Source organism: Legionella donaldsonii (genome assembly GCF_900452385.1).
In the GTDB taxonomy this organism is placed as follows: Bacteria; Pseudomonadota; Gammaproteobacteria; order Legionellales; family Legionellaceae; genus Tatlockia; species Tatlockia donaldsonii.
In genome coordinates, this window is sequence record NZ_UGOA01000002.1 from 57,672 (window position 1) to 103,635 (window position 45,964).

The following is a 45,964-nucleotide window of genomic DNA, read 5'->3' on the forward strand; positions in this document are numbered from 1 at the left end:
CTACAAAGCAATCAAGCCATTCCTGAGCCGCATTCGTTTGATGTAGTAGTTACACTCACTTTGGCCGGTAAAACCTATCAATGGAATTATCCAAGCTATGAGGGGCGCGTGAAGCTTTTTCCTTCGACCCTTACTGCCGCAGACATCCAAACTGAAACGGCTCAAGAGCAAACCATAAAAACTCAATTAAAAGTAGTGGGAAAAATAGTACCCAATCGCGACACGATGGCACCTATATACCCCCGTTACGCCGGCATTATTAAAACCATGAATAAAATCTTAGGCGAAGAAGTGATAAAAGGTGAGCCATTAGTCACTATTGAGAGCAATGAAAGCCTACAAAACTACACGATTAACGCACCCATTACGGGCACCATCGTACAAAAATATGCGACCAATGGTGAGATGGCACAAGGCACCAAACCAATTTACGATGTGGCTAATTTAAATGATGTCTGGGCTGATTTTACCTTATACCGTAAAGAAGCGTCTTTAGTGAAAAAAGGCATGACAGTCAGAGTAACCGGTGATGAAGGAAAGCCTGATTCAACGAGCACTATTTTCTATATTTCACCGTTAGGAATTGAAGACAGTCAAACGACACTGGCCCGTGCGGTTTTGTCCAATACGCCTCGGCTGTGGCTTCCAGGCATGTATGTGAATGGGGCGATTATTATTAAAGAAAGAACCGTTCCGGTGGCTGTTCGTCTCTCAGCAATTCAACGCATGGGGGAACAAGAGGTGGTGTTTGTCCAACAAGGGAATTTTTTTGAAGCAACTCCTGTCACCCTAGGCCAGCAGGATAATCAATGGGCTGAGGTGCTTTTAGGATTGCGTGCTGGACAAAAGTATGTCACCAAGAACAGCTTTTTCATCAAAGCAGAGCTTGGCAAGGAAGGCGCAAGCCACGACGACTAAGGATAAAAGATGCTGCAAAAAATCATACGCTTTTCACTCAAACACCGCTGGTTTATCCTGTTGTTTACTTTGTTGCTGGCTCTTTTTGGCGTGTATAACTTTCAAAAACTGCCTATTGATGCGGTGCCTGACATTACCAATGTGCAGGTACAAATCAACACACAAGCGTCTGGTTATTCGCCCTATGAGGTAGAGCAACGCATTACCTTTCCTATTGAACTTGCCATGAGCGGCTTACCCAGCTTGGATTATACCCGCTCTCTTTCTCGTTATGGGTTATCGCAAGTAACCGTGATATTTAAAGACGGCACCAACATCTATTTTGCCCGTCAATTAATTAATGAGCGTTTGCAGGAGGTAAAAGACAAGTTACCACCGGAAATAGAAACCTCCCTTGGCCCTATTTCCACGGGGCTTGGCGAAATTTTCATGTACACGGTGACCAATAAACCCAATCTTCCCAAAGAGAAACAATATAACCCCATGGAGCTTCGCACGGTTCAGGACTGGATTATCAAGCCGCAGCTGCGCAATGTAGAGGGCGTTGCTGAGGTCAATACCATCGGTGGTTATGAGAAGCAGTTTCACATCACTCCAGATCCCGCCAAGTTAGTGCGTTACAACTTAAGTCTTACCGATGTGGTCGAAGCACTTCAGCGTAACAACGCAAACGTCGGCGCAGGCTATATTGAGCGCAATGGCGAACAAAATTTAATTCGCGTACCCGGACAAGTGCAAAACATTCCTGATATTGAAAATATTGTGGTGGCAAGCTTTGAGGGCACCCCAGTGCGTATTCGAGAGGTGGCAGAGGTGGCCTTGGGCAAAGAGCTGCGCACGGGTGCTGCAACCGAAGAAGGCCAAGAAATGGTGTTAGGAACAGTCTTCATGCTCATAGGCGAAAACAGTCGCACTGTGTCTGAGCGGGTGGCAGCCAAAATGAAAGACATCAACAAATCGCTTCCTGAAGGGGTAGAGGCAGTCACTGTTTACAACCGTACAGAGCTTGTGAATGCCACCATCAACACCGTGAAAAAGAATCTTCTTGAAGGGGCGTTACTCGTTTGTGTTATTCTTTTTGTGTTTCTAGGCAATATTCGTGCGGCTTTAATCACCGCGATGGTAATTCCTTTATCCATGCTAATGACCATTACCGGCATGGTGACCAATAAAATCAGTGCCAATTTGATGAGCTTAGGCGCACTTGATTTTGGTTTGATTGTCGATGGGGCGGTGATTATTGTTGAAAATTGCATCAAACATTTGGGTGAACAACAGCATGAGGTCAAGCGTTTATTAAACCTTGAAGAGCGCCTAAAAGTAATTGCTTATGCCACGACCGAGGTTATTCGCCCCAGTATTTTCGGGGTATTTATCATTACTGTGGTGTATTTACCCATCCTAACCCTTACCGGTGTGGAGGGGAAAATGTTTTTACCCATGGCTGAAACGGTCATTATTGCCCTGATGGCGTCCATGCTCTTTGCCTTAACATTCGTTCCAGCAGCAGTTGCCATTTTTCTAAATGGTCGCGTTCAAGAAAAAGAAAACTGGTTGGTACATTATATTTCACAAGGCTACGAACGGGTTTTAAGGCGTTGCTTTCATGCACGATTTTGGGTGATTGGGGCGGCAGTTGCTTTAGTTTTGGTGAGTCTATTGATTGCTTTTCGTCTGGGTGGTGAATTTATTCCAAGCCTTGATGAAGGGGATATTGCCATGCAGGTCATGCGTATTCCAGGTACGAGCCTTACTCAATCCATTGCCATGCAGGATATGGTCGAAAAACGGGTGAAACAATTTCCTGAGGTGCACAATGTTTTTGCCAAGATTGGTACTGCAGAAGTAGCTACCGACCCCATGCCACCGAACTTCGCCGATACATTTATTATGTTAAAACCGCGCAAAGAGTGGCCCAACCCTAAAAAAACCAAACAAGAATTGGTACAGGAAATTGAAGAAGCCATAAAGCAAATACCAGGCAATAATTATGAGTTTACCCAGCCAATTCAAATGCGTTTTAACGAACTCATTTCTGGGGTGCGTAGTGATGTGGCCGTTAAAGTGTTTGGCGATGACCTGAAGGTTTTATTAAAAATTGCCGAACAAATTGATGCGCAACTTGAAAAAACACCGGGAGCCGCTGATGTAAAAGTTGAGCAAGTTAGTGGTCTTCCTTTATTGACCGTGGAGATTAATCGCGATGCTTTGGCGCGGTATGGCTTGCAAATTGGTACCGTACAAGATGCCATTGTCATTGCTACGGGTGGTAAAAAGGGCGGCGAGCTCTTTGAAGGCGATAAACGATTTGACATTGTGGTGCGACTGCCGGAGTCACAACGCATGGATACCGATGTACTAAGGCAAGTGTTTATCCCCTTACCGCCTTCTAAAGATGGCCTGCGGCACTTCATTCCCTTAAGTGAAGTCGCCAAAATGGTACGTAGTGAAAGCCCCAACCAGATAAGCCGTGAAACCGGTAAGCGTCGCGTGGTAGTGAGTGCCAACGTACGTGGACGTGATTTAAGTTCATTTGTCCTGGATGCCAAGCAGCGTATTGAACAAAACGTTAAACTACCCAGTGCCTATTGGATAACCTGGGGCGGGCAGTTTGAGCAGCTCCAATCAGCCTCATCGCGCTTACAAATTGTGATTCCTATTACTTTGCTGGGCATTTTCCTGCTCTTATTCATGAGCTTTGGTAGTGTTAAAAATGCTTTATTGGTCTTTTCAGGCATTCCGCTGGCCCTAACGGGTGGCGTATTTGCTTTATGGCTTCGCGAAATTCCGTTGTCGATTTCAGCAGGCGTGGGGTTTATTGCCCTATCAGGAGTGGCTGTTTTAAATGGCTTGGTGATGATTACTTTTATCAATAAATTGCGTGAAGAAAAAAGGTTTTATTTAAAAGATGCGGTATTACAAGGCTCTCTGGCAAGGCTTCGCCCAGTACTCATGACTGCTTTAGTGGCATCACTGGGCTTTGTCCCCATGGCTCTAGCCACGGGTACGGGCTCTGAGGTGCAACGACCCTTGGCGACCGTGGTGATTGGCGGCATTATTTCATCAACTTTTCTAACACTCTTAGTCTTACCTGGCTTGTATTACGTGTTTCATGAGCGGCACAAAAAATCTTTGGTTAAAAAACCGGGTGAGGAAACTTAATTTATGCTCAGGATAGTCAATAAAGATTCTAGAGGATATAGAATATTATGTAAGTTATCTTATTGGCTACACACTCTGCAGCAGCATCACAATAACCCCTCCACAACTTTGACAATTTCTGTAAACACGCTATATTTATAGTTAAATACTTATTTAACTGTTTGATTGATGATGCTAACTCAAGACCAAATCATTACCTTAAGCGATATCTTACATTTGATGGGCGAGCCTAATCGCCTAAAGCTCCTTATAGTCTGCTTTGAAGGTCCCAAGTCTGTTTCGGAATTGGCAGAACAATTGCAACTTTCAGTGCCCTTAGCCAGCCATCATTTAAGTTTATTGCGCTCAGCCAGGCTTCTAATGGCTAATCGCGATGGCAAACATATTTACTACAGCATTTATGATGTCCATGTGCGTTGTATTCTTGCAGACATGCTCAAACACTTTACTGAAGAGACGGAGAATTAACATGAGTTTTTTAAAACGAATGCTTGGCAATTATCTTGGTGGCCACTCTGGTGGATATGGAAAATCTCATCATGGTCAAAGAAGCAAACACGGTAACTACTCCAACAATCCTGAATCAGGAGGGTTGAGCTGCCCACGCTGTAAGGGCTCTCTTGCTCCTGGGTCGCGCTTTTGCAGTCAATGTGGTAGTGGCCTTGAGAATACTCAATGCGCTTGTGGCGCCACTGTTGCTGCAGGGGCGAAATTTTGTGGCCAATGTGGGAGCTCATTATGACAAAGCCGCTCACCTTAACCACTTTTTTTGTTGCAGGCCTTGATTGCCCGTCTGAAGAGCAATTAATCAGGAGGCAATTAGAGGCAGTTCCTGAAGTGGAGCAGTTGGACTTTAATTTCATTGCTGAAGAGGTGACCATACACCATCGTCTTCCTGCTATTGATGTGTTGCAAAAACAAATCGAAGCATTAGGCATGAGTGTGCGCACCCAGGGCAGTACCTCTTCGGCAACAGAAGAGAAGAGGCGAGTGGATTCCTCATGGCCATTTATTGCTTTGGCAGGTTTTTTAGCTCTTGGTTCTGAATTAACTGCTTATTTTTTTGCAAAAGAGCAATCAATCTGGGTTATTCTTCCTGCGGTGCTTGCCATTATCTTAAGCGGCCCACCTACTCTTAAAAAGGGTTTGCTTGCGTTGCGTACCAAAGCCATGAACATTAATAGTTTAATGTTGATTGCCATCACAGGGGCACTGTTTATAGGGGCCTGGCCGGAAGCCGCAATGGTTACCGTTTTATTTGCTCTTGCTGAGCGCATTGAGCGGTATTCTCTGGATAAGGCACGCTTGGCCATCCGCAGTCTCATGCAGATTGCGCCTGAGGTGGCTCAGATTAAGATGGATAATGGTCAATGGCAGACTTTGCCTGTAGAAGAGGTTGCCGTTGGTGCAGTGTTTAAAGTAAAACCTGGTGAGCGTATCCCACTTGATGGGGTATTGATATCGGGACAAAGCACGGTGAATCAAGCACCGATTACAGGCGAGTCCATGCCGGTAAGCAAGTATGTAGGTGATGGGGTGTTTGCGGGAACTTTAAATGAGCACGGCACTTTTGAAGTTAGGGTCAGTAAGGCATCGGGTGATACGTTGCTTGCTAAGATTGGAAAAGCCATTGAGCAGGCACAAAGTGAACGCGCTCCAACGCAGCGCTTTGTTGATGAGTTTGCAAAATATTACACCCCTATTATGGTGTTGATAGCAATTTTAATCGCACTTATTCCTCCTTTGGCGTTTGGCTACCCTTTTTATGATTGGATTTATAAAGCCTTAACGTTATTAGTTATTGCTTGTCCCTGTGCTTTGGTTATCTCCACGCCGGTGACGGTAGTCAGCGGATTGGCTTCAGCAGCACAGCACGGTCTTCTTATCAAAGGAGGCAGCTATTTAGAAATGGGACATCAGCTCAAATTAATTGCTCTGGACAAAACGGGCACTTTAACCGAAGGAAAACCCGTAGTGACTGATTTTATTGCCTACGATAAAAAACAACCTGAAGCGTATTTATTACTACTTGCTGCAAGCCTTGATAGTCATTCGGAACATCCTGTTGCCCATGCTTTGGTGGAGTACTGGCGGCAAAATCAGCCCAATGAGTCCTTGCTCGAAGTAGCGCAATTTTCAGCACTCCCTGGCCGAGGGGTGCAAGGCGCTATTGGTCAAGAACGGTTTTATGTGGGGAATCATCAATTGGCAGAAGATAATAAGGTATGCTCTCTTGCTGTAGAACAAGAACTCAAGCGTTTAGAAAAAGAAGGAAAAACAACCGTTATTTTGAGTAATTCAGCGGTGGTTTTGGCGGTTTTTGCGGTGGCCGATACGCTTCGTGCTACGAGCAAATGGGCTATTGACACCTTGCATCAACAAGGACTTAAAACAGCGATGTTAACGGGGGATAATGCGTTGACCGCTCAAGCTATTGCCAAGGAAGTGGGGATTGATGAAGTGCAAGCAAATGTCTTGCCTACTGAAAAATTACAAGCAATTAATCGCCTTTTGGAGCAGTATAAAATCGTGGGAATGGTGGGTGATGGAATCAATGATGCCCCTGCCTTGGCTAAAGCCACGATTAGTTTTGCGATGGGGAAAGGCACCGATACCGCTTTAGAAACGGCGGATGTTGCGTTAATGAACGATAATTTAGCTATGCTTCCTTTATACATTGATTTAAGCCGAAGAACAGCGCGTATTCTTCGCCAAAATATTACGTTATCCCTTGCCATAAAAGGGGTGTTTTTTATTCTGGCATTGGGAGGAGTAGCAACGCTTTGGATGGCAGTATTTGCTGATATGGGTGCAAGCTTAATTGTTGTTGCGAATGGCCTACGCTTACTTAACTCGCACAAGGGGCATTCTGAATATCAGGAAATGAAAGGTTAATGAGTTGTCTTGGCAGTTTTATCTTGAATTGGGTGGATGATGAATGAGTGGGTTCCTAATGAGCAAGATAGTGCTCATTCTTTACGTTTTTTAGTGGTCGAATCCTCATTAGGCGCTCGTATTATCATTCGTGCACATTTATTAGAGTACAAGCATTCGGTGGATATGGCTTGGGATGATGAATCCGCAATAGAACTGGCCTTTATGAGAGCTTATGATTTTATCTTAGTGGATAACAAGTTAAATTGCTATGAGCTGATTGACCACATACAAAAAAATTCGGTATTCAATGAACAGACGCCCATGATCATTTTGACTTCTAACCATAACGAGGAGCACCAATCTCAGGGCAGCAGGATTTATTTTAAAAAACCCATATCCAAAATGGATGCATTACAATTGCTTGCTTTTCTAAAAAATCTTAAAAAATGAATCTTTTGGGTAGGATGTAAAATGAAAATTTTGGAGAGTAGATAAGGCTCATTTATCATCTATTATTCATTATGTTACGATGTAAAGAGTGTTAATGATATGTGGCTCGTTTTTAAGGAGAAATAATGAATACTAATGGATTTAAGATGATTGTGTTGATTGGTTTGTTGGGTTTTGGTTTGTCAGCGTGTACTCCCAAGACAACGCCTGCTCAAACTCATCCTGAAAGTGGCTATGAGGGGGGATTTGGTGGCGATGGTGGGCATGTGCATCAAAACAAGAACAACTAAATAGGAATACATCATGTTTACCAATGGATGGTTTTTAGGTTTTTTAGGTCTCGTAATTCTCATATTGATCGGCCTTACCTTGTTATTTCTAAAACAGAAGAAAACCATTCAATTTTACGTTGCCTTAATTACTTTTCTTATCATTACAGCGATTTTCCTCCATGGGGTTTCATTTAAATTAAAATAGCGACCGGTGATAAGGAGAAGTAATGGGTAAAATCGTATTTCCTGATGTCAAAAAATCTTCAAAAGAGCGGTTACTTTGGTCTGCTCTTTTGCTAACGGGTGGTTTTCTAATTGCTGAAGTAGTTGGGGGTATTATCACAGGAAGTTTAGCGTTAATATCCGATGCGGCACACATGCTCACGGATGTGACCGCACTCATTATTGCTTTAATTGCGATTCGGATTAGTAAACGTCCTGCAGATGAGCGCCGCACCTTTGGTTATTATCGATTTGAAATATTAGCGGCAGCATTTAACGCGGCCCTTCTTTTTGTAGTTGCTCTTTATATACTGTTTGAGGCTTATCAGCGCCTCAAACAACCTCCTGAGATTTATTCTTTAGGAATGCTTATTATTGCCAGCATGGGTTTAGTCGTCAATTTGGCTTCCATGTCGCTTCTTTCTTCAGAAAAAGATAAAAGCTTAAATATTAAAAGTGCTTATCTTGAAGTATGGAGTGATATGTTAGGCTCTTTAGGGGTGATTGCTGCGGCACTCATCATTCGCTTTTGGGGTTGGAGTTGGGTTGATTCGGCTGTGGCGGTAGTAATTGGTTTGTGGGTAGGGGTAGCGACCCCATTCGTGTCAAAATTTACGGTTTGATATTCTCCATAATGAAATTTGTTAGTTTAACTCCCCTAATATCCACATTTTGCTGTTTTACAACTTTAAATCCTTTGGCTTCAAAAAATGGTTTTGCTGTGATGCTTACTTCAGCAAATACCCTCTTTAGATTCAAGTCATTTGCCTTTTTAAAGATTTCATTCATCAACGAAGAACCAATACCAAAGCCTTGATATTCATGATGAACGTAGAAGCAATCGATGTGACCATTCGGTTCAAACTCAGTAAATCCAACTATTTTATTATCCATTAGAGCAACAAGTGGTGGAATGGTCCCCCATTTTTTCTTCCAGCTGGTTAATTCTAAAGAGGAAGAAGGTGCCCAGGCATTAACCTGCTCTTCAGAGTAATCCTGAACATTAATATTATGAATAGTGTAATAATAAATATTGGCTAACTGTTGTGCATCGTCAGCTATATAATGTCGAATAATAATTGGGGTTCGACAATCATTGGAACGAAAAGTTACTCTAAGGATTCCTACTCAGACCATACCAAGTAATTTTTTCCCGTCCTCTCGTAACTCACCTGTAGGTGATACATGCCGATATAAAGTTTGTTTTGTAATTCCGAGTTCTTCACATAACGGTCCTATTTTAGTTTCAAGTTGACCTAAAGCAGCCATCGCAAGTCTTAGTTTTGCTTGAGTCATTTTGTAGGGACGGCCACCTTTCCGTCCACGGGCACGGGCAGATGCTATTCCAGCGAGTGTACGTTCCTTAATCATTTCTCGTTCAAACTCTGAAAGTGCTGCAAAAATACCAAATACCAATTTCCCAGCAGCTGTTGTTGTATCAATAGCGGCACCATGACCTGTAAGAACTTTTAAGCCAATTTTTCTTGCGGTTAATTCATGAACTGTATTAACGAGATGGTGAAGATTACGTCCTAGGCGATCTAATTTCCATACAATTAATATATCACCTTCTCGCAGGGCTTTTAGGCAGTTTTGAAGTCCAGGTCTGTCATCACGCTTACCTGATGCATGATCTTGATAAATTGATTCTTCTTTAACACCCTCAGCCAATAGAGCATCTCTTTGTAAATCGGTTGTCTGCGATCCATCTGCCTTTGATACACGGGCATATCCAATGAGCATTTTTTATCCTTTATCATTATGGTGATTAAGTCACATAAACGACCGGTTATGTGACTCAACGAAAGCATTCCTCAGAATAAATAAAATTAGTCACTTTACTGGTAACTAAATTAACGTCTTTTAAACCATATTTCAAATTGATTATGTAACTTGCATTGAGGTACTATCCCGGCCTTTGTTTATGGGATATTTCTGGACAAGCATGCCTGTTGATTTTTTAACTGATGAACAATATCAGAGCTACGCTCGTTATCCTGATAAACTTTCTCAAGAGCAACTCGACAAATATTTTTACCTTGATGACAAGGATAGGGAGTTAATCAATACATGTCGTCGTGATTACAACAAGCTTGGTTATGCTTTGCAATTGACTACGATTAGATTTCTAGGAACCTTTCTTCCTAATCCAATTAATGTACCAAACAATGTTATTTGCTATCTTGCAAAACAATTAGAGATGGAACCTACAGAAGACATTAAATTTTACCTGGATCGAAAAGCTACTCGATCCGCACATTGCAATGAAATCAAGACGCTTTTTGATTATAAAGATCTCAGCGATATCTGGGGATATCGATTAACTCGCTGGTTATACTCTCAAGCTTGGTATGGTAATGAAAGACCCGGTATTTTATTTGAACGCTGTATATTATGGCTTGTTAACAAAAAAATTATTTTGCCAGGCATTAGTACCTTAACCATTTTAATAGCAAAGGTTCGAGATCGAGCATCAAAGCGATTATGGCAACGACTGACCTTATTGGTGAATAATAATCGTAAAGAACAACTGGAAAATTTATTGCTGACTCCAAAAGGAAGTCGCTACAGTAAACTTGATGAATTAAAAAAGGGGCCTACGCACATCAGTAGCACAGGATTAGTGAAGGCTTTTCGACGTTATCAGTGTATACGTGACTTGGGCATAGGCCAAATAGATATTGGCAATATACCGAAAGCAAAGATTAATCACCTGGCGAGATATGTCACTGTGTCGTGGGCACCGTCGATTGCAAGAATGCCTGATGACAGACGTATTGCTGTATTATTTTCTTTTGCTTATGTTTATGAAATCAAGGCACTGGATGATGCTTTGGATTTGTTGGATATGTTAATCACTGAAATCACCGCGGAGGCAAAACGATTAGGAGAGAGAAAGCGCATTCGTAGTTTGGGTGATTTAGATAAAGCTGCATTGAAGCTGTCTGATTTTGGGGATTTATTTTTAAAACACGAGAAGGACGATAACCTACCCAACGTCATTTACAAAGCCATTTCCAGAGATATTATTACGAATGCTGTAGAAGTCATTCGACAGATTGCAAAACCGAATCATGATAAATATTATGATGAGTTGCTTGAGCAGTACAAAACTGTACGCAGGTTCTTACCAATCTTACTCAATACTGTCAAATTTCAAACTACTAAAGAAGGAAAGCCAGTACAAGCTGCTATAGAATTTTTAGCGGCTATGGAGGGTAAACGTAAACCTTCATTTCAAAATGCACCCCTCGAAATTGTAAATTCTGGTTGGCGAAATATTGTTATCAAAGCCAAAACCAAAGAAATCGATAGGCCAGGTTATACCTTATGTGCCATGGATCATTTACAAGCTAATATGCGCAGCCGTGATATACATGTTGTGAATAGTGAGCGCTGGTGCGATCCGCGCGCTAAATTATTAAAGGGGTTAGCCTGGGAGCAATATAAGATCCCTGTATGCCGATCACTAAATCTATGTATAGATTTTGATGAAGCATTTGAGCATTTGTCTATAAAATTGGAGAATTCCTATCAGGATGTGATTGAAAGATTATCCAAAAATGATGCAGTTGAGATCGTTAAAAACAATAAGGGTAAAGACAGGATCAAATTATCCAGATTAGAAAAATTGGATGAACCTGAAAGCCTGAAAATGTTAAAGGATAAAGTGGATAGCTTGATGCCTCGGATTGATTTTCCAGAACTATTGCTCGAAGTCGACCACATGTCAGATTTTACTGATGAATGTACCCATATTAGTGATAATAATTCACGGGTTTCTGGAATTGAGGTTTCATTATGCGCGGTAATCATGGCGGAAGCGTGTAATATTGGGCTTGAACCATTAATTGATGAATACAGTCCGCAACTAACACGGAATCGATTAAGTTGGGTGCAGCAAAATTGCATTCGCGCAGAAACTATTGCCAGATCCAATGCACGACTAGTGGATATCCACTCTCAGCAGCCTCTTGCAAAAAAAATGGGCACAGGTAATATTGCCTCAGCTGATGGCATCAGATTTTCTTGCGCGGTAAAAACAGTGAACTCGGGACCTAATAAAAAATATTATGGACCAAAACGAGGATTAACCTATTACAATTTTATATCGGATCAAAGTACAGGATTTCATGGAATTGTCATCACAGGCACCTTGCGTGATTCGCTTTACCTACTGGATGGGATGCAAGATCAACAAACAAGTCTTGATATTAAAGAGATCATGACAGATACCGCTGGTGCGAGTGAAATAATCTTTGCCTTGTTTTGGTTATTAGGATACCAATTTAGCCCAAGGATTGCAGATGTTGGAGGAGCAAGATTTTGGAGAATCAATCCTAAAGCTGACTATGGTTCTTTGAATGATATTTCTAACCATAAAATTAGTGAGAACTCCATGCGAAAGCATTGGGAAGACATTTTACGGGTTGCTGCCTCATTGAAATTAGGCCACGTCAGTGCTTCAGATTTAATACGTTCTTTGTTTAGAAAAAATAGGCCTTCTGGTTTAGCTAAAGCATTAATGAATTTGGGTCGTATTATCAAGACTCTGTATCTGCTTAATTATATCGATAGTGAAGAATATAGACGCCATATTTTAGGACAACTCAACAAAGGTGAAAGCCGCCACAGCCTGGCGCGCACTGTGTATCATGGACGTCGAGGCGAAATATATGAAAAATATCGCGAGGGGCAAGAAGATCAACTTAATGCACTCGGATTGGCAACTAACGCGATTGTATTGTGGAATACAGTTTATATGCAGGCTGCATTAGATTATTTGCGTGCACAAGGTGAAGTGATAAAGGAAGAAGATGAGGCACGGTTATCTCCATTAGGGCGAAAGCATATTAATTTCTTAGGGCATTTTTCATTTATGCTGCCTAAATTTGTTGCGGAAGGACAATTAAGGTCACTGAACACGTCAAATGTGACTGAAAAGCTAGATCTGGCTTAAAGATTTTTGCTTAGAGTAACTTTTCGTTCCAATGATTGTCACACCCCTAATTTCATTGGCCATAATAATCTCTATTTGCTGTCAATTTGAAGTGTACTCTATTCTGACCCTACGTTTCGCACCAAGATAAACGATTTTTATAATTATTCTGTTCAATAGCCAGGCAGGAGAAGCCTGTGCCACGCGCAGATTCTGCGGCAAGTCCATAGATTTCAAGAGCATACTGACCAAAATAAGAAATGATTTGTTGATGTACTGGTTTTAGATTAGTTACCACACGATGTTTTTGATCGTTTGTCAGGATGGTTACAACAGCTATCACGTTCATCAGCTCAGCAATCCATTTCATTGTGGGATTTTGTACTGGCTTACCCAGCTGATTGGGAAGTGCTTCATCATGCTCCTTTAAGCATTGCCTGATGTGAGCTTGAGCAAAATTGTACACCATGAGACAAAGCGTCATTACCATCATCAAGGCTGTAATTCGCTCAGGTGTTTTAAGGAAGAAAGAGTCCAGTTCGAAGGCATTGTTTTTCATGAATTTAAAGCTTGATTCGACACAGGATTGCTCTTTATATTGTTGAAGCATGGCATGATTATTCAATAGCGAGCTATCACATTGATTACTGGCCAAAATAAAGCGTCCCAGTGTTTCTTTTTTAGCACCCACCCTCTCCAGACAGGTAGAAAGACAGGCTTGTATTTGATATCCAATCACCATTTTTTGAGCTCCAGGTTTTGGGCGACCTTTCCCTGTATGGCGTTCAACAGGTAGAATCTCATAATGAATTTGGTGGTATTTGAGTGATTTGATGAGCGGTTTTAATGCCTGCTTTGCATCGTCAGGACATTGAAAGACCTGGTGACCAAGATGCCATAAGGATTTAATGAGCTCTTGAGATTTTTTATCCAAATGCCTCTGAAAAGTCTTTAGCTCTCGCAACCTCGCCTGTTGCGACTCAATCAAAACCCAGCGTTGTGGAATACCATAAAGAACCGTTTCATGAACACTTCCACGATAGTTTGCATCAAACGGCTCCCAGGTCAGAGCATCACAAGGCTTGTTCAACAATACTTTGGCTTCATTAAGCTGTGCAGGTACTCGGGTTATCCAAAACACGTTATTGAGGCTTGCCAACTGCTCTGGAACATAAAAGGCGGCATCAACCACAAAACAAAGGCCATCAGGCATCCCATGAATACTTTGTGTAAACGCTTGCACCCTCCTAACCGTCTCTTGGAAACTTGTTTTATCACTACTATTCCCATCTAAGGCCTCCATCCATAAGGGGATATTCGCAGCTCCTCCTTGTACTAGTGACAGCATCACTTGCTTTAGATCAGAGCGATTCGCTTTGGAATATCCGTAGTCTGGTTGCGCAATCCCGGGCGCGGCCTCTTCTGTGTCATAGCGGCCGTAAAGAACAAAGCTTGTACTGTCTAAATGCAGTCTCTGGCTTAGTAAATTTTTTTCTCGGGCAATCTCAAAAGCCAATTCCGAATAAAGCCTGGTCACACCGTATTCTGCGATTTTATCCAGGCAGCGACCAAGACTGTCATCATTCAGGTGTGCCGCGTCTAGTTCTGAACCAAGCAGTTGAGCCACAGGCTTATCTTGGAAAAAATGCGGCGTCATATACAACCGGCTATTCATAAAACCCAACCCATTGATAACCATCGCCGCTACTCGACGACCATAGCTTACCACGCCTCCTTTTTTTTCATTTAACTCAAGGCGTGCATCAATTCTCTCTATTATCCCTAATTCTCTAATCGTTGCTGCAACAAGTCCTAAATGCCCCAATTGCTCTGAACTTACTGTATCTCGATTCAGCATCCTTCTCTCCAATAGGTCTTTGGGAGACAAGGGTACCTGATTCTTCTCTTGTGGGCTGTGATCTTTTTCTTATATCGGCTTGATCTTTTTCTCAATTTAACTAATGCGATAATTCCTTGGGGATAATTCTAATTTTAGCTTTTTCATGCTGCGGAATGTCCGCTGACGTCAGGAGGAAAGGAAATACTCTGTCAATTTAGAGTTAGTATTATATTTTATTGACACAAGTGAATCAACCTCTTAAACTTCAACCTGACACTTATTCGTTTTTATGGTTAATATCATGTCAGGTAAGAGAATTGGTTACATTCGAGTCAGTAGCTTTGAGCAGAATCCAGAACGACAACTCGAAGGAATCACACTTAACAAAAAATTTATAGATAAAGCCTCCGGAAAAAATACTGCACGTCCACAACTTGAAGCCATGCTCGATTATGCGCGTGATGGCGATACCATCATTATACACAGCATGGATCGGTTGGCGCGCAATTTAGATGATCTACGTAAACTAGTAACACAATTGACTTCCCAACAAATTAGAGTTGAATTTGTGAAAGAAAATTTAACATTCACAGGCGAAGATTCGCCAATGTCAACGTTGTTGTTATCTGTCATGGGCGCATTCGCTGAGTTTGAACGCTCATTAATTAAAGAGCGTCAAATGGAAGGGATCGTTCTTGCTAAGAAGCGTGGCGCTTATAAAGGCCGGAAGGCTGCTTTATCTCAGGAACAAATTGACGAAATAAAAAAACGTGTGACTCAAGGAGATAAGAAAAGTCATATCGCACGTGATTTTAGTATTAGCCGCGAAACGTTATACCAATATTTAAGAAAATAAGGCTGATTTATTAATGAAACAACAGCCCAGACTTTCTGAAGATGAAATTATTCGCGATTGGTCTTTAAGCACTGACGATTCGATCTTCATTAAAAAATTTAGGAAACAATACCAATTATGGGGATTTCTGCAGGTTTGTGCCTTGAGATTATTTGGCCAGCTTCTGGATAATCCCAACACGCTTGATACTCGTATTATTGGACATGCTTGTAAATTATTGGGGTTAGACATTGTTGGTACCGTTAATTTGCCAATGCGTGATGCCACAAGAACTGACTACAAGAAATCAATTTTCTCGCATTTAAATTTCAGGCCATTCAATGATGCCAAAGCTATTTTTTATGATTGGCTGCAACAGAAAATGCAGACAGGAATGCTGATCCCAGAAAAACTAATTTCAGAAGCCGAAGTCTTTTTGATCGTCAACCAAGTTGCTTTGCCAACGCTGTATTATTTGAAGCGTGAAATCAATTCTTTTTGCTCAAAGCATCAAGAAAAAATATTTTCTGGAATTTATCAGCAGCTATCTGAAGCATTGATTGACATGATTGATGACATGCTTGAAATTATCCCTGACGAAGACATCACGTGGTTTCAAAAATTTAAGGAATATCCTGGTTCTAGTAGCATTTCGGTGTTGCAAGACTATTTCGAACGCTATCAAAAAGTTGAAAAAATAGACTTGTCGTTGGTCGATACCGGCACTGTAGATTCTGATCTTGCTAGATATTTTTATCAACTTGCCAAGCACTATGATGCTTATCAGATAAAACGCTTTAAACCATCAAAGCGTTACGCTTTAATGGTACTATTTTTGGCAGAATCAAAAAAAGTCCTTATGGATTACCTTATTCAATTACATGATCAATATATTTCCAATATATGCCGTGAATGCCGAAATGCACATCTGAAAACTTTGAAGCTTTATAAGAATAAAAATGAACGCGCTATTGATAAGATCGAGCGCTTTATCGACTTTATTTTGGCTCAAGAAGATGATCACAGTTTATCGGTTAGTGATCTTTATTCACATTCAACCGAAAAGTCTGATCTACAGCAGGCTAGAAATGATATGCACGAATACCAGGTGCTGAGCCGTTTTGGTTATGCCAAGCTAATTCAAAACCGTTATAGCAGCATGCGCCGCTATTTTGCTGATTTTATTCAATTGCCATTTCTGATTGAAAAAGGCGGTCAGTCATTAGAGCAATCAATTGAACTGGTACGCAAACTCGATAAACAAGAAATTGCTAAGATACCCAGTGATATGGACACTAAATTCATGGATGGGCAATTAACTATTGCCATGCGAGATAAGAATGGGGAAATTAAACGCAATCTTTGGGAAATGGGACTTGCCGTTGCGATTAAAGATGGTTTTCGATCTGGCGATTTATACGTTGAGCGCAGTAACAAATATGCCTCTTTTTGGAACTTGATATATCAAGATTGTGAGTGGCAGCGAGAAAAAGAAAATAGCTATCAAGCGCTAGAGATTATGCAAGATGCAGAGCATGCAGTAGGCAAAATTATTGCGAATTTCCATAGTTCAGCTGCGATTGCTGCCAATCGCTTTAAAAGCGATGATTTTGCTGACATTAAAAACGGCAAGCTATTGCTGAAAAGAAAAGACAAAATCGATATTCCCGATGATGCAGAACGCTTACAGGCACTGATAAATTCATATATGCCGAAAATAAAAATAGAGCAACTATTAATTGAAGTTGATCACATAACAGGATTTACCAAACACTTTACCCCGATTCATGGACAAAAGGGGAGACCACAAAATTTTTATAAAACCTTAATTGCCAGCATTTTGGCACAAGCAACTAATATTGGCCTTGTAACTATGGAGAATTGCACACCAGATATCACTGCAAAAATGATGCGTTATGTTACCGATACCTGCATTCGGGAAGAAACTATCAAATCTGCTAATGCAGAATTGGTGAATCAACATACGCAACTAGACTTAAGCCAAAACTATGGGGATGGAAAAATGTCATCTTCAGATGGGCAACGCTTTATTATTACTGCAAGCAGCCTGCTGTCGTCATACTACCCAAGATACGCGGGCTACTACGATAAAATGATTGGCGTATACACGCACACATCAAACCAACTATCAGTACTTAATACGCAAGCTATTTCATGCGCACCACGCGAATCGCTTTATGTCATTGATGGCTTGTTAGATAACAACACCATTCTCGCAATTAAAGAACACACCACGGATACAGAAGGCTTTACTGAGCACGTGTTTGCACTGTGCTATTTACTTGGTATTCGGTTTATGCCGAGAATTAAAGATCTAAAATCTCAGCAACTTTATCGCATTGATAAAGAAATTGCTTACGGTGAATTGGACTCTCTGCTAACTAAAACCGCATCTATTGAAGTGGTGATAGAACAGTTTGACCAAATGGTACGAGTGGCAGCCTCTTTGAAAAAGAAGCTCAGTCCTGCTCATGAAATTATTAGGCGGTTATCGAAAGGCTCTCCATCTGACAAGCTATCAAAAGCATTTACACAATTAGGCCGAATACTTAAAACAGAGTATATTTTACAATACATTACTGACAAGGACATTCGAGATAAAGTTCAACGCCAATTAAACAAAGGAGAACATCGCCATCAATTAGCGCGCTGTATTTTTTTTGCAAACCAAGGAAAATTTCAAGTTGGTGACTACGAAGAAATCATGAATAAAGCAAGCTGCTTAAGCCTAGTATCGAATGCTGTATTATATTGGAATACGATGAAAATGACAGAAATTATTACCCAACTTAAAAACAACGGCGAAGTTATAAGCGATAATACACTAACTCATATATCACTTTTACCACATAAGCATTTGATTACGATGGGTACTTATTTTACCGATGCAGCTATTGATCAATCGGAAATAGAGGATGTGGGAGAATTTACGGTTTTAGAGCAAATTTAGATGTCAAACCGTAAATTCTGACACGGATGGGGTCGCTACCCCAAGTTGTAACATTTTTAAATTCCATGGATATGAACTTCATGACAATAAAAAACTCTGTGTAACTTACATGAAGTTATAAAAAATTTAATGGCTACAACATAGACAGGTAAAGGGATTTAATGGTGATTTGGAATTTTCGTACCTTCCAGCTAAGAACCCATTTCGGAAGTAATTGCTCATTTATGAGTTCAAATTAAATGGAAAAAATCCATGCCATTTAAATATTAAATTTTCCTGCCAAATAAAGATAAAACTTACAGGTTTTCTTAAAGCCCCCATTTTTATACACCACCATTTTTTGAAAAGAGTTCCTGATTTAAAATTATTTTATATAAAAAAGGAAAATGGTAAAAAACGAAATTGTGTGAGCATTTTATTTGGGATTGCAAAGTGCAGCAAAGAGTAGCGGCTGTGTAGCGTTATTATTGCTACATTTGTTCAGGATATTTTGATACAGTAATAGTGCCAAAATCCTTTTGCAAACACCTTTATCAAGGCAATACGAATTACCAATTGTGAAAGTGTAGCAAATGTAGCGATGTAATTCGTTATGTAAATTCTGGCTGTAATCGGGGTTTGAACGATGCTAAAATCACCAAAATTCAGCCTTCTTAAATAATTTCTATGCCCCATTATCATATAGAAAAAGAAAAATATGAGCCTACTTTAGATCGAGTGGTTTATTCAAATTCATTAACTTTAACTACTTATGACTTAATTGAAGCTCCTATTTTTATCAAAGATAAATTGGGCCGTTATCTTTGGGCAAATGCTTTTTTCATCAGCCGTTCAGCGGGCTATAGTTCTCTTGGAGAAATCACTAATAAAACTGATACTGATTTTTCTTGGCATGAGTATGCTACACAACTACGTAACAATGATAGGTCGGTGATAGAAGCTAGGCAGAGCCAAAGCCATTACGAGCAAATTATTCGACACGATGGAACTTACGTTAATATCCTTACTAAAAAATCCCCTCTTGTTGACAGTTCTAGCGCATTAATAGGATTAATCGGATTTAGTATTGCATTACCACAACCGCATGGTATTGCTGCTTTAAGTGCTCGCGAAAGAGAATGCCTTTATTATTTATCCAAGGGATTAACTGATAAAAAAATTGCGAAACAATTAATTATTTCACCTCGAACAGTAGAAACTCATCTTGGTAATGCGAAACACAAACTAGGGGTCAGCACCAGAGCCGAATTAATAGCGACTTTTTCCCGTGTCTATCCGTCATTTTCCGGATAAAAACTCAAAATCCTAGTGGTTATACTGCCAATGAATTAAAAGGAGTATAACAATGCTATCAAAAATATTTAAAAATCAACGTGACTCAATTCTTGAATTGACGCTTTTGCCTAATAATCAGCTTGAGGGCTATTTTACAACAGCAGTAGCCTCCAAAGATTGTCAGCAAATTATTGGCCAAAGACAACCGATTACTGGACTATGGGCAGGAAATGCACTGACATTTAGTGTTGTTTATGAGCAATGTGGTTCGATATATAGTGTGGTTGGTAATTTTGATCAAGAAAAAAATCACATCGATGTGATTGGATTAATCAATCATCAATCAGATGATGCGACAGGAAAAGATTGCGGTTCTCGCTATATTACTCATGATACTTATAACAGCATAAATTAACTGCTGGATAGAAGAATTAATAAGAAACTTCAATTATTAGGCAGGACATTATCTAATTTAGTATAATCTCCTGCTAAAATAGAACCATTAATAAATTTTTTACTCTCATTCTTCTTTGAATATGGCCGCACTTCTCAATGTTGCTTATAACATCTCAAAACGGAAAGCCTGATAAGAGGGTGATTCATATGGATGGGCCTTCTTTAAGGCCGCAACAGCATCTTTGATTTGCTCTTTGGTACAGATAATTTCTACTTTATATTCAGGCACTTTTTCAAGTTGATTAATTGTTCCAATAAAAGCCTGGCTTCCAGGTAATGGCATAAATTGCCCCTCACCTAATGTTTGCCAAGCACAATGCTGATAATGATCAACACTCCCTCCGCCTGTAGCAAAAATAGCATTTTTAACAATTTCTAAATGGGTTTCTGGAACACAAAAACAAAGCATGTACATGATATCACCTATGGGGAAATTAATTCTGTTTTCCAAGAGTCTTCTACCTTCGTATAACGAATTACTTCAGAAAAAGAAATAGAACCGACCGTGTAGAAAATCCATGTTTTAGGGATAAAGCGAAAACCGAAATAATACTCACTCATAGGGATAGGGAGGCCTGCAAATTGCTCACTCAATTCTTTTTTCTTGGTTTCCAATTGGTTTAGATCTTTAATAACAAGACCGGAAGTAGGGGCATAAGCAGAAAATCGCAATTGGCGTTCACGAGGAAGAGTGCTCCAAAAAGATTCATTTTCTCTTTGAGAAATGGGTATTGCTGTTCCTTCCAAAATAACTTGTCGGCTCTGCATCGCAAATAAAAAATTTAAACAGGATTTAGAGTTATTTAATAATTCAGCAACCTTGCGTGTTTTTTGCTGCGTAAAAAATAAAAGACTCTCGGTTTCAATTTCGCGAATTGCCACCACTCGACTATGAGGATCGCCTAAGCTGCTACAAGTGCTTAAAACAGCACAGTAAGGATCTTCAATTCCTCGTTCTTTTTCCTTGTTCAACCATTCTTCTAGCATATTAAAGGGCACAAATTTCTCCTGTTAATTGGTGTACTACGATTAATGTATCAAGTTGAACTTACACTTTGAATGCACGAGGATTCACTTCCACCATCGTTTTTGAACCTGATTTTACAATGCGTATTTGATTGTGCTCCACTAATAATTCAACCGCTTGGTCGCGTTTTATTTTATCTCGCAATGGACTTAATTGTTGAATAGTTCGTAAGGTTGTTGAACGAATATTTTTTTCAATAAACCAGTCCATAAGTTTTAGGGCATCGGAAAACTGCAGAGAAACGGTTTCAGTAGGCATAATTCGTCGTGCTTCTTGCAAATGCCAACTAATTATTTCAATGGCATTTTCGGTATGCTCTACACCAATATCACCATGGCGTCCTTCAAAGAGATGAAAAAGTGCTGCAAGCCGTGCTGTATTTTCAGCCGCCTTTGATGCGAAATCAACGACATCGACCCACTGGCCTTGAGGTTTTAACCCAGCTTCTACAGCATTAAAAAATAAAATCCATTGTTGTTTTGCGGCCATACTCATTTTCAACAATGGAAGTTGAATACAACCTTGATGGCTTAATTGCTCTGACTGGTTTAAGCAGGCAGTGACGCGTTGCTCATAATGGGTTAGAGAATGTAAAGAAGCAGGTGGCTCTTGGTAAAATCGATTTCCCATACTGTTGGCAGGGTAAGCCATAAGGCAACGAGCTAAAAAACCGCTTTGTCGACTAATACCCGATGCTTGCTTGGTAAGTTGTTGTAATATAAGCGGTTGCATCATCAAGTTAAGTGTTAAACGCCGATTTTCAATGGTAAATCCTTGCGTTGTTTTGCGATGTGCCGTGAACGTCTTACCGTCCCACAAACGATTAAGCAAAGCTACAAAACGAGTCGGATTGCCTTGCATACTATGGCTTCCTAAGATGATGCCTGCTTCATCAGACCAAAGGGAAGCAGAAGGCCAACCTTGGGCCAAATGAATAGCCAGTGCTTCTTGGGTAGCATCTTCAAAATAAAGAGTGGGTTGCAAAGGAATTTCCGGTTCTTGATGAATTAATTCATCAAGCATTTCTTTGGCATAATCTGAGTCTTCTCCCGTATAGGTTGCACGTTTGATTTGGGAGAATAAACTGTCTTTTTCCATTTGCCATACTTGGTGTTGCGTTAGCGCTGACAATACTTCAGGTTCACGCCTTTTACGAATAAGTGTTTCCCAATGACGCGCTGCTTTCGAAAAAACATTATCTGCAGCTGTTTTTCGGGTGCCAGAGCCGCTGGCAATTAGAAAATAAAGCGATACAGGACTAATTAAATAGTTGTCTCGTGCTACATTGGCAAGAGATTGACATGATAGAGACATATTAGCCAAAGCGCTGCATGCAATTAAAGGTAGTGGCTGCTGTCCATATTGTTGATAGTCCACTACGGCTTTTCTAACAATTGAGGGAAGTGCCTCAACTGGGTAAGGACAATCAGGAGCTAAGATTGGAGAAAGTGGAATAGGTTGTCCCCATTTGATGCTTTGATGTGGATTATTTTTAATCTCTAATTCATTCTGTTCAATAGTCATTGTTTTAGAGGATGAAGTTTTGGTTTCCGATTTTACCAGTAGCGTCAGCATGATGTAAAATTAGTAGCCTGAAATATAATGATGAAGCATGACTGATGATCCTAAATACTGTCTCTATGGCGACTCGGATATAACTTTTCTATTAAAATGGTTGACTCTTGATGATTGTAAAATGTGTACGAGCTGGCGTTCATGAATTAAAACAGATCAATGAATTAATGTATCGTTCAAAATCTTATTGGGGATATGATAAAGCATTTATGGACAAATTCATGCAGCTTTTTCAAATGACCACAGACTATCTTGAAAAAAATACAGTGCAACTTTTTTGTGAAAGAAATACTGAAAAACCCGAAAAGGTGATGGGTTTTTATAGTTTTAGCATCAGAAATAAAGAGTCTGAACTGGATAATTTTTTTATTGATCTAGATTATATTGGTAAAGGCTTCGGTAAAAAAATGTGGTCTATGATGGTAGAAGATTTTAAATCAAATGGTGTTAGTAGATTCAAATTATGGAGCGATCCTGGTGCTGAACCATTTTACAAGAAAATGGGATGCATCAAAATTGGTGTTAAAAAATCTCCTATGATGCCAAATAGATATCCCATTATTTTTGAGTATAAGATTTGAAGAAGTTTTTTTCATTTTATTCTGGAGTAACGTGGTTTTTTTGAGCAACCCAAACAATTGCTTCCCCACAATCAGGATCCCTAATGTTATGTACAAGGACTTTAAAATGGCACTCTAGAAGAATTTGAGTATATTCTTCAGACGAAAGGGATGCATGATATAAATCATATCCCCCATTATCACCCCAGACTTCCCCGTACTCGGGTCCGGAAGTAAATATTAATAAACCATTTTGCTCCACCAAAGAAGAAAGGGATTTTAATGTTTTTCGTTGATCATCATGAGGTAAATGAAAGAAACTATGCCAGGCAATCACAGCGTCGAATTTCTCTTGTAAATCTAAAGTTCTCATATCGGCAAGTAGCCATTTTGCATTTGGGAATCTTTTCTTGCATTGCTCAATCATTTTTTGACTTGCATCAATGCCTGTTACTTTATACCCTTGTTTAATTAAAAATTGTGCTATGGGTTCGCCTGTACTACAGCCAACATCTAAAATTTTGCCTTTTGAAGGAAGCTTATTTTGCAGGAACTCTAAATAAGATTGCTCCATCTTGAGCTCTTTATTGCGATGACTATCAAACCACTCAGAGATTTCATCATAAATAAGATAGACATTATTTTTATTTCTTTTCTTGGTTGAGGGATTAGTCCGATATTTCAACTGAACAAAACCACCGCCAATACATTTGGTTTCAAGATGCTCCAATTCAATGTCTTGTGTCAAATATCCAAATAATGAACGACCAGAACCTAGCAAGACTGGTGCGATGGTTATTGTTAGTTCATGGATTAAATTCGCGGCTATAAAATTTTGGACAGTTATCCCGCCATCAATATAAAGATGCTTATATCCTTCATCAGTTAACCGCTTAACGAGCTCGCTGGGTGTTTCGGAAGATGCTGAAACATATTTTAAATGAGCAGGAATTTCTATAGGTTTGCTACTCATCACTATGACAGGAAGCTCACCATAAGGCCAAGGGTCAAATGATAAAACTTTCTCAAAAGAGTGCCTCCCCATAATGAGTCCATCGACCGTAGATATGAACTCTTTATAACCACCATCCTCGCCTGGGGGCACAAGCTCATTTGCTTTCGTTAGCCAATCAATAGAGCCATTATCTCTTGCAATAAAGCCATCAAGACTTGTAGCAATAAAAACAGAACATTTAGCAAACATCATCATTTATCCTTTGTATACAGACTTATTGATTGAGCTCATGCAGTGTAATAGCATTTCCTTCAGAATCGATGATAATTGCCATTCTACATACGGGTGATGAAAAAGTATCCAATTTGAATGTTACCCCATTCTTTTTTAATTGTTGCGTTAAGGAATCCAAATCTTCAACTTCAAAAGCAATACTACCCCCGGACACAGCACTTGGTTTAACACCTTCTGCAAGAGTTGTGATCGCAAAGCATCCGCCTTGTGGTAGGTCGTACTCTATCCAATGACCATTCGCAGATATTTTGCTAGGTGTTAGACCAAGATTTTTTTTATAAAAATCCATCGCACGATCTAAATTTTCGACAGGATACATGGTAAACGCTACTTTTTTTAACATGATTATTTCCTTTAAATAATTTTTTTCCATTATTATAAGCTCACATTATTTCTGCTCATAGTCCACTCCTACCTGCCGTTTCAAGAACAAATCGGCAACGCTCTTCAATCGTTTTCTTAGGCACAAGCACCATTTCAAAACCAAACTCTTTGTATACATCTATGTGAATTTGCTCAAAAATAAGAGCGTCTTCATAACTGATTTTGCGAGCGGAAGTTGGTTCAATAAACCCCAAGTTCTCAAAAAAGAATACTTTGCGTTGATAGATACCCGCTTTTAGGCAGCGGTCAACTTCAGCTAATAAGATAGGTGAGGGTGTAAAATCATGATGATGCCAATGAGCGGAATAACGTCCCAATGCATAAGCACAAAATGGTGATCGATCATAAAATTGCAATTCACCTTGAGCATTCAATTGCCTTAATTTTTGTGTTAAGGCGATCTTATCTACAAAATCAGCCTGCTCCCATGGGCGCATAGTTCCCTTTGCCTGCTCTTCTGTAATGACATCCGTTGCAGATTCAGGAATCACTACATGCCCTAATCTTTTCAATGCCAAAATAACAGAAGTTTTTCCACTGCCTGGGGTGCCAGTGAAGATAAAACGATTTGCTTGTTCTAATCTATTCATTTAATTCAAATCTTTTTTGGATCTCTCCATTTATCTCAATGTCTTCAAGAAACATCTTAAGAGGTCGAATCCATAGTTTAAAATCGCCGTAAAGCGCTCTGTACACCACCATATCTTCCAAGCTTTCTGAGTGTCTAGCAACATCAATAACTTCATATAGATTGCCTTTATAATGACGGTATATTCCTTTTTTTATAAAACTCATAGTACCTTCTTCATATAATAACGCTTATGACCTTTTGGACAGTCATTCAAAACACCAAACGCTTCGTAACCATGTTTGAGATAAAAATCTTTTGCTTGAAAATCAAAGGTATCGAGGTGAATTAAAGTGACTCCTAATTCTTTTGCTTTATCCTCAACTTTATTGAGTAAAATGGCACCCAAACCTTGATTGCGATATTTTTCCTCAACAAAAAAGACACTGATGTACATGATTTTCCATATATAAACATCTGTACAAATGCCTGCTATAACTTCATCACCATTTTTGATCGTAACGTTTATATCAATTACTTCAGGTTTTTGTGTGGAAGGGACGCACGATTTATTAAACTCAAACAACTTTTGATCGATAATTTTAAATGAATCCTTTGCATTGAACTCCAATTTATAGTTTGTATTTGGTACATACACATCGTGGCTATCAGGTGTTTTTTTAGTTACGACATCACTTTCTGCATGCAAATTTTTGGTTAATTTTTTGGTAAACCACAGAATTAAATCATCATCCAAGGGATATGTTTCCCCAGGAATGCTTGGTTTATAACCATAAGTTACCCCTAAACCATCAGGAATATAATCTCGGCTAACATAAAGTCGTTGAGCTTGTCCATATCCTCCATCAGGACCACCATATAACCCAACACCAATACCTACAACATCACACTGACTGGCTGCCTTGTCTTCAGCAGCTGTTAGTAAAGCGCTGCCTACCCCAAGCTTGCGAAATGCAGGCAATACATTTAAGTCCATAATTTCTGGGACTCCTTTATGAGCAAAGGGTTCATAGTGTGAGGCCCATTTTAGAGTAACATAGCCCGCAATTTGGTCTTGAACATAGGCTACCCAAACTACTCGCTCAGATTGTTGTTGTTCTTGATGATACCCTTCAAACAAGACGTAAGGTTTTTGCCAATTTGCTTTTTGAAATGCATTGACCAAAATGGGAATATCGGATAATTCCAGTGGCTTAATGGCAATTGACTGTTGATTTTCTGCTAAAACTTCAAGCTGTTTCACCATATACACCATATTCCACTCATACCCTGCGGGTTTTAAATCAAAAAGAGCATTAAAACCAACCGACTGATAGAATCGATACGTTTTAGGGTAATTTTCTTCTGATTCAGAGGGGCTTAGTGTTTCAACAGTTATGGTTTTAGCTCCTTGCGTTTTAGCGAATTGACAAGCAGCAATGATTAATTGCTTTCCTATACCTTGACGATGATAATCACGTTTTACAGCCATCCAGTAAATATTGGCATTATTAGGATAAGGAAAATCAATAGAAACGAGGCCAATCGTGTCATCTCCATCTTTCGCCGCAAAATTCGTACGTGTTTTCACACCTATTTCGTAGTGCTCATTAGCTTCTGGTAAACCAAAGTATTCAGGTAGATCCTTTGTAATTGTTCGGCACAATGATTTGGCCAGTTCACCCGTTATTTTTTCGATTTGAATCATAGTATTTTCCCTACCGCAGTATCTCTTGCATCACTTTCATAGCCATCCGGATCATCAAATGGCATGTCGATATAACCATTATTTCTATAAAATCTTAGCGCATCCGGTGAGGACTCCACGTGCACGCTTTGATATCTTTGGTTTTTGAGCCACTTTTCACATAATGCCAAGAATTGGCTACCGTATTGATGGTTTCTTTTTTCCTCATCAATCACAATGATACGCAAAGCTGCTCTCTTTTGAGGCCATAATTGCAGATGGGCATAACCAATGATGTCGCTTCCTTGAGATAAAACAAAATGAACATGAGCATCATGCTCAAAAGTCCAAGTGTAAGGGTCAGACAGCCCTGCTTTATCAAAAAAATAGAATTGTCTAAAATGGCGTACTTTATCCCATTCTCGCGGTGTTAATGCCTTCACCACTCTTAATCCATTAAACCCTGCTTTTTTATCAATTGTTGCAATAAAGTCTTCTTTACCCAAACAATAGGCAGTAATGTCATAGGGATGTTGATGCGCCAACTCTTGTTTTAAACGAGCATAGGCTTCTCTATCTTCTGGATGTGCTCTCATCCAGTCCCTAAATTTTAAATGCCGCTCGATTTCGGAGTTTCCAATCTCAAAAATATGAGCATGATGGGTGCGTGGACTATCTCCCTTTTGGAAATAGCGGCGAAAAGGAATACCGTATTCTCCTTTTGTTTCATAGCCAAGTGCTTGCATAGAAGCATTGGCACTGTCCACTTTGCTAATATCTAAAACAACTGGAATCATATCGATTACTGGTTTTGCAGCCAAACTTGGTACTGATGTGGAACCGATATGATGAATTTCAATGCAATTACTGCCTAATGCTTTTTTAATTCGCTTTGCTTCCTGTTCAAATTGCATAGGCCAATTAGCATTATAAGGAACTACTTCGATGAGTCTTTGTTCTTGGTTGACTTCCATCATTTATTCTCTCTCTTGAATATGCTGAACCATTTCACCCACAAATGCAGTGACTTCGTGATAAGTTTCTTCGGTCAAGATATCGCTTGCATGATTTAGTTCAGATTTAGTTAATGCTCGTTGAATTAAAACTTGCCATTTTGGAAATTGATTTTTAGCCCAAGTTCCAGCTTTTAACTTAGAGCCTTGTTCCTGATGTTGGAGCACATACAAAGCCCTGCATAGAGTTAATACAACATAATATTGGTACCCTAAAGAATTTTTGGTATGAGTAACCCAATCTTGCCACTCAATGGCCTGTTTTTTGACATGCTCTATAAACTCACTGTCTGATACAGGAGCAATAATCGACTTTGCTGATGGACCGTATAGAATGAGGCTATCTGTTTGCAACAAATAGTAATTAATAAGCCAATCTGTTCCTGCTTTTTTGATGTGAAACGGTTCTCCTGGGCTAATAACAGCAATTTGACCTTGCTCTGTCTTAAAATGTTGTAACATTCTATAAGATGCATAAGCTACTTCAATTCGGTCATTCCAAGCTGGAAAATGCTGAACAAGATTGGCATGTAAACTATTTAGGACTGCAAATTCTTCCGGTGTAATTTCCTGGTTTAATGCCACAAAAACATCAATGTCGCTGATTGTTTCATCAAAATCACCCCAAACAAATGAACCATACACATAAACGCCCAGCAAATGTTCCTTTAAAATTGATTGCAAACCGGATAATAAGTCATTAAGTAAATAATTCACTACCCTAAACTCTGTATGTGGTTTATTCATTTGCTACCCCACTATCCACTAAGTCTTGAGACTCTTCTTTTCGCTCATCGGGTAAAAACCCACCTACCTGCGCATCCCACAGTGTTTTGTACAAACCACCGCGATTCAATAGTTCAGTATGTGTCCCGTCTTCAACGATATGGCCTTTATCGAATACTAAAATTCGGTCCATATGCAGCAGAGTCGATAAGCGATGTGCAACGACCAGGGTTGTTTTTCCCTGCATCAACTCCCAAAGACTGTCTTGAATGTTGGATTCTGTAATGGAATCGAGCTGAGACGTGGCTTCGTCCAACATTAAAATGGGTGCATTTTTTAAAATCGCACGAGCAATGGCAATGCGCTGGCGCTGACCACCTGAAAGCTTCACGCCACGTTCTCCAACTAAGGTCTCATAACCTTCTGGCAAAAGAGTGATAAATTCATGCGCATGGGCCTTCTTGGAGGCTGAAATGACCTCCTCATCCGAGGCTTCAGTCCTGCCATAACGAATATTATCCATCAGGCTTCGATGAAAAAGAGTTGGGTCTTGTGGAATCATGGCAATGGCTTGTCTTAAACTCTCTTGAGTCACTTCGGATAGGTTTTGACCATCGATTAGAATTTGCCCATCCACTACTTCATAAAGTCGCAAAATCAAATTAACAAAAGTGGACTTGCCGCTTCCTGAATAGCCCACTAACCCCACTTTTTGACCCGCTTCAATGGTTACCGACTTATTCTGGAACAGGGAGTAACCACCTTGGTAATGAAATTTTACCTTGGAAAATTCAATTTGTCCTTGCATGACCACTAATTGGGATGCATTGTTTTTATCTTGTATCTCATGGGGAATGACCAATGCATTTAAACTTTGTCTTGCTTTACCCAAGGCTTGGTTAAATTGATCCACTTGGTACATGGTGTACCACATCATATGCCCCAATTCCATGGAAAGCCCAAGAATCAAAGCAAAATCACCAATGCTCACAAGTCCCTTACCATACAAGTGAATTAAGGTAATCGATGCCAAACCCATCATTAACGCAATCATTCCCCCTTGTGCACAGCATAATAAAACAATAAACAGCTCTTTTCTTTGAAAAGCCCGCTGTACCAAGCTAAAAAACGTGTTCATACGTTCCGCTTCGTAGATTTTACGTGAAAAAATACGAATATTGGATTGATTCGCCAGGCTATCGACTAATTGTCCAGAAAGCTGCGATTCAGAATTTGCATGGTCATCGGACAATTGAACCAATCGCGCCGACATCCAAATACTAAATGAGGCAAAGACAATAAACCAAAGAAATAAAATATAAAAGAACAGGACATTAACAAAATAAGCTGTAATAAATGAAACCACTAACAATGAAGCGCCACGAAGAAAATCGACAGACACGCGATGCAAAATAATCTCAAGATTATCAGCAAGAGTCGTAATTTGTGTGGCAATTCGCCCAGATAGGTTATCCTGAAAAAATTGCGTACTACTTCCTAGCACATACTCAAACATTTGGCTAATAATTTGGTTTTTAATCACCGCTTCATATTTATAGTTCAAGTACCCGATTGTTCGCCAGGTGATATTGTCAAAAACAATAAAGTTCACTACTAGTAATCCAGCGATCCAATACAAAGAGGAGAAATCCGTACTTGTCTTTGCCACTAAGGTATTAATGAAGGATTTAATCAATAAACTATTAAACGGTCCCCAAAATCCAGCCATTAAAGCAAGCAGGATAAATAAAAAAACCATGCGACGATACGGTTTTAAAAAATGCCACATAAAAGAGCCTATGTGATTAGGCAAACGATTAGTCATGATGAACACCCTCTGATTGTTCCCCATTGAAATGATGTATCTTCCCTTGATGAACGTGATACTTAGTTTCAATGTGAATGGAATCTAAAAAATCATAATCGTGAGAAATAACCAGCATTGCACTTGGAAATTCACGTAATACTTCAATGATATGATCGCGTGTTTCCAGATCTACATTGTTGGTTACCTCATCTAAAATAATTAGCTTAGGCGGATTGGCCGCAATTAAGGCTAAAGAAAGCCTTGCCTTTTCACCACCAGAAAGATCTTTGACCTTTATTTCTACCTCGATGTTTTTGCGAAATAAAAAGTCATTCAAATGGACACGAAGTTCAGCATGAGAAGCATGGGGCATCTGATTTTTCATCAAATCCAGAACTGTTTCGTCACAATCCAGATGTTGATAATGCTGATCGAGATACCCAACTGTATTGCGCTGAGGAAGAGTCCACTCACCTGTTCTCTTAATGTAACTATCCTCCAAGATCGCTTTGACAAAGGTGGATTTCCCTGATGCGTTGTCCCCATACAATGCCGCCCGTTCGCAGCCATTTAAGTGAAAATGAATCCCTTCAAGAATCTCTTCTCCAACCTCGTAGGCAATAGAAGCGTCTTGAATCCTGATTAAAGGCTTATGGTGGTCAAGACCGTTTAATTTAAATTTGGGCTTAATTGTTTCCGGAAGGTTTAAAGATGAAAGCTCTTCAAGCATCTGTTGTTTTTTATGATTAATCTGACTTAATCGTTTATTTCCTGTTGTCATTGCATTGGCGAGCTTTGTATGAGACCGAATCGTTGGCCATTTACGCTGCGCTATCTTTTTTTCACCTTGAACACGAGAGCGTTTATTCCGTTCTTGCTCTCTCATTAGGGCAAGATGTGATTCTTTCTTCTCACGTGAAATCCGTGATAATTCCTGTTCAATCGATACTTTCTTGTCTTCAAGCATTTGCTGATAATCACAATAAGCCCCTCTAAATACAGTGAGCTTACCTAAATCAATATGCCATAAAGTATCTGCGACTGTATTGATGAGCTCCGTATCATGAGAAGCAATGACCAACGTCCCCGGATAATGCTCGAGCATACGCATTAAAGAACGACGATTGCGTCTGTCCAGATGATTTGTAGGTTCATCTAACAACAATACATTAGGACTCTCAGACAATATTTTGGTTAATGATTGGTTTAATCGTTGACCACCACTTAAATCAGAACACTCTTCAATCACTTGAGGTAAATAACCAATACGAACATCCAGTGGTATTTTAATTTCGCCAGCAGAGGCTGCACAAAGACCAGCAAGCATCTTAAGTAAGGTTGATTTTCCTGATCCATTTCGGCCAATCAGTGCAATACGCTCACCAAAGTGAATTTCACCATTGAAGTCTTGAAAGCAGATTTTATGCGGATAGATAAGACTAAGGTCTTTAAATTGAATCGGTTTATGGTGCATGATTTACTCTTAAGCATGTCTTTTAGGACAATAAAAAATAGAAAATCAAAAATGATTTTCTCTCTTCGCCCTATTAGATGGGCGTACTTAAGATGTAATTTTCATGGGGTTATAAACCTACTTTTGACGATACTTTTATATCTTTTCACATTTTAATGCACAATAGTTGCTAATGTCAATATAAAATTTGAATCTCAGATAACAACTGAGTGCCGACTGGGCGCTAATTTGGGCGCCCAGTTGAATTTAAATTTCTGGATATAGGAAAAACGTTACACAGTATACTGTTTCAACAGTTACAGAGAATACCAACCTATCCCAATTAGATTAAAGAATTGCAATAACTTTACTGCAACAATATCTTAATGTTTTTGTATCTCTTTAAGCTGTTCCAGTGATAATCCAGTTACTTTAACGACAAAAGCCAGCTCAGAGCCCTCTTCGAGCATTCGCTTTGCAATTTCTCGCTCTTTATTCAGTTCGCCTTCAAGACGACCCTCTTCTTTTAATTGTGTTGCTAGACTCATAATTTGCTCTCCAACTTCAGGTGATATCTTGGTGTCGATAAGCTTGAAAATTCTTCTCGGTCACCTGCATTAAAGCGAGCTCAGTATTAGCTAATATCATTATAGAGCCTTCCAAATTAGATCTTCACGCCAATTATGATCAATTCCCATCAATTTTACAGGAACTGAAGGAATTATGTGTTTTTCAAATAATTCGTATAACCTTGTATGCCACAAAGACCGCGGCGAGACAGCTTTATGAAAAAGATTTAATAAAACAATCTGTTCTTTTAGGGTACCAGGAATGCAATTAGCATCCGTCAATTCCTTGATTCTTCTTGGTTTATAAACAAACCACCTGTCCCAAAGCCTTAAATGATGTGCGCAAATGTTGCGGGTGTAACGTAATGCTTCAATTGATGATTCCACAATATTTGGGTGTTGATTAAATATTTGCGATATTCTTTTTTTATCCTGTGGATCTTTTAGGTAACGAAACAAGCTAGTGCATTTCCCAAAAGATAAATACTCAAAAAGCATCCAACTTGGAGGAAATTGGGGAGAATGATATTTTTTGTAGAAATGTTGAATACTCCCCTCTGCCGAATTTCGACCACATAATGACTCAACTTCTTTTTTAAATTCTTCGGAAGGACATTTTTGAGTTCGCTGATTCTTCTCAAACCAGGATGATTTAAATGGCTTTTTATCGAAATACCACCATGCCCCATATTGGTGAGACATCGTATTGACTAAAGATGTTCTGAGCGCCACTTCGATGCGCTCTAATGCATCCAAAAATAATAATCGAAGTTCACGATCAAATACGTAAAGATTCCAAATATCCTCAAAGTTAATGTCTGGATGCAGGATATGAGATATTTGATCTTTTTCAAATGGCTTAAGATACGCAGAAAGTCGGTAGTAACTTACTGTAGAAAGATTATGCTGGCAAATTTTATTATCTGGGATTGTAAGGCCACGTTTTTTTAATAGATTAATTTGTTCGTCTAATGATGTGGGTAGTTTTGTAAAATGTTGCTTAGTCATAAAAAAATAACCCGCCGAGGTCCGCATTGTTAAGAGGCGTGGCGGGTTTGGATACCTTAATTATATATCAAAATACTACGCCAACGCAAAAATTATTCTAATTTTTTATAAAACAATAGTTATAGCGGAGATTTTACATGATTCTAGACTTTTAGTCAGGAAAAAACGAGGTTTATTAGAGGGGCTACCTGGGGCCCTACTTGCTAAACGCATAATCAATTAAGGATGGAGCTATGGCTAACTAAGATGTTCTACAGACCGCAGGCTATCCACAAACGCGCAATAGCAATGCGCTCAATCTAATTAAAAGGATAAACTACAAAATAGTAAAATTTTAGTACAATAGATTCTAAAAGCAAAAAACAAGGTCGGGTAACAGGATCGAGTCGCCCCGATCCCGTCCCCTAAGAACGTAGCGTGCGACTTTCGCCGCACTACGCTCAAGCCTCCCAAAGGCTTACACCCGGCAGTGTCTCGCTATCAATAACATTGAGCATTTTGTCCCTTTCCCTTTGAATAAAAGAGCGGCTTTTCGCCCATTTATTTCTCTCTTCATAGTATTCGATATACTCTGGAAGATAAGGGTTTGCGCTGGCTCGGACTTTGACATGTCTTTGTATTTTGATGTCCATCATTTTACAAATACAAATGAACTTCTTATCTCCGTCTTTGGTCTTAATCTTATCACTGAAAATCCAGCGTCTGAAAAGACTACGATTGCGAAAATATCGGTCTACTGCTTTATAGCGCGTATGTCCGTGAAATTTTCTCATCGTCCAGTAAAATGTTTTTTGATAGATGTAACAATCCAGTTCAGCAAAGGTCTTCTTGGCAACAACCCGTCGATAATAGTTCGCCCATCCTTTGATTACAGGGTTTAGTGTAGAAATTAATTCTGCGCCACTCCAACCGTAACCTTTTTGAATTATCGCTTTAATTTTCTGTTTTATGTTTTTAATGCTGTCTTTAGATGGTGTTGTTAAGAACTTACCATTGTATTTCCTGACATTAAAACCAAGAAAATCAAAGCCTTCTTCAATGTGCACTATTTTCGTTTTCTCCTGAGATAGCGAGAGACCTCGTAAGGCGAGGAATTGAGTTATTGCAGGGATCACCTTTTCTTTGAGGATAATGGGACATTTAGCAGTTACGATAAAATCATCAGCAAAACGGATAAAATTAATTTTGTCACGTATTTTGCATGCGGAATGAATCTCTTTTTCTAGACCGTCAAGTACCATATTCGCAAGTATTGGTGAAGCGGGTCCACCTTGCGGGGTACCGCGTATGGTTTCGAATAATTGATTCTTTTCCATGTAACCTGCTGCTAACCATTGTTTAAGCACTCGCTTATCCATTAAAATGTTCTCTTCAAGCCATTTATGATCAATTTCATCGAAACAAGCCTTAATATCGGCATCCAGAATCCATTGAGCGCAGTTTTTCCTTGCTAGTGTTGCATAGCATTGATAAATTGCGTCATGAGTACTACGTTTGGGTCGAAATCCATAGGAATTTCGATCGGCGGTAGTTTCCCCAACAGGTTCTAGTGCTAATAGGTAAAGTGCTTGCATCGCCCTATCTTTCATAGTGGGTATGCTTAAAGATCGCATCTTGCCGTTTTTCTTAGGAATATAAATCCTTCGAAGTGGCTGCGCTTTATACCCTCTCGTTTTCAGACTGTGGGCAGCTTGAATCTTTTCTTCTGATGTTGTCCAGAGAGTGCCATCAATACCAGCTGTCTTACTTCCTTTAGATGTTGTGACCCGCCTCACTGCCAGCAATTTTGCACTGTTAGAATTAACGAGTAACCATTGCAGTGATTTAACTTTGCCGTACTGTTTATCACTTACTGCCTTTGCGATACGCATTTGCAGTCCATATACGTTCTTCTCAATACGGGACCAATAAATCTGGTTCCAGTCTGTATTTGAAAGGGCTGTGTCAGGTGCACCAGATATCAAAGCATCTGTCATTTGCTTTCCTCACTTCTATGAATTCTACAAACTCTTTCGCAATGAAAGACCAGTTGGACGTCAGCTTCTTTTCAGACCAGGTATAAACCTGTATCCGATTCGTTACAAATCGGCTTTTGCTTTTTCCAACCTCCCAATCCTGCACTCTCATAGGTAGACCTTACGATCTACTGTCTCCGTAGTGGAGAAGAATACAGGGTTCCCAAGTTCCGTTGTTTGAGTGATGCTGGGTTAGGTGTCTGCTCTCGGCCGGAAAGAAACTAGTCGTGTAGGATGCGTGTGATTCTCCCAACTATCTTTCGTACCTTTTGGTTCAAGCGTTTCAGCCAATTGCGCTTGTTGCGAATTACGACCTTTATCACAGATTCACTTATGTTCACCATACCAGCTACCTTGTAGTTATCCCGAATTTGGCTATCAGGTAGACTTTGATCCTTTCGGGCGTTATCATCTCACTACGAGCTCTTCACCCGTAGTTTCACTACTTTGTCAGAGAGGCTTATTATCTCCCCTAGGTTCATCTGACGACACAGATGGTTTTCGGTTACCCGATTAACAACTCAAAACAGCGACTTAGCTTGTCGCACCACACCTTTCGCATTAGAATGCTAATTTGTAACCTATTGATTTATATTACTTAAATACGGCATAAATGAAGTGTAAAGAAAAATATTTTCCATAGGTTTAAAAACAATCAAAAAGGAGCGTAAAAGCTCTTTTATATGGCCATTATATAACCAATTATTTGCATCACAAATGCATCTTAGTGCATCACTGGTAGCGCTATTTGTTTTTCCTATACAATACTAGACTGTGTTATTGGTGCATCTTATAATGCATCAATCACTTCATCATATTTGCATCACCAAATATAAATTTAAAAGGATATTTTATGCCTAGAGTGACTGTTACCGTACCGAATGATCTCTATAAAAAGCTGACCAAATATGCTGGGGATAATGATGATTCTCTTTCTTATACCATTACCAAAATGACAGAAATCGGATTGATGGTGACTGAAAGTCAGCAGAATCAAAAAAGCCCAGAAGACAAGTATTCTGACATTGAAAAACATTGCTTTAAGCTCATGATTCAAATGAATGCCTTATTAAAAAATATGGCATCCAAGCAACTGGATTATGGCCAGGATGAATTTAAAAAATTAATGGATTTATCAATTAGCAAATACCAAGAATTGATGGGAATTGCGCCAGAAGAGCTTTAAAAATTTAAAGCTCAATATCCATTTCCTTTTGATTACGTTGAAGCTCTTTTGTTTTCTCGATTTCAAATGATCTTTGATGTGGTTCCTTACCTTTATTGGTATTTAAATAATCTACATTATAATTTTTTGGCAAGATGGCTTTACCCAATTGATTTTTAATCTCGATAAAATTATTAACATATTGTTCTAATTCGAGTGACTTTTCATTGTTCAGGCGAACCGCTATTTTATGAATTTCAGGGTTTATCTCGTTTAATCCAAGCTGATGTTTTACCTGGTTTAATCCTTGAGAACAATGTACATCATTCCAATCCGTTTTTTCTCGGCCAGGCAGATTTTGAGGCATAATTATTTTTATATCTAAACCCTCTCTCATTAAGGCTTCTTTTGCTTCTTCAGTTATTTTTGCGGTATTATTTTTGGAAGCCAAATCGTTATCTCCCGCAATAATCACCTCACTTGGGTAAAAGCTTTTAATAAGTGCGCTTAAATTTTTCAAGTTCGACAAACCAAAGGAAACCAAAACCGTAGCTTTTGGATTTGCCATGGCAATGGTTGCTCCTGTTTCAGGGCCTTCTGCCAAATACAATGGCGATCGCTTTTCACCCGTTTGCAAGACTCCTGCGCTGCCTTCTATTCTCCCTTTGGATAATTTCGCATTTTCCATAAAAGTATTTTTCTTAGCATTTTTTTCATCCAAATAAATCCGTTGGACGCCGGTTATTTCTCCTTGTTTGTTCTTGGCCGCTATCAATAAAGCGGGTATTTTATTAATTTTATCGTAGAGTGTTCCATTATCATCGATTGCTTTCCACAAAGCGCCCTTAGGCCAATACAAAACATTTAATTGTTCTGGATGCTCTATACCACGATGTTCTTTTAAATATTTTTCTGCTAGTGTGCCAAAAATTGACATGCCGCCTTTGAGGATACTTTTTGCCGATATTATTTTGTTCTTTTCTTCGCGTAATTCGCTTAAATCGTTTAACTTCTTTTCTCTCTTCATTGGAAGAACACTGGTTAAGCCTGAAATACCAGCAATGATTGCCCCTTCCTTCAATGCATCCTGGAATGAAATCCCTCTTTCTTGCATCAATGCTGACAGTGGGTTACCTCCACAGCCTTCTGAAAAGTCATACCAAGAGCCCGCTTTACTGCCTTTCAAGGAAACAATAAGTCCGCCTGAGTAACGCATTTCCCTAGACGTTATTTTCTTTGGTGCGCCAAAAATAGCACGATACGTTTCGATAGGATTTGCGATCAATACTTCTGTGATTTTGGCTGCATCATAAAATCCTTTTGATTCGTTTAATTGAGCTTTGTAAACAATTTTATCAAGCACAGATGCTTTATAGGTATTATCTAATTCATATTGACTTAATAGTGATTTCTCATTTTTTGTAAATATCAGCGGTGATTTTTGTATTGTTTCAATAGCTTCTTGATATAGCGATCCATTTTTAGAAACGCGCTGCAAATCATTTTTAAATACAGCCCATGCTTTATGCCATTGGGTTGACTCCTTATGATTCATGCCTTCTATACGACGTTCTAATTGATGAAAGAGATTAGCTTTAGTTTCATTTAATTGATTAACGGTTTGTAATCTCGCCTTGTGCTGTCTTGCGTGCTGCTCTATTTTAAGTGGATCAAGTTTTTCCCGAACAAGCAAACCTTGAATGTCTGATTTTTGATGAATGACATAGGCAAGGCTATCTCGTTTTGCCGTTAATTGTTGTGCCTGGATAAACTTCTGCTGATTAAGTGGTAGGTCTTGCTCATTGTCGGAAAAAAAAGCTTTCCAGAGGTGACTGGCTCTTTGGCCAGTTATTTTATAGTCCATGCATTTAAAAAAATCATCTTTCTGCGTTTCATTCAACTCACTGATGAAGGTACGCCTCTCTTCAATCCGCATCAGGGTGTTTAGTACTTTGGTGCTAATGCCAAGCTCTTTGATAAATGGATAATGTCCTTTAATATCCGAGGCAATTACTAAAGCGGTTTCTCTTCTCTGCTCAAAGTTGGACGTAGCTTGTTTAAATCGTATAACCACTTCTCGTTTGTCATGGCTAGCTGCTTGTTGTTTGATTTTTTCTTTGTCTATCTTGAAAAAGTGCAAGATCTTGTCAAAAGAGTTGTTATTATGAACCGTTGCAGCAATTTGGTTTCTTAAGGCAGAGGCCTCTCTTTGCGCTTGCTCAATAGCCTCTGGAATTTCTTTCCCTTTTTCTAACGCATAAAGCATACTGGCGAAATGAATAGCTAATTCTTTATTTAGTGACTGATACGTTTTGATGGTATCAAAAAGAATTTTTTCTTGAGAGTTTAACCCCTCTTTAAAGTGACTCTCTTCATATCTTTTAGCATGTTGATTAATTTCACGCCATAACTCATCAAGTGGTCTTTTTGTCTTTTCACTCAGACGAATTAAATGGGGATGTACAGCTTTAGATTGGGTTTTAAGGAAAGCTGCAAACGTTTCTTTTGTTTTAAATGATTCTTCACTGAAAAACGAAGCCACAGTACATGCCATTTGATGCTTTTCAGCGTGAATGCTTAAGTTTTTAAGCCTGGCTCGTGCCCGTTCCTCCCCTTTTTCAATGCGGTATTGGGAAACACCCAATCGATTAAGTTTTCCGATGGAAAAATGATTCAGATAAGGCCTGTACCCTTCAATATGTTCAACAATTTTAAAAGCAAGGGCATCTCTGATTTCAGCTTTGCCCCAGGCTTTTTCTCTTTGTAAAGAATCTCGATTCCCTTGATGAATCGATTTCCATGCTTTTTGTGTGTCGGAGCAAGCCTCAAAATACGCTTTGACAGTTAAGACCTTTTTTCGCTCCTCATTATCTAAGCTCTTTAACAACTTCATTGTGGCAAATTTAAATGCGTCTTGCCGTATTGCACTTTCAGAAACAACCAGCTGATTTCTAGCCATTCGTTTGAGATGATCGCTTGTCACGATTTGCCAGGCTTTAATGCAAGCTATCGCTGTTTTTTGCTTATTTTTTGCATCCGTATATTGGTGTATTAAAGCTTGTTTTTCTGTCATTATTTCTTGATTGAAACTTTTTTTATCCGCAACAGTTGCCACATCAATGGCTTTCGGATTGGCTGAAAATTTATCTATGTGCATTTTTAGCGTGGTACTGTTTACATAATTGAGAGCGGATTTTTTAGTGTCGTCATTGAACTCAAGGGCTTTTAATAATTGGTTTCTATCATCGGTAATTAAGGTCATTCGGGATATGGCACGCGAAATTTGAACATAATAATTTCTAAGTGTTGCAGAAAATTTGTTGTAAGACTCCATGAGTCCCAAGGCATAGGTTTTATCCTTGCCCTGTACCTTCATATTGGTCAATACATAGCCATGGTCAAGATGCTGTAATTCCTTTGCATCACGAGAAAAGGTTTTTACTTGTTCGTCTTTTTCAAACTTCAACGTTATATTCTGTTCATCAATGGCAATGACAGAAGCTAAGGATGAATTCACAAGACCTGACTGGTTGTTATTGCGTGTAATTAACACCTTATCTTGTACGCAAAAGGCAAGGGAGGTTGCCTCATAAAATTCAATGGGGCGATTTAAGCCCGCACGCGAAGATGTATAAATAGGTAAATCCTTTAAATGAAGAACAACTGACTTACCTTCAGCAGTCAGCAATGGTACGGTTTTATTTTTCCGATGTTTTTCAGTCATGACGTTTACCGTCAGATAGTCACCTGGACGAATGCCTGATCTGGCTAGTTTTAGGTTGAACCGGAGCACATCACCCTGCTGATAGTATTGGGTATGATGATGTTGGATTTCTTCCATCGCGCGAGCCTTTAAAGTGTTAATCACATGTTCTTTACCTGTCAATGCTCCCTCTTTTTTTAAACCATCACGCATTATTTGGGTAATATCACGACGGTTCGCATGGGTCGGCGCAAAGACCAGTGTTTTCTCACGAACCTGTTGGGAGAGATTTAGCCAGTGATGGGCTATAGCCTCAATACGTTCATCATGGGATTTAAATTCTCTCACTTCATCAAGTTTTTGCAGAGAGTCGTATAAATCTCTACTAATTGCATCGCGTACCGATTCTTTTGTTCTGGCGTTGGTTTGCCGAATAATATCGGTCATTTGAATTGTATATATCCCATATTCCTGTGCCTGACCAAAAATACGGCCACATTTGACGCTTGATAGTTGAGAGTCATCGCCGGTTAACAAGAGTCTTGCCCCTTTTTGCTCAATTAATTTGATAAGTTCATGGCCTTGAGTGGTAGATAGCATAGAAGCTTCGTCCAGAATAAACAGGATATTTTTCAAGGAGTTTTTAGGTGCTTTCAAAAGCTCTTGGTGCACTATGGGAAACACATCTGAGCGAATGCCGGCTTTCTCACGAAGCTCGTTGACCGCAGAGCTTGTAACAGCCATTCCTCTTAGTTTAAATCCTTTGTTGCTTGCTAGCGCTTCAGTTAATTGAAGCATGGTGGTTTTTCCAGTACCCGCATAACCCTGAATTGCATTAAAGCGGTCGGTTGAGGTAAATACATGCATCAATGCATTTTTCTGGGAAACTGTTAAAGGAAATGGAAAGTTTTCTTCATAGGCAATCTGTGCTTGAAGTACTGCATGGGTATTGGCCATGGGTTTTAATATGCCTTGATTAGATTCAATGCGAGCAAGCGTTTCTGTTTCTAATGTTAATGCCCATGGGGTAGTGAACATGGAGCATCTCGTCATGGGATCGGTGGCCTGATAAAGTAATCCACTCTTAACGTGAGCATCAATCATGGTATCAATTGCCTTAATCGGAACAATCGTTCGTCCTGAGAGAGTATGTTTAAGCGCGGCTTCCTTTAGTTGCCTTAACTCAAATACACTGGTTTGCTGAGAAAGAGTTTCTATGGCAACAAAAACAGCTTCCTTAGCCTGCAATGAAATCAAGTCTTCCTTTCCATAAAAGCGCTCAAATAGTTTTGCTTTAATTGATGTAAAAAAGCCAAAGGCTTTCGGTTCTAGGTCAGCCTTGCGTGAAGTAACAAAAGCATACGCATCAAAGCCCAGCAACTCTGCCCGCTTTTGCCAATCTGTTCGCAACACATTGATATCATGTTCCTCTTTAGCACTTCGAGTTAATAGTGTGGCTTTGCTTGCAAGTCTTGCGCCTTCCCATCCCTTTTCCTTCATTTTTCTTCAATATCAGCGCGCCGTGTTGAAAATTCCTTTAATACCCCTTCAGGCACGCCATCAATTTCAAACATCCCTTTTCCAACATCCCGCAGCCGATAACCTTGCTCTTTTAATAAATTAGCAAGTTCAGTGCGGTATAAAAGACCGGCATAACTCACATGTTGTTGCAATTGTTCAATTACTCCAAAATTTCCATTTATATCAGAGGCAAGCGAACGCGCTTTGCCATCCTCAGAAGTAAAAGTAATGTTCATGGTGACGCCATGCGTATGCAGTGCTGGATCGTTTGCACGTGAGGAGGGTTGCCTAAATGCAGCTACCACTAAATTACCGGTATCTACATAATGTACTTTACCACCAATAACCACGCGAGCTTGCGCAAATTCTTTTTCAATAAGACCGATGGCTTTTTCAACAGCCTTGTCATGTAGTTGAGAAAGCATGCTGTCCGCTCCAAGTCCTGACAAAATGGAAACACTTTTAGGCGCTGAAAAAGTCATGTCAAAGCCAGGGCGGTGTTCTCCTTTCTTATTCTTTAAGACTTGACCATTAGGAAGATGTCCTTCAAGAAAAGCTAGCATTTGCTCTTTCTCAACAATACCTGTTAGCCCAAGTCGTTCGCTACCCTTACCTAACCATCTTAAGGCTTCGGCATCACCTGCATAATAATTAAAAGCAGCTGTATAATAATCGGCAGCGCCCTGCGCTGATTTAAGCGGTTGTACACTTAACATCTTATCTCCTTGTTTCTAAACTTCAAATTCCACTTCAATGGGCTGTTTGTTGAGGTGTTTGGGGGATCCGCCTGTTTCGGCTTCCTGATTCGCGCTTTCTTTAACAATGTTTTGTAATACTTCATCGATAATGAATTGACGCTCAACAAACCCTTTCAAGTGTTTAGGTCTATCTTTAAGTTCGAGCGTCAGTTGCGTGATGGGATAACTTCCAGGAAGGCGAACAAAACACTTTAGATCCTCTAATTCCAAAATTTGTGGATAGGAAACAATGGGACGTGTAACACGCTGGCTGCCAAGCGAGATTCCATCACGAATACTATTAGCTCCATAAGAATAATTTTCTCGTGACTCTTCAATTTCTTCTTCTCCCAACTCGCTGGCAACCAAACGCGCCATATCTGCACTTGGGCTTCTAAAGAAAAAACGGGTGTTCAGCAGGTCAAACAATTCCTTAGCGCCGCCTGATTGACCATAAACTTTGGTGAGCTGAGAGAAACTTTGCATCCCTAATAAAAAGCAACCTCCGAATTTTCGGACTTCTGCAATGGTCTCTCCTAATAGTGGTAATTTGTGAAGGCTTGGCAATTCATCGCAAATGAACCAAATCCGCCGATCTGGATTAGGCGTAAGGCTTAACAACGTAAGGGAGGCCATGGCTAGCCACATAGACATTAAAGGCTTTAATGATTTATGTTGTTCGCCATTGGATGAAATAAAAAGCCAACCACTGTCCTGTTCATTTAATATGTAATCGCGAATAGAAAATGGGCTTGCCCCTTCTGAATTAAGTCCTGATAAGGTAGTAAGAGATTTTAAATAAGTGGTAATAACTGAACGAATGGAAATAGCCGTTTTTTCAATTTTACCGCTTACTAGAGTTGCAGCAGCCGTTCCTTTAAGATAATCCTCTAAATGAGAAAACTCACCGGTCAACAGCAATTTGAGCAGTTTCTCAACGGATCGATCTTTGTCTTTTCGCATTTTAGCTGCAACCGAGGAAAATACGGTTCTTGCAGCATTCACCCAAAAGGGATCAGAATCACCATGCATCGGAATAAGGCTTTCTGCCATGTTTTCAAAATCGGAATCCCGAGGTGCTTCAAGCCACAGATCCCAATTAGGACACCTCGCATCAAATGGATTTAGAATGACATCCTGATTTGAATCAAATAATGCGGAATAAAGGCACATCCCTTATCATAGACAATAACCCTATCTCCCCTCTTGCGTAAGGCATCCATAATTTTCATAATGAGCTGACTTTTTCCAGTACCTACGGTTCCATGCACCAACAAATGTTGAACTTCGCTGTTCGCTTTGAGCGGAAACCCATCAATAGTGATATCAGAGTTTTCTTTTTTCTCTAGGATTTGTTGGATTACATTTTCCTTTGTGTCAATACGGCTGCCACGAATAAACTGATTAGCACGTTGCGCTTTTCCCCTGCGAATAAAATAAAAGGCAAGACAAAGTCCCAAAACAAATGAAAGTACGAATGCTGCCAGGGAAGATTTTCCTAGTAGATCCACTATGTGATCGGCATTCTCTTTGTAATAGGGATAATGCAAAATTGTATCCACGCTTTGTTGATAGTTTTTTCCGTGAAAGGGAAGCGTGAAGGTATGCTTTTGTCCTACGAGATTTAAGAAACTTGCATAGTAATAAGCAATGGCTTGGTGGAATTTTTCGGGAGATGTAACCAACCAGGTAATTAAGCCGGTTAATACGACCCAAAGAAAAAGGCAAAACCCAAGCAAGCGTTTTAGTAATTTGATCCCACATCCGCAGATTGTGAAAGCTGATTTGCCCGCCGCGGAAGCATTGGGAAATAAACTTGAGGATTTTATTGATATTTCGGCAGAAAATATCAAAGAATCAAATTATATTGCTGTAATTAGTACAAGCAATTTGACGGAACCAGATCAAACTAAAGTATTAGGTTTTTATTGAAAATGAGCACGATTGGAAGAAAAATACAGTTGGCTTCAAAGTTGATAGAAATTTTGATTGTAAGATATTGAATAATGAAAGCATTGTTATTGCTTCCGTAGACTCATTATCAACATATCAAGATGGAGATACAGTTCTTTTCCTATTTAATAAAAAATATATGATTGGCACCATGCATCAAGGCTTTATTAAACCAATTGATAACCTACTATTAAAAATAGACGTAAAAAATGCCTCGATGGTCGGCAAAGTTATGAATATAGAAACTAAATATATTAAGGACAAAAATACTGTGGTTTCTATTCTAGAAAAATTTAATTTAGGCACCTTATCTAATCTTATTAGTTCGCTCAGCCAGTCACTCCAGTCACATCCTGCTTAGAGTATATATTATTCGATTCATCATAATTTATTTCCCATTTGATAGGCGAGAAATCGGTATTCCAATCGATAATATCGCTTTTTTCTTCTCTTTTGATAATAGTGATTAAAGGTTTTGTAATAATTGAATATACAACTATTTCATATGTAATTTTAGTAAAATAGGACACCAAAATAAATTTCATCATGTATTCCATAGGCCATATCCCATAAAACGACAGGAAACAGAATAGTGTTGTATCCGTTATTTCTGAGATAAGGAGAGACTGGAATATTCGTTTAAATAATGACCTCCCCTTATTCTTTATTTTTAATTTCTGAAAAATAAATGACGATATGAAAAAAGAAACTGAAAATGCAATAGTCGAGGCAACGTATGTTCTAAGCATTCTTGAAAATACGGTTTCAAAATCATGTTGAAATTTCCAAAATGGTGATGGCGGCAAGATAATCACCAAATAGATGCAAATATCAAATAATACCAATGCAGCAATGCAAGACAGTAATATTCTTCGGCGTTTTTGATACCCATAAATATCCGTAATTATATAGTCAAATATGTAACTGAACGGATATAAAAGCATCGCTCCAGTTATTGTGAATCCGCCTATGCTTATTAACTTTGTCGAAAGTACGTTGCTTAATAAAATTATGGTAACAAATAAAA

38 protein-coding genes and 1 pseudogene (1 of these 39 running past the window's edge) are annotated in these 45,964 nt (G+C 39.4%); 17 read left to right on the forward strand and 22 right to left on the reverse strand.

Features of this window, described 5'->3' with window-relative positions:
• From DYC89_RS15780 to DYC89_RS15810, 8 genes are all read left to right on the forward strand, one after another.
• On the forward strand, window positions 1-918 hold the 3' portion of the coding sequence (locus DYC89_RS15780) for an efflux RND transporter periplasmic adaptor subunit (protein WP_115222849.1). The gene continues 327 nt to the left of window position 1, outside the view; the window shows 918 of its 1,245 coding nt (coding positions 328-1,245); its start codon lies beyond the left edge, outside the window; it ends in the stop codon at window positions 916-918.
• 9 nt (window positions 919-927) lie between these two features.
• Window positions 928-4,080 carry a CusA/CzcA family heavy metal efflux RND transporter gene (locus DYC89_RS15785; RefSeq protein WP_115222850.1) on the forward strand — a complete coding sequence of 1,051 codons (3,153 nt, stop codon included), beginning with the start codon at window positions 928-930 and terminating at the stop codon, window positions 4,078-4,080.
• Between the two features lie 171 nt (window positions 4,081-4,251).
• On the forward strand, window positions 4,252-4,548 hold the full coding sequence (locus DYC89_RS15790; protein ID WP_115222851.1) for an ArsR/SmtB family transcription factor: 297 nt from the start codon (window positions 4,252-4,254) through the stop codon (window positions 4,546-4,548).
• Window position 4,549: 1 nt separating this feature from the next.
• Window positions 4,550-4,822, forward strand: a complete 273-nt coding sequence (locus DYC89_RS15795; RefSeq protein WP_115222852.1) for a zinc ribbon domain-containing protein — start codon at window positions 4,550-4,552, stop codon at window positions 4,820-4,822.
• Window positions 4,819-6,975: a heavy metal translocating P-type ATPase gene (locus DYC89_RS15800; protein WP_115222853.1), complete on the forward strand. Its 2,157-nt coding sequence runs from the start codon at window positions 4,819-4,821 to the stop codon at window positions 6,973-6,975. Before DYC89_RS15795 ends, DYC89_RS15800 begins: the two co-directional genes overlap by 4 nt.
• 36 nt (window positions 6,976-7,011) lie before the next feature.
• Entirely contained in the window at window positions 7,012-7,407 is a 396-nt protein-coding gene (locus DYC89_RS15805; RefSeq protein WP_245954071.1) for a response regulator, read from the forward strand.
• Window positions 7,408-7,532: 125 nt separating this feature from the next.
• On the forward strand, window positions 7,533-7,697 hold the full coding sequence (locus DYC89_RS16575) for a hypothetical protein (protein ID WP_181879465.1): 165 nt from the start codon (window positions 7,533-7,535) through the stop codon (window positions 7,695-7,697).
• A gap of 209 nt (window positions 7,698-7,906) precedes the next feature.
• Window positions 7,907-8,524: a cation diffusion facilitator family transporter gene (locus DYC89_RS15810; protein ID WP_281271392.1), complete on the forward strand. Its 618-nt coding sequence runs from the start codon at window positions 7,907-7,909 to the stop codon at window positions 8,522-8,524.
• Here the strand turns inward: DYC89_RS15810 and DYC89_RS15815 are convergent.
• Window positions 8,514-9,023, reverse strand: coding sequence for a GNAT family N-acetyltransferase (locus DYC89_RS15815; protein WP_342767887.1), 510 nt, complete (start codon window positions 9,021-9,023; stop codon window positions 8,514-8,516). The genes DYC89_RS15810 and DYC89_RS15815 overlap by 11 nt on opposite strands.
• Before the next feature lie 6 nt (window positions 9,024-9,029).
• Complete coding sequence (locus DYC89_RS15820) at window positions 9,030-9,644, reverse strand: recombinase family protein (protein ID WP_115222855.1); 615 nt, start codon at window positions 9,642-9,644, stop codon at window positions 9,030-9,032.
• Window positions 9,645-9,846: 202 nt separating this feature from the next.
• Here DYC89_RS15820 and DYC89_RS15825 point away from each other — a divergent pair, with 202 nt between their 5' ends.
• Window positions 9,847-12,861: a Tn3 family transposase gene (locus DYC89_RS15825; protein ID WP_115222856.1), complete on the forward strand. Its 3,015-nt coding sequence runs from the start codon at window positions 9,847-9,849 to the stop codon at window positions 12,859-12,861.
• Window positions 12,862-12,970: 109 nt separating this feature from the next.
• Here the strand turns inward: DYC89_RS15825 and DYC89_RS15830 are convergent, their stop codons facing one another.
• Complete coding sequence (locus DYC89_RS15830) at window positions 12,971-14,698, reverse strand: IS1634 family transposase (protein WP_115220201.1); 1,728 nt, start codon at window positions 14,696-14,698, stop codon at window positions 12,971-12,973.
• A 283-nt stretch (window positions 14,699-14,981) separates the two neighbouring features.
• On the opposite strand from DYC89_RS15830, the gene DYC89_RS15835 reads away from it, so the two are divergent.
• The 4 genes from DYC89_RS15835 to DYC89_RS15855 all read left to right on the forward strand — a co-directional run bounded on the left by DYC89_RS15835 (window position 14,982) and on the right by DYC89_RS15855 (window position 20,176).
• Window positions 14,982-15,536 carry a recombinase family protein gene (locus DYC89_RS15835; protein WP_115222350.1) on the forward strand — a complete coding sequence of 185 codons (555 nt, stop codon included), beginning with the start codon at window positions 14,982-14,984 and terminating at the stop codon, window positions 15,534-15,536.
• A 13-nt stretch (window positions 15,537-15,549) separates the two neighbouring features.
• Entirely contained in the window at window positions 15,550-18,486 is a 2,937-nt protein-coding gene (locus DYC89_RS15840; protein WP_115222351.1) for a Tn3 family transposase, read from the forward strand.
• Between the two features lie 666 nt (window positions 18,487-19,152).
• A complete protein-coding gene (locus DYC89_RS15850) occupies window positions 19,153-19,779 on the forward strand; it encodes a PAS and helix-turn-helix domain-containing protein (protein ID WP_220271796.1) in 627 nt (208 codons plus the stop codon).
• A 52-nt stretch (window positions 19,780-19,831) separates the two neighbouring features.
• The gene (locus tag DYC89_RS15855) at window positions 19,832-20,176 is read left to right on the forward strand and encodes an avidin/streptavidin family protein (RefSeq protein WP_115222858.1); all 345 of its coding nucleotides are present in this window, start codon (window positions 19,832-19,834) and stop codon (window positions 20,174-20,176) included.
• Window positions 20,177-20,320: 144 nt separating this feature from the next.
• Here DYC89_RS15855 and DYC89_RS15860 read toward each other — a convergent pair whose 3' ends face one another.
• The 3 genes from DYC89_RS15860 to DYC89_RS15870 are packed head-to-tail and all read right to left on the reverse strand — an operon-like array spanning window position 20,321 to window position 22,819.
• On the reverse strand, window positions 20,321-20,632 hold the full coding sequence (locus DYC89_RS15860; RefSeq protein ID WP_115222859.1) for an NGG1p interacting factor NIF3: 312 nt from the start codon (window positions 20,630-20,632) through the stop codon (window positions 20,321-20,323).
• 8 nt (window positions 20,633-20,640) lie between these two features.
• Complete coding sequence (locus DYC89_RS15865; protein ID WP_115222860.1) at window positions 20,641-21,216, reverse strand: pyridoxamine 5'-phosphate oxidase family protein; 576 nt, start codon at window positions 21,214-21,216, stop codon at window positions 20,641-20,643.
• Between the two features lie 49 nt (window positions 21,217-21,265).
• A complete protein-coding gene (locus DYC89_RS15870) occupies window positions 21,266-22,819 on the reverse strand; it encodes a YfjI family protein (protein WP_245954072.1) in 1,554 nt (517 codons plus the stop codon).
• Between the two features lie 110 nt (window positions 22,820-22,929).
• On the opposite strand from DYC89_RS15870, the gene DYC89_RS15875 reads away from it, so the two are divergent.
• Complete coding sequence (locus DYC89_RS15875) at window positions 22,930-23,400, forward strand: GNAT family N-acetyltransferase (protein ID WP_021582682.1); 471 nt, start codon at window positions 22,930-22,932, stop codon at window positions 23,398-23,400.
• A gap of 16 nt (window positions 23,401-23,416) precedes the next feature.
• On the opposite strand, the gene DYC89_RS15880 is transcribed toward DYC89_RS15875, so the two are convergent.
• The 12 genes from DYC89_RS15880 to ltrA all read right to left on the reverse strand — a co-directional run bounded on the left by DYC89_RS15880 (window position 23,417) and on the right by ltrA (window position 35,819).
• Window positions 23,417-24,586 carry a methyltransferase domain-containing protein gene (locus tag DYC89_RS15880; protein WP_245954073.1) on the reverse strand — a complete coding sequence of 390 codons (1,170 nt, stop codon included), beginning with the start codon at window positions 24,584-24,586 and terminating at the stop codon, window positions 23,417-23,419.
• A 22-nt stretch (window positions 24,587-24,608) separates the two neighbouring features.
• Window positions 24,609-24,971: a VOC family protein gene (locus DYC89_RS15885; protein WP_115222861.1), complete on the reverse strand. Its 363-nt coding sequence runs from the start codon at window positions 24,969-24,971 to the stop codon at window positions 24,609-24,611.
• 55 nt (window positions 24,972-25,026) lie between these two features.
• A complete protein-coding gene (locus DYC89_RS15890; RefSeq protein ID WP_115222862.1) occupies window positions 25,027-25,602 on the reverse strand; it encodes an AAA family ATPase in 576 nt (191 codons plus the stop codon).
• Window positions 25,595-25,807 carry a DUF1653 domain-containing protein gene (locus DYC89_RS15895; RefSeq protein WP_115222863.1) on the reverse strand — a complete coding sequence of 71 codons (213 nt, stop codon included), beginning with the start codon at window positions 25,805-25,807 and terminating at the stop codon, window positions 25,595-25,597. The genes DYC89_RS15890 and DYC89_RS15895 overlap by 8 nt, the downstream gene beginning before the upstream one ends.
• Window positions 25,804-27,288 carry a GNAT family N-acetyltransferase gene (locus DYC89_RS15900; RefSeq protein WP_115222864.1) on the reverse strand — a complete coding sequence of 495 codons (1,485 nt, stop codon included), beginning with the start codon at window positions 27,286-27,288 and terminating at the stop codon, window positions 25,804-25,806. The genes DYC89_RS15895 and DYC89_RS15900 overlap by 4 nt, the downstream gene beginning before the upstream one ends.
• Window positions 27,285-28,241: a GNAT family N-acetyltransferase gene (locus tag DYC89_RS15905; protein WP_115222880.1), complete on the reverse strand. Its 957-nt coding sequence runs from the start codon at window positions 28,239-28,241 to the stop codon at window positions 27,285-27,287. Before DYC89_RS15905 ends, DYC89_RS15900 begins: the two co-directional genes overlap by 4 nt.
• A 3-nt stretch (window positions 28,242-28,244) precedes the next feature.
• Window positions 28,245-28,997, reverse strand: coding sequence for a nucleotidyltransferase domain-containing protein (locus DYC89_RS15910; protein WP_245954075.1), 753 nt, complete (start codon window positions 28,995-28,997; stop codon window positions 28,245-28,247).
• Between the two features lie 22 nt (window positions 28,998-29,019).
• Window positions 29,020-30,831, reverse strand: a complete 1,812-nt coding sequence (locus tag DYC89_RS15915) for an ABC transporter ATP-binding protein (protein WP_115222866.1) — start codon at window positions 30,829-30,831, stop codon at window positions 29,020-29,022.
• Window positions 30,824-32,287, reverse strand: coding sequence for an ABC-F family ATP-binding cassette domain-containing protein (locus tag DYC89_RS15920; protein ID WP_115222867.1), 1,464 nt, complete (start codon window positions 32,285-32,287; stop codon window positions 30,824-30,826). Before DYC89_RS15920 ends, DYC89_RS15915 begins: the two co-directional genes overlap by 8 nt.
• 362 nt (window positions 32,288-32,649) lie before the next feature.
• Window positions 32,650-32,814 carry a hypothetical protein gene (locus tag DYC89_RS16580; RefSeq protein ID WP_181879466.1) on the reverse strand — a complete coding sequence of 55 codons (165 nt, stop codon included), beginning with the start codon at window positions 32,812-32,814 and terminating at the stop codon, window positions 32,650-32,652.
• A gap of 99 nt (window positions 32,815-32,913) precedes the next feature.
• On the reverse strand, window positions 32,914-33,843 hold the full coding sequence (locus DYC89_RS15925; RefSeq protein WP_181879467.1) for an Abi family protein: 930 nt from the start codon (window positions 33,841-33,843) through the stop codon (window positions 32,914-32,916).
• A 440-nt stretch (window positions 33,844-34,283) separates the two neighbouring features.
• On the reverse strand, window positions 34,284-35,819 hold the full coding sequence (ltrA, locus tag DYC89_RS15930; RefSeq protein ID WP_115222869.1) for a group II intron reverse transcriptase/maturase: 1,536 nt from the start codon (window positions 35,817-35,819) through the stop codon (window positions 34,284-34,286).
• Between the two features lie 892 nt (window positions 35,820-36,711).
• Here ltrA and DYC89_RS15935 point away from each other — a divergent pair.
• Entirely contained in the window at window positions 36,712-37,044 is a 333-nt protein-coding gene (locus DYC89_RS15935; protein ID WP_115222802.1) for a hypothetical protein, read from the forward strand.
• A 4-nt stretch (window positions 37,045-37,048) separates the two neighbouring features.
• On the opposite strand, the gene DYC89_RS15940 is transcribed toward DYC89_RS15935, so the two are convergent.
• From DYC89_RS15940 to traD, 3 genes and pseudogenes are all read right to left on the reverse strand, one after another.
• Window positions 37,049-42,226 (reverse strand): AAA family ATPase, encoded by a 5,178-nt coding sequence (locus tag DYC89_RS15940; RefSeq protein ID WP_115222870.1) that lies wholly within the window; start codon window positions 42,224-42,226, stop codon window positions 37,049-37,051.
• Window positions 42,223-42,963, reverse strand: coding sequence for a MobF family relaxase (gene mobF / locus DYC89_RS15945; protein ID WP_115222871.1), 741 nt, complete (start codon window positions 42,961-42,963; stop codon window positions 42,223-42,225). The genes DYC89_RS15940 and mobF overlap by 4 nt, the downstream gene beginning before the upstream one ends.
• A 15-nt stretch (window positions 42,964-42,978) precedes the next feature.
• A pseudogene (gene traD / locus DYC89_RS16795) lies at window positions 42,979-44,723 on the reverse strand (type IV conjugative transfer system coupling protein TraD).
• Here traD and DYC89_RS16805 point away from each other — a divergent pair.
• Window positions 44,635-44,916 carry a hypothetical protein gene (locus tag DYC89_RS16805; RefSeq protein WP_245954078.1) on the forward strand — a complete coding sequence of 94 codons (282 nt, stop codon included), beginning with the start codon at window positions 44,635-44,637 and terminating at the stop codon, window positions 44,914-44,916. The pseudogene traD and the gene DYC89_RS16805 overlap by 89 nt on opposite strands.
• A gap of 67 nt (window positions 44,917-44,983) precedes the next feature.
• A complete protein-coding gene (locus tag DYC89_RS15960) occupies window positions 44,984-45,298 on the forward strand; it encodes a hypothetical protein (protein WP_147285519.1) in 315 nt (104 codons plus the stop codon).
• On the opposite strand, the gene DYC89_RS15965 is transcribed toward DYC89_RS15960, so the two are convergent.
• A complete protein-coding gene (locus tag DYC89_RS15965) occupies window positions 45,267-45,950 on the reverse strand; it encodes a queuosine precursor transporter (protein ID WP_342767889.1) in 684 nt (227 codons plus the stop codon). The genes DYC89_RS15960 and DYC89_RS15965 overlap by 32 nt on opposite strands.
• Window positions 45,951-45,964: the final 14 nt, after the last annotated feature.

What these genes read in the sequence shown, in the direction of transcription:
- DYC89_RS15785 (WP_115222850.1), top strand. Translation starts at nt 928, where the DNA reads ATGCTGCAAAAAATCATACGCTTTTCACTCAAACACCGCTGGTTTATC.
- DYC89_RS15790 (WP_115222851.1), top strand. Translation starts at nt 4,252, where the DNA reads ATGCTAACTCAAGACCAAATCATTACCTTAAGCGATATCTTACATTTG.
- DYC89_RS15795 (WP_115222852.1), top strand. Translation starts at nt 4,550, where the DNA reads ATGAGTTTTTTAAAACGAATGCTTGGCAATTATCTTGGTGGCCACTCT.
- DYC89_RS15800 (WP_115222853.1), top strand. Translation starts at nt 4,819, where the DNA reads ATGACAAAGCCGCTCACCTTAACCACTTTTTTTGTTGCAGGCCTTGAT.
- DYC89_RS15805 (WP_245954071.1), top strand. Translation starts at nt 7,012, where the DNA reads ATGATGAATGAGTGGGTTCCTAATGAGCAAGATAGTGCTCATTCTTTA.
- DYC89_RS16575 (WP_181879465.1), top strand. Translation starts at nt 7,533, where the DNA reads ATGAATACTAATGGATTTAAGATGATTGTGTTGATTGGTTTGTTGGGT.
- DYC89_RS15810 (WP_281271392.1), top strand. Translation starts at nt 7,907, where the DNA reads ATGGGTAAAATCGTATTTCCTGATGTCAAAAAATCTTCAAAAGAGCGG.
- DYC89_RS15820 (WP_115222855.1), bottom strand. Translation starts at nt 9,644, where the DNA reads ATGCTCATTGGATATGCCCGTGTATCAAAGGCAGATGGATCGCAGACA.
- DYC89_RS15825 (WP_115222856.1), top strand. Translation starts at nt 9,847, where the DNA reads ATGCCTGTTGATTTTTTAACTGATGAACAATATCAGAGCTACGCTCGT.
- DYC89_RS15830 (WP_115220201.1), bottom strand. Translation starts at nt 14,698, where the DNA reads ATGCTGAATCGAGATACAGTAAGTTCAGAGCAATTGGGGCATTTAGGA.
- DYC89_RS15835 (WP_115222350.1), top strand. Translation starts at nt 14,982, where the DNA reads ATGTCAGGTAAGAGAATTGGTTACATTCGAGTCAGTAGCTTTGAGCAG.
- DYC89_RS15840 (WP_115222351.1), top strand. Translation starts at nt 15,550, where the DNA reads ATGAAACAACAGCCCAGACTTTCTGAAGATGAAATTATTCGCGATTGG.
- DYC89_RS15850 (WP_220271796.1), top strand. Translation starts at nt 19,153, where the DNA reads ATGCCCCATTATCATATAGAAAAAGAAAAATATGAGCCTACTTTAGAT.
- DYC89_RS15855 (WP_115222858.1), top strand. Translation starts at nt 19,832, where the DNA reads ATGCTATCAAAAATATTTAAAAATCAACGTGACTCAATTCTTGAATTG.
- DYC89_RS15860 (WP_115222859.1), bottom strand. Translation starts at nt 20,632, where the DNA reads ATGTACATGCTTTGTTTTTGTGTTCCAGAAACCCATTTAGAAATTGTT.
- DYC89_RS15870 (WP_245954072.1), bottom strand. Translation starts at nt 22,819, where the DNA reads ATGCTGACGCTACTGGTAAAATCGGAAACCAAAACTTCATCCTCTAAA.
- DYC89_RS15875 (WP_021582682.1), top strand. Translation starts at nt 22,930, where the DNA reads ATGATTGTAAAATGTGTACGAGCTGGCGTTCATGAATTAAAACAGATC.
- DYC89_RS15880 (WP_245954073.1), bottom strand. Translation starts at nt 24,586, where the DNA reads ATGATGTTTGCTAAATGTTCTGTTTTTATTGCTACAAGTCTTGATGGC.
- DYC89_RS15885 (WP_115222861.1), bottom strand. Translation starts at nt 24,971, where the DNA reads ATGTTAAAAAAAGTAGCGTTTACCATGTATCCTGTCGAAAATTTAGAT.
- DYC89_RS15890 (WP_115222862.1), bottom strand. Translation starts at nt 25,602, where the DNA reads ATGAATAGATTAGAACAAGCAAATCGTTTTATCTTCACTGGCACCCCA.
- DYC89_RS15895 (WP_115222863.1), bottom strand. Translation starts at nt 25,807, where the DNA reads ATGAGTTTTATAAAAAAAGGAATATACCGTCATTATAAAGGCAATCTA.
- DYC89_RS15900 (WP_115222864.1), bottom strand. Translation starts at nt 27,288, where the DNA reads ATGATTCAAATCGAAAAAATAACGGGTGAACTGGCCAAATCATTGTGC.
- DYC89_RS15905 (WP_115222880.1), bottom strand. Translation starts at nt 28,241, where the DNA reads ATGGAAGTCAACCAAGAACAAAGACTCATCGAAGTAGTTCCTTATAAT.
- DYC89_RS15915 (WP_115222866.1), bottom strand. Translation starts at nt 30,831, where the DNA reads ATGACTAATCGTTTGCCTAATCACATAGGCTCTTTTATGTGGCATTTT.
- DYC89_RS15920 (WP_115222867.1), bottom strand. Translation starts at nt 32,287, where the DNA reads ATGCACCATAAACCGATTCAATTTAAAGACCTTAGTCTTATCTATCCG.
- DYC89_RS16580 (WP_181879466.1), bottom strand. Translation starts at nt 32,814, where the DNA reads ATGAGTCTAGCAACACAATTAAAAGAAGAGGGTCGTCTTGAAGGCGAA.
- DYC89_RS15925 (WP_181879467.1), bottom strand. Translation starts at nt 33,843, where the DNA reads ATGACTAAGCAACATTTTACAAAACTACCCACATCATTAGACGAACAA.
- ltrA (WP_115222869.1), bottom strand. Translation starts at nt 35,819, where the DNA reads ATGACAGATGCTTTGATATCTGGTGCACCTGACACAGCCCTTTCAAAT.
- DYC89_RS15935 (WP_115222802.1), top strand. Translation starts at nt 36,712, where the DNA reads ATGCCTAGAGTGACTGTTACCGTACCGAATGATCTCTATAAAAAGCTG.
- DYC89_RS15940 (WP_115222870.1), bottom strand. Translation starts at nt 42,226, where the DNA reads ATGAAGGAAAAGGGATGGGAAGGCGCAAGACTTGCAAGCAAAGCCACA.
- mobF (WP_115222871.1), bottom strand. Translation starts at nt 42,963, where the DNA reads ATGTTAAGTGTACAACCGCTTAAATCAGCGCAGGGCGCTGCCGATTAT.
- DYC89_RS16805 (WP_245954078.1), top strand. Translation starts at nt 44,635, where the DNA reads ATGGCTTGGTGGAATTTTTCGGGAGATGTAACCAACCAGGTAATTAAG.